The following is a 55279-nucleotide window of genomic DNA, read 5'->3' as shown; positions in this document are numbered from 1 at the left end:
TACGATGGTTCCTCTCTGCCGTTGAACGGGAAGAGGCAGACGCATGAGCTGGTTCAGCCGAAAGCCGCCGGTGGTACACGATTTGAAGCCGGAGGACGTGGCACGCGGGATTGCCGAGGGTCGCATCCTGCTCGTCGATGTGCGCGAGCCGAACGAGGTCGCAGCCGAAGCCTATCCCGACGCCGCGGTGGTGCCGCTGTCCACTTTCGATGTGGCGCAGATTCCCGATCCCGGCTTCAAGCAGGTGGTGTTTGCCTGCCGCTCCGGAAAGCGCTCGGTCACCGCTTCTCTCGCCGCGCAGGAGGCCGGCCTGCCGCACGATTCTCACCTTGAAGGTGGCATCATCGCCTGGAAACAGGCGGGACTGCCGACCAAAACCGGATAGGTCCGGATTCATGCTTCGATTGCCCAAATTTCCCGCCGTCGCGGTGCTGGCTGCCGTTGCGATCTGCCTGTCGGCTGCGCCTAGCGCCGCGCAGAAATCGCGCGTCCTCAACGTCTATAACTGGTCGGATTATGTCGACCCGCAGGTGCTGCAGGACTTCACCAAAGAGACCGGCATCAAGCTGCGCTACGACACCTTCGATTCCAATGACACGCTTGAAGCGAAGCTGCTGGCGGGCAAATCCGGCTACGACATCGTCGTGCCGACGGCCTATTTTCTCGAGCGCCAGATCAAGGCCGGACTGTTCCAGAAGCTCGACAAGTCGAATCTGCCGAACCTGACCAACGTGTGGCCGGAGATCGCGCAACGGCTTGCAACCTACGATCCCGGCAACGCCTTTGCCGTCAACTACATGTGGGGCACGACCGGCATCGGCTACAACGTGAAGAAGGCGAAGGAGATTCTCGGCGGCGCGGTGCCGGATTCCTGGGACATCGTGTTCAAGCCGGAGAACCTTGCCAAGTTCAAGGATTGCGGCGTGATGATGCTGGATTCGTCCGACGACATCATGCCGGCGGCGTTGCATTATCTCGGGCTCGATCCGAACTCGACCGCGCAGGGCGATCTGGACAAGGCGGCCGCATTGATTGCCTCGGTGCGTTCGTCGGTGCGCAAGTTTCATTCGTCGGAATATCTGACGGCGCTTGCGACCGGCGAAATCTGCCTTGTGGTCGGCTGGTCCGGCGACATCAAGCAGGCGCAGAAGCGCGCCGCCGAGGCGAAGGGCGACGTCGAAGTCGGTTACGCCATTCCGGCATCGGGCGCGCAGATGTTCTTCGACAATTTTGCGATCCCGAAAGACGCAAAGAACGTCGCCGAAGCGCATGAATTCATCAACTACATGCTGCGGCCGGACGTGGCAGCGAAGAACACCAATCTGGTCGCTTATCCGAACGGCAATCTGGCGAGCCAGAAGCTCATCGACCCGGCGATCCTGAAAGACAAGACCATCTACCCGGACGAGGCGACGATGAAGCGCCTCTACATCGTCACCGCACGCGACGCCAAGACCCAGCGCGTCATCAACCGGCTGTGGACGCGGGTGAAGACCGGGAAATAAGCGCGACCAGCAAAAGCGGGAACCGGTTTTGCGTCCGGTCGCGCGTAAAACACGCGAGCGCGGTCACCGCCACCTGCGGTGCAGCCACAGCCATTGTTCGGGATGTTCGCGGATCCAGCCCTCGACGACGGTGGTGATCGCCTGCATCGTGCCTTGGACGTCGATATTGCCGTCTGCGCTCCTGACCGGCGGCACCTCCGGCGTCAGTTCGACGAAGTAGCGGCGGCCCGGTTTGCGCACCACCCGCACGCCATGGATCGGGCATTCGACTTGCCGGGCCAGTCGCGCGATGAGGGGATTGGCGTTGGTCTCGCGTCCGAAGAACGTCACCGGTACGCCGCGCACATAATACTGATCGACCAGCATGCCGACATGCAGGCCGTCCTGCAGCGCCTCGGCGGCCTTGATTGCGCCGTCCATGCCGGTCTTGATCAACCGGCCCATATGCACCCCGCGGGTCGCCATCACCATGTCGGCAACTGCCCCGATATTGGGCGCGCGATAGACCACGGCGCTCGGCAGGTTATGGGCGGGGCCGGGGAGGGCCGGCATCTCCCAGTTTGCCAGATGCGCAGCGAAGATCAGTGCCGGCTTGCCGTCGTCGCGGAGCTGGATGAAGCGCTCCTCCGACGCAGGATCGAAATCGATATGGCTTGCGGTGCGGTTGTCCGGGTCGTGGTCCCAGATGCGGTCGAGATGGGCGAATTCGATCGCCAGCCGGCCGAGATTGTCCCAGACGCCGAGCAGGATCTCTTCGATTTCCGCATCGGATTTTTCCGGGAAGGCCATCCGCAGGTTGGTCCGGCCGATCCTGTGCTCGCGGAGTTTGGGGCCGACCTTGCGCATGACACTCGCCGCGAAATCCGACATGCGGTTCGGGTCGGTCCAGCGCAGCATCTTGATCAGGCCGACTGCGGCATTGCCGAGCACGGCATCGCGGACGGCGTTCGGAATCCGGATGCGCATTACACAAGAACCGACCCTGACAGAGTGGGGCGCATCACAGCGTCACGATCACCTTGCCAAACACCTGCCGCGTCTCCAGCCGCTCCAGCCCCTTCTCGAACTGATCGAGCGGGACTTCCATGTCGATCACCGGGTGCATGCCACCGGCCATCTTGTCCAGGCTTTCGGCGATGTTCTTCATGGTGGCGCCGAACGAGCCGAAGATCTTGTATTGCTGCTGGAACAGCTGCATCAGGTTGAACTGCACGGTCGGACCGGCGGTCGAGCCGCAGGTCACGAGCCGGCCGCCGCGCTTGAGCACCAGCAGCGAGCCGTTGAAGCCTTCGCCGCCGACATGCTCGAACACCACGTCGACGCCCTTCTTCTGCGTCAGCTTGCGGGTGATGGTTTCGAACCGGTCCTTGCGATAATTGATGACGTGATCGGCGCCGAGCGCCTTCGCCTTTTCCATCTTGTTGTCGTCGCCGACCGTGGTGATCACGGTGCAGCCGATCGCCTTGGCCATCAGGATCGCGGTCGAGCCGATGCCCGATCCCGCGGCGTGAACCAGGATGGTCTCGCCCGGCTGTAGCTTGGCGTTATCGAACAGCATGTGCTGGACGGTCGAAAATGCAACCGGCGCGCAGGCGGCGTCGCGCATCGAAATGCCTTTCGGCACCGGGATCACCAGCCGTTCCGGCATGTTGAGCAGTTCGCGGGCGAAGCCGTCGACATGAAAGCCCATCACGCCGCCGACATTCTCACACAGGTTGTCACGGCCCTCGAGGCAGGCCTTGCACTTGCCGCAGGTCAACGCGCCGTACATCACCACCGGATCGCCGGCCTTGAATTTTGTCACCCCTTCGCCCGCCGATACTACTTCGCCGGCCGCCTCCACGCCGACCACGACGGGGAATGCACGCTTTGCGAAGGCCATGCCGCGATAGCCCCAGAGGTCGAGATGATTGAGGCCGACCGCCTTGACCCGGATCTGGACCTCGCCCGGACCGGGCGGCGGGGGGCTGGGCAGATCGACCAGGTCGAGCTTGCGGTCGGCAATCAGGGCGAGCGCACGCATCGGCGCTGGTCTCCATGCTGGGGACGGGGAGAGATGAGGGGACTGCCTATCGCCCGCCTGCCGCCGCCGTCAACCTCACTCTGAACTCCCCTGCTAGGGCCGGGTTTCGGCGTTTCCGGCAGCCTCATGGGGCCTGCGGCGCCAGGATGTCGAAGGTCCGCTCCTGCCGCTCCGGCGGCGCCACAATCAGGATCCGGGCGGCGGCGATGGCGACCAGCAGCAGCGCCGCCGCGGCCATCATGTAGAAGACGCCGTCGATGCTGTACCAGGCGACGAGATTGGCCCCGATCAGCGGCCCGAGCACCGAACCGAAGCCGCTGGCAAGGATCAGGCGCCCGCTGACGGCAACAACGTTGTCGGCCGGCATGCGGTCATGCGCATGCGCTACGCTGACCGGATAAATCGTCGACATCAGCCCGCCGAACAGCGCCGCGGCCGGCAGAATCACCACGAGGGTTTGCGGCAGTTTCAGCAGCGCGATCGCGGTCGCGGTCAGGCAGCCGCCAAGTATCGTGATCACGATGCGACGGTCGAAACGGTCGGAAATTCGGCCGACCGGAATCTGGAATGCGAGACCGCCCAGCACCGCGGACAGCATGAAGAAGCCAATCGTCTGAGGATCGATATTCTCGTCCTGCATCCAGACTGGAACGAGCGCATAGAATGCGCCGGTGATGAAGCCGCTCAGTAGCGCTCCCGCAACCGCTACCGGCGCTTCGCGCGACAGCACGCCGAAGGGAAGGTATTCGGCCGGAACGATTTGCGGGGCCTCGGCGCGGGTTGTGGTGACCAGAACCAGCGCAATGGCAAACAGGACGATCACGAGGTTGAAGGGCGCAGCGCCTTCGAGCGGGACCCAGCCGATCAGAAGCTGACCGAGCGCGAGCGCCGTGAAACATCCCACCATGTAGATCGAGAACACACTGCCGCGCTCTTCGGCGCCGGCTTTGGCGTTCAGCCAGCTTTCCGTTGTGACGAACAATCCGGCGCAGCCGAAGCCGATAGTCGCACGCAGGATGATCCACGAGGGCGGCGCCTCGGTCAGGGTCATGACCGCGGTCGCCGCAATGACGATGCCGGCAAACGCGGCATAAACCCGGATATGCCCGAACCGCTCGATGATGTTCTTGCCGAAATAGGCGCCCACCGTGAAGCCGGCGAAATAGCTGGCGAGCACCAGACCGGACCTGATCGGGCTGAAATCGGCGAGCGCGACGCGCAGGGCAAAGAAGGTTCCGAAAAATCCGATCGCGAGCTGGACCCCGCTGGTGGCGATGATGAGCGTGCCGATTTGCGCCTTGACCGATGGAGCGGGCGGCATCGCTTTCTCCCGGCGTCAAAGGGGGTGGAGATGAGCTCGGCGCCGATCGTGTCAATTCAGATATTGGCGCGTGCGATTCTGGCGCGGATACGCGCCCCGAACAGGGCGGTACGATGGCTCACGCGGTATGGCAACCGCGCCGGGACGAATTGCTGCAGCGTCAGATTCTCACACCGGCTCGCCGGTGATGACGAGGCAGGTGTTCTGCCCGCCGAAGCCGAAGGAATTCGAGATCACGCGCCGCACCTTCGCATCGCGCGCGACGTTGGGCACCACGTCCAGCGGAATCGCGGGATCCGGTATCGCATAATTGATGGTGGGCGGAATGCGCTGATTGATGATGGTGAGCGCCGACACCACCGCCTCGATCGCGCCGGCCGCCGTGAGCGTATGTCCGATCATCGATTTGTTGGACGAGATCGGGATGTCCTTCAGCCGCTCGCCGAATACGGTCGAGACGCCGAGATATTCCATCTTGTCATTTTCCGGCGTGGAGGTGCCGTGCGCGTTGATGTAGTCGACATCGGCGGGCGTCACGCCGGCATCGGCCAGCGCATTGCGCATGCATGAAATCACCGGCTTGCCGTCCGGGCTCGAGCGGGTGCGGTGGAAATTGTCGGCCTTCTCGCCGCAGCCCTCGACCACGGCGAGGATTTTCGCGCCGCGCGCCACCGCATGATCGTAGCTTTCCAGCACGACGGCGCCAGCACCTTCGGCCAGCACGAATCCGTCGCGGTTTTTCGAAAACGGACGCGAGGCACCGGCCGGCGCGGCGTTGTTGGTGGACAGAGCCGAGAGCAGCGAAAACCGCACCACCGATTCCGCCGTGATCGAGCCGTCGGCGCCGATCGCAAGCGCCGCGTCGCATTCGCCGCGCTGGATCGCCTCGACCCCGAGCTGGATCGCGGTCGCACCGGAGGCGCAGGCGGTGGTCAGCGAGATCGGCGAGCCCTTGGTGCCGAAATGCTCGGCGAGGCGTTCCGGCACCACGCCGTATTTCGATTCCTCATAAAACGGCGCGAATTGCGGGTTGGCGGCCACCCGCACCAGATCGGCATATTCGATCTTGTCGTTGGCGCCGGAGGCGTCGGCCAGCGCATAGCGCTGCGTCCATTCGATCTCGATCGGCGGGAAGGCGAGAAAGAACGGGCCGGGGAAATCGCCCTTGGCGAGACCGGATTGTTCGATCGCTTCATTGCCAGCGAGCCGTGCAAGCTTCTCCGACAACTCGGACGAAACCATGCCCGGTTCGAAAGCGTGGTCGACCGCGCCGGAGATCGTGGTGCGAAGCCCTTCGGTGGAAAACCGGGTGATCGAACGGATGCCGGATTCGCCCGCCGTCAGGCGATTCCAGTTGTCGTCCTTGCCAGAGCCGAGCGGGGAGACGATGCCCATTCCGGTGATGACGACAACGGGGCGGCCCTTCTTGTCGTGCAGTGCCATCGGAATTCTCCTCAATCGACGCGCTCGATGAGCGCCAGTCCTTCGCCGCGCCAGTGACCGACATTGGTGACGACCGCTTGGCGGATGCCGGTTGCGGGCGCCTCGCCCGTGTCGCCGCTGCCGGAGGGCGGAAACAGCGTTCCCTTGCGCACCGCCTGACAGCCGATCGCGATATTGGCGAGAAACTGCGCCTCCATCCCGTTGCCGATATAGGTGGTCGTGGCGCGGACCGGGAGGCCGATCTGCCTCAGCGTCTCGCGTTCTTCCGACGTCGCCGGTTCGACACCGGATGCGCCGGAAATCACCACGGCGCCCGCGCGATCGACGCCAGCCTCGATCGCCTTCCACTCGTCGAGAAGGGTGGCGGAGGTATCCCCGGGATGACGCGGATTGCGGTTCGATTGCACGCTCGCCAGCCGGGCCACCGGCCTGGCGCCGCGCTTCTCCGCATGCGCCCGGCTTTCGAGCACGACAAAGGCGCCCATGGCCGCAAGCGCCAGAGCGCCCGCGGGTCCCCGGTCCCAGACCGGCCGGAATGGCGCTTCCAGAAGCGGGGTGCCGAGCCGGAACAGCAGAACGAGATCCCAGCGCGTGCCGTTATAGGCGCCGCCGACCAGCGTGATGTCGCTTTGTCCCGCGGCGATACGGGCATGAGCGACACGCAGCGCGTCGGCCCCCGAGGCTTCCTCGCCCATGAAGGTGCGCGAGGAACCGACAACGCCGTGGACCAGCGAGATATTGCCGGCCAGCAGGTTCGGCAGTTGCGCCAGGAACAGAGTGGGGCGCAGATCGCTCATCAGCCGTTCGTTGACGAAGGCGTCTCGCTTCTCGACGTTGCGGACGTCGGTCAGGATCGCAGTGTCGACTGCGACGTCGCGCTCGCCGCCGCCCGCGGCCACGATCATATCGGTCTTGTCGAGAATATCGGTGTTCTTGGCGATTCCGGCATCGGTCAGGGCAAGGCCGGCGGCATAGACGCCGATGCGCTGCCAGGCTTCCATCTGGCGCTGATCGCCCTTTTTCGGAATCTGGCTGTCGAAATTGATCGGTGGCGTCGGGAAGGTGATGTAGGGCGCGAACGTCTTGTCGTCATAGGGCGGCTCGACGCCGGCCATCAGCCTGTCCCAATGCTGATCGAGCCCCTCGCCAAGCGCGGAGACCACACCGGTCCCGGTAATCCAGACTTCCTGGCGCTCGTTCACAAAAACTCTCTCTATCCCTGGGCGTCGACTTTGCGGAACTTCTCCAGCGGGAAGTCCAGTTGCTTCGCCCAGGTCACCATCGTGTTCTGGAATTCGGGGCTGGGATAGGGGATGATCCGGTAGGTCAGGCGCGCATCCGCAATCGCCGTCTCGCCCGACCGGATCTTTCCGTCCGCGATCGCGAATCCAGACCCGTCATGGACGATCTTGCCCTCGGTCGAAAGCTCCATGCCGGGAAAGACAGCGCCGCGCACCTTGGCTTCCTTCACGCCGGCAAGGACAGGTAGTCCGGTAAAGCCGGTAATCGCGCTGACCAGCCAGCCGCAGGTCTGCGCCATGTTTTCGATCAGGAGCACGCCGGGCATAAGCGGATAGCCCGGGAAATGCCCCTCGAAAACCGGACTTTCCATTGGAACCTTGCTCTCCGCCCGGATCCAGCGCTCGTCCGCCTTCACCTCGACAAAGCGGTCGAGCATCTGGAAATATTCAAGCCGCATGGGCGTCCGCCCCTGCTCGGAACGGCCTCTGGAAGCGATCCGGTAGCGTCATCCGGTGGCGTCTCAGGCTGTGCTCTTGGCCGCGATCAATTCATCGATGCGGGCGCACAGATTTTTCAACACAAAATACTGTTCGGTGGTCGCCTGGCCATCGTTGATCTGCTGGGTCCATTGCTCCAGCGGCAACTTGATTCCGAAGGCCTTGTCGATCGCGAATGCGATATCCAGGAAATCGAGACTGTCGATCTTGAGGTCATCGATCGCGTGGCTCTCCGGCGTGATCTTGTCGCGGGGAATGTCGCAGGTTTCGGCAATGATATCGGCGACTTTGTCAAAAGTGGTGGACATCGGTGCTCTCAGATCACGGGCAGGCGGCGGACGCCCAGGGAGGGACGGCTAAAATCTGCCGCTTGCGGGGTTTCGAAGCCGTATAGCGAAGGCGGGCAGCAAGTTCAACGGCGTGCAGACACCCTTCGGCCTTGTGCGGCGGGCGTCAATTCCCTAACCAGCAATCCGCAAGCCCGATACCGGTGGATGATGAGCGACCCTGCGGTCAAAAAACGCTGTGTTTTCTTTCTGGGGGGCTATGAGCCGATTCCGCCGGAGCGGCAGCGCGAGCGGTATATTCGTGAACTTGCCCGTTCCGGGAGGGTCTGGGAGGCCAAAACAGAGGTCGGTCCGCTCGAAATGGCGCCCGAGCGCATGGTGGGGACCTGGCGGATCGCCGCCAGTGGGCCGAACTGGTCGACCGATGCCGCTTATCGCTCGCTCCTGTGGCACGACATCGTGCTCGAGGATTTCGCGCGTCCGGCCTGGCAGCGCGTGATCCGCGCTGTGGTGGCTTTCGGCGATTTCATCCTGACCGGCACGGCCTTCCGGTATTTCAGGGTCAACTGGCGCTACGGGCTGTTCTTTGCCTATCCGGTGATGCTGCTCCTGGCCTTCGCGGCGCTGTCGATCTATGCGGCCTCGTTCCTGCCGGGGCTTGGGCTGCCGTTTCCCTATCTGCTGGTACCGTTGGCGGCGGTTGCGGTGTTTGCGCTCCTGATGGTCTGGCCGGGGCGATTCCTGCTGCTGGCCTATATGATGGATGACTGGATTTTCGGGCACGAGCTGGTCCACCGCTCGCGCGCCGGTTTCGACCGCCGGCTGGAAGGATTTGCGCAGGAATTGGCCGAGGTGTTGCGGCGAAATGACAACGACGAGGTGGTTTTCGCGGCCCACAGCCTCGGATGTGCGTTGAAGGTGGCGGTGGTCGACCGCGCGCTCCAGCTGGTGCCGGATTTCGGCAAGAACGGCGAACGGCTGTCGCTTTTGTCCACCGGTTCCTCGATCCTGAAAATCGCGTTTCATCCAAAAGGAGGCTGGCTGCGCGAATCGATTGCGCGGGTATCGGCGCATCCGGCGATTTTCTGGATCGACTACCAGACCATGGCTGACCCGATCAGCTTCTATAACGTCGACATGCTGAAGGTGCTGAAGCTGCCGGACACCGGCCGGCCGATGATCCGTCGGGTGCATATCCGCGATATGCTGGAGGCGGCGACCTACCGGCGGTTCAAGGCGAACTTCTTTCGCCTGCATCGCCAACTGGTTATGGGCAACGAGAAGCGGTACTTCTACGATTATTATATGATCTGCTGCGGGCCGCTGCGCCTGGAAACGCGTGTATTGCGGCCTGAGACGGTGGTCCCGAGCTTCGCCCAGGATGGCTCACTCGTCGCGCAGCCGGACGCCGCCGCTCTTGCGGAAAGGAAAACCACATCGTGACCCCCGACATTGCCAAAGCCATTCTGATCATCGGGGCGGTGGCCTGGTTCATCATCCGCCTGCCGCATCAAAAGCGGTCGTGGAAGACCAAGACCCGTCTCGACCGGCGCACCACCCGCGAAAAGATTTTGCTGACCTGCTCCTTCACCGGGCTTGGGATCATTCCCTTCCTGTATGTTTTTTCGGGCGTACCGCGCTTCGCCGATTATCCGTTCCAGCCGATCATGGCCTGGCTCGGTGCCGCCATGTTCGCGGCGGCGTTATGGCTGTTCTACCGCGTGCACCGGGAACTCGGCCGAAACTGGTCCGATTCGCTGGAGGTGCGTGAGCAGCATGCGCTCGTGACCGATGGCCTCTACCGCTACGTGCGCCATCCCATGTACACCGCCTTTTTCATGTGGGCGGTGGCGCAGGCTTTGCTGCTGCCGAACTGGATCGCGGGGCCTGCCGGACTCGTCGGTTTCGGGACCTTGTTCCTGTTCCGGGTGGGTCGTGAGGAGGAGATGATGCTGGAAAATTTCGGGGACGATTACCGCGCCTACATGAAGCGGACGGCGCGCCTCATCCCGGGGGTCTATTAGCGGCTGCGAGCCGCGAAGGGTTTCCGGACCCGGGTACGCACAGGTGCGTGACATCCCGGCAACACACCCGAATGTTCACGTTTAAAAATTTCTAGCAATGTGGCGTTTCGCTGGCGAGGCGTTGTAGACCGGTTCGGCATTGGCGGGCGGTTCGGTGACGGGCCCGAATCAGAACAAGAGACGGAGCATCGGGGTCCAATGATGGGGATCAGGCGAAACTTGTTGCTCTTGCCCATCGTCGCGGCAGCCGTGTCGCTGGCGGCGCCCTCATTTGCTCAGACGACAGCCTCGACCAAGCCGACAGCCTCCACCGACGGACGCTCCTCGCGCTCCAACGCGTCTGCTGCGCAGAAGAACGGTCACGTCTATCTCCTGCGCGGATTGCTGAACATTTTCTCGCTCGGCATGGACGATCTTGGTGCCAAGATTCAGGCGAGAGGAATCAGCGCGAGCGTTCACAACCACTCCGAATGGCAGGGGCTCGCAGACAACATCGCGGTCCAGTACAAGGCCAAGCAGCATGGTCCCGTGGTGCTGGTGGGGCATTCGCTCGGCGCCGATGCAGTGATGTTCATGGCCGAATATCTCGGCAAGAAGGGCGTCCCGGTTGCGCTGGTTGTGCCGTTCGACGGCACTGGCTCGTTCGCTGCCTCGAGCAATGTCAGTCAGGTCTATAACGTCACCCAGCGCGATTATGCCTATATGCGCAAAGGCGCAGGCTTTCGCGGGCAGCTCCAGAATGTCGACGTGAGCGGTCAGGGTTACGGCCATATCGACATCGACAAGTCGCCGAAACTGCATGCGATGGTGCTTGGCCGTATTCAGTCCGTGATTCGGACGCGCGGGGCTCCGCGCACCGTCGACGACGGCTCTCCGGCCCCGCGGGTCCGCCCGGCCGCGGCACAGCCCGAAAGTTCGCAGTCGAAGCCGTCTGGTGCCGACTCCACGGCGGCGCCGACAGCTTCTGGATCGGCCCAGGTTACTGCCGCAACGCGGGCGAGCGAGGGTGCCGTTACGTCGTCCAAGCCGTCCGCCGAAGCCGCCGCATCGGTTCAGCCGGCTGCCAAGCCCGTTCCGGCGACCACCGCGAGCACCAATGCATCGGCCAATACCGAGGGTGCGCGCGCGGTTTCGACCCCGCCTGCGGTGTCGCGTCCGGCCTCGGTGACGAGTGACGCGAAGCGTCGCCCGGCCGGTTCCGAGGCCGGTGCCAAACCCGCTTTGCGCTTCTGATACCTCGTCAGGATTGATCGCACCGGCCTGCAGCGCGCGGGCAGATGTTGCGTGTCCGAAACCGCGTAGCGGGGAACCAGTCTACCGCGTGGGCGACGTTGCCTCCACCGGAGCGCAACCGCGATTGCCGGTCAGAACGCAATCCTGTGTCTTGCGCAGGGTCGCAATGGTGTCGGCGAGCCAGAACCCAGCGAGCACCAGGGCCGCGACGAACAGGAAAGCGATGGCATTCACCACCATGCGGTGGCGGAAGTCATCCGGCGCTGCATCCCGCGCATATCGATCGATGTCGTCGGCGGGCTGGCTTTCCGATCGGCCGCCGGCGGGTTGAAACGCGCGGCGGGTCCGGAAATCAACAACCCTGTCGTCTGTTGCGGATGACCGGTTGGGCGGCATCGCAGGTCCATTGCCATTGTACGGGACTGACTTAGCACGATCCGACACCGCCGGACTATCGCGCCTCGCAATCCTGTCCTGCAATCTCGCGATGAAAAGCGGGAACCTGCGAGAAGCGCTCTTGCGGAAGAACGCCCGCGAGAGCAACAGGTTTCAGACTTTCGGGAACCGGTCGCTTAGCTGTTGTCCGGCTCCAGCATGCCGGACTTGAACAACATGCCCGCCACGCCTGCGCCAATCAGCGGAGCGATGATGAAAAGCCAGAGTTGTCCGATCGCGGCCGGGTTGCTGCCGGCGCCGATCAGGGCAGGGCCGATCGAGCGGGCCGGGTTTACCGAGACGCCGGTCACGTTGATGCCGACGATATGTATGGCGGTGAGCGTCAGCCCGATGGCGAGGCCGGCGAAATGCACCGGCGCCCGGCCATGGGTCGCGCCCAGAATGCAGACGAGGAACAGGAACGTTGCCACCGCCTCGAATACAAAGGCCGATGTGACATTGTACTGGCCGAGATAGCCTGCGCCCCAGCCGTTCTGGCCGAGACCGCCATTCCAGCCGGCCGACTTGCCCGACAGGATGAGATAGAGCACCGCAGCGCCGGCAATGGCGCCCAGCACCTGCGCGATCACGTAGGCGACAAATTCGCCGGCCGACATCCGGCCTGCGATCAGCACACCGAAGCTGACGGCCGGATTCACGTGGCAGCCGGAGATCGGCCCGATGCCGTAAGCCATCGCCACGATGGCAAGGCCGAATGCGAAGGCGATGCCGAGCACGTCGATCGCCGTGGGTCCGGTCCCCATTCCGGCGATCACGGCCGCGCCGCACCCAAAAAAGACTAGTGTGAACGTGCCGATGAATTCGGCGAATGGCTTCTTCATGGTGGCGTGCCCCCCGGCGGCTGACTGCAATGACCGATGGAACTTTGCCGGTTCCATGATTCCTTGCAAAGCCAATTTGCGAATACCTGACCGCCTGGCTGGGCGACGTGAGGCAGCCCAATACCGGAAACGGGGGAAGATTCGGCTCGCGCGGCTGTCCGCGCGTTTTTTGGCTAGGCCGGCTCCCTGAACGGGTAAGCCTCACCGTCCGGCAGCGGCACGCGAAAGACATTGAGGGTCATCGCGACCAGCGTGTAATAGCCGAGGATGCCCACGAACTCGACCATGCCGGCATCGCCGAAGAGGGCGTGGACGCGGGCATAGGTCTTGTCCGCGACGCGCCTGGTCTTGTGCAACTCGGCGATGAAATCGTAGATCGCGCGCTGTTCTTTGGTCAGCCGCGGCTCGCGTCCGTTTCGCAGCGCTTCGATGGTCGCAGCCTTGACGCCGGCTTTTTCCGCGATCGGCGCATGCACCCAGAACTCGTATTGCGAGCGCCAGAAGCGTGCCAGCACAAGGATGGTGAATTCCGACAGGGCTGGCGGTACAGACGTCTTGTAGCGGCAAAAGGCGCCGAGCTTCTGTGCGAGGTCGCCGAATTCGGGCGCTTCCAGAAACACCGCGAACGGCCCGCCGAGCGGACCCTTGCCACGGGTCTTCTGGATGTCGGCCAGCAGATCCCGCTGCTTGGGTGTCAGGTCATCTTCCGACGGGATCGTCAGGCGGGGAGCGGGCATCTTGGCGGGCTTGCGCATCGTTATTCGCTTTCCGGCTTTGCAATTGCGGCAGTTGTTTGTGGCATGGCACACGCCCCTCGCAAAGCCGTGGCTTGACGGGCGGGGCATCATCCCGGTCCATGCCGGACCAGCTTGATAAGATGGAGGGCAGTATGCCGGCGGACCGCTTCGATTTTCGCAACGACCACGGCGAATTACTGTCCGCTCTGCTCGACCGTCCGGCGGGAAAGCCGCGTGCCTACGCCCTGTTCGCGCATTGCTTTACGTGCGGCAAGGACATCCATGCGGCCAAGCGGATATCGGCAGGGCTGACCGCGCTCGGCATCGCGGTCTTGCGGTTCGATTTCACCGGCCTCGGCTCAAGCGAGGGCGAGTTCGCCAACACTACGTTTTCCTCCAACGTCGCTGACCTGATCGCCGCGGCCAAGCATATGGAAGGGCAGGGGCATGGCCCCGCGCTGCTGATCGGGCACAGTCTCGGTGGCGCTGCGATCCTCGCTGCCGCTGGTGACATCGCGTCGGCGCGGGCGGTGGTGACCATCGCTGCGCCCGCCGACCCCGCGCATGTCACGCATCTGTTCAGCGATCATGTCGATGCGATCCGCGAAGCGGGCAAACTCGAAGTCTCGCTCGGCGGGCGCCCGTTCACGATCAAGCGCGAATTCCTGGACGACATCGAGAGCCACAGGCAGACCGAGCGGATCGCGCATCTGCGCAAGGCGTTGCTGATCTTTCATTCGCCGACCGACGAGACCGTGGGGATCGACAACGCCACCGCCATTTTCGTCGCGGCCAAGCATCCGAAGAGTTTCGTTTCGCTGGCCGGCGCCGACCATCTGCTGAGCCGGAAAGAAGACTCGGCCTATGTCGCGAATGTCATAGCCGCCTGGGCCGAGCGCTATCTCGATATGCCGATGCCGACGGAGAATCTCGAAGCCGACGCCGGCGGGGTGACGGTGACGGAAACCGGACAGGGCAAATTCCAGCAAATCGTCCGGGCCGGGCGTCATGCCCTGACCGCGGACGAACCGGTCGCGCAGGGCGGTCTCGATACCGGGCTAACGCCTTACGATCTTTTGCTGGCCGGTCTTGGCGCCTGCACCTCCATGACGTTGCGGCTTTACGCCGAACACAAGGGGCTGCCGCTGGAGCGCGTGTCGGTCGCGTTGAAGCATTCGCGCATTCACGCAGCCGATTGCGAAGCCTGCGAAACCAAGGAAGGCAAGATCGACCGCATCGACCGTGTGCTGACGCTGACGGGCAATCTCGACGCCGAGCAGCGCAAGCGGCTGCTGGAGATCGCGGATAAATGCCCGGTTCACCGCACGCTGACGTCGGAAATCGACATCCGCACGATGGAACGCGAATGACCGCGGCGTGAGGGAGTTTGGCGGCTACGCCTCGCCGAACACGCGGCTGAAGATCGTATCGACGTGCTTGAAGTGATAGCCGAGGTCGAAGTTTTCCTCGATCTCGGCTGTGCTCATCTTCGCGGTGACGCGGGGATCGGCTTTCAGGAAGGCGAGAAAATCGCCTTCGCCGCGCCAGACCTTCATCGCCGAGTCCTGAACGATCTTGTAGGCGTCTTCGCGCGAGACGCCCTTGTTGGTGAGTGCGATCAGCAGGCGTTGCGAATGCACCAGCCCGCCGAGCCGGTCGAGATTCTTCTGCATGTTTTCGGGATACACGACCAGCTTGTCGATAATGCCGGCCAGCCGGTTGAGGGCGAAATCGAGTGTGACCGTCGCATCCGGGCCGATCATGCGCTCGACCGAGGAATGCGAGATGTCGCGCTCGTGCCAGAGCGCCACGTTCTCCATCGCGGGCAATGCATAGGCGCGCACCATGCGGGCGAGCCCGGTGATGTTCTCCGACAGCACCGGATTGCGCTTGTGCGGCATGGCCGACGAGCCCTTCTGGCCCTGCGAGAAGAATTCCTCGGCTTCCAGCACCTCGGTGCGCTGCAGATGGCGGATTTCGGTGGCGAGCCGTTCGATCGAGGAGGCGACCACGCCGAGGGTGGCGAAATACATCGCGTGGCGGTCGCGGGGGATCACCTGGGTCGAGACCGGCTCCACGGTGAGGCCCATCGCCTTCGCGACATGCGCCTCAACCCGCGGGTCGATCTGGGCGAAGGTACCGACCGCACCCGAAATCGCGCAGGTCGCGATCTCCTTGCGCGCCGCAACCAGCCGCGCTTTGGCGCGGTCGAACTCGGCATAGGCCTGTGCGAGTTTCAGCCCGAACGTGGTCGGCTCGGCATGGATTCCGTGCGAGCGGCCGATGGTCGGGGTCAGCTTGTGTTCGAACGCACGCTTTTTGAGCGCGGCGAGGAGCTTGTCGGTATCGGCGATCAGGATGTCGGTCGCGCGTGCGAGTTGCACGTTCAGGCAGGTGTCGAGCACGTCGGAAGACGTCATGCCCTGATGCACGAAGCGCGCCTCGGGCCCCACGAGTTCGGCGAGATGGGTCAGAAAGGCGATGACATCGTGCTTGACCTCGGCCTCGATGGCGTCGATCCGCGCCACGTCGAATGTGGTGGCCTTGCCCTTGTCGCGGATGATCCTGGCGGCATCCTTCGGGATCAGGCCCAGTTCCGCCATCGCATCGGCTGCATGCGACTCGATCTCGAACCAGATGCGGAATTTGGTCTCGGGCGACCAGATGGCCGCCATTTCGGGCCGGGAATAACGCGGGATCATGGGCAACTCGCGACAGGGTTCCGGGGCGTCGCCTAACACGGCGCCGCCCGCCGGCAAACCCTGCCGGGGCCTCAGCCGCGGCTTTTCACAGGCGCCGCAGTGGCCTCAGCGGAACAGACCGTAGGTTTCCCACTGATCTTCCGGGATCGGATCGCCGATCTTGTAGGTGAAGGTGGAGACCGTCTTGTGGTCGGGCGTGGCGCTGCAGGTGAAGGAATATTGGTACCACTTGCCCTTGCTGCGGAATGCGCCGCCCTTGCCCGACATCGTGTGGCCGTCGAGTGTCGGCTTGTCCAAGGCATAGGTGATTGCGCGGTCGGGCCGGTAGGTCTTGTCGTCTTTCCTGACCCTGTTCATGGCTTCGATCGCACAGAGCTGCTCCAGCCGTGTCATCGGATCGAGATGTTCGAGACTGTTGTCGATCCGTTTGCTTTTTGCGTCTGCGGCGGTGTTGAACACCAGCGCGATGCATGCTGCCCATACGATCTGCTTCATTCCGTATTCCCAGATAAGTCGTGGCTTGAACTCGGTACAGGGTCTGCCCGATCGGCGTCACCCTCCTTTCCGTGCGGCTTCCAGCCGCAGCGCCGCAGTCTGCACGTCGGCGAGATCGCGGAAGGCGAGCTTGCCGGTATAGTCGACGTCCCGCAGTTTCGTGGACATGCCGGAGGCGAAATAGAGATGGCCGCCCCGACCGCCCGCGGTCATGATTTCCGGCGTGGCATCCATCCGCTCGAACTCGCAGCTCACGAAGTCGGGCCGAATCCCGTTGCGCACGATCAGGGCGCGGCGGTCGGTGATGGCATAGACGGTGTATCGCGTGCCGATCGCCATGATGACGGGGCCGGCCAGCAGGGCAATGCCGACCATGGCCAGCGGAATGGCGATCACTGGCGACGCGCGGCCGGCAAAATAAAGCCCGAGCACGCCGATGCTCCAGGGCACGCCGATCCACCACAGGAACATCTTGTTGCGCAGCGTGACCCAGATATCCGGCCGTACTGCATACAGAACGCGCTCGCCGGGCTCGAGCTTGCCGGAGAGCAGGGTCAGCGCATGGGCCGGTGCAATCACGCCGCTTCGCCGCGTGCCAGAGCGCCGGCATGGCGAATGGCCGCGATATTGCTGCGATAGGCCTCTGCGCCGCCCTTGAAGATCGCGGAGCCTGCGACCAGCACATTGGCGCCCGCAGCGGCCACCGCTGCGGCGGTGTCCGGCGTGATCCCGCCATCGACTTCGATATCGATCGGCCGGCCGCCGACCATTGCCTTGATGCGGGCGATCTTCTCGACCGCGGCGGGGATGAAGGCCTGGCCGCCGAATCCCGGATTGACCGACATCACCAGCACCAGATCGACCAGGTCGAGCACATGCTCGATGCTGCTCTCATGGGTGCCGGGATTCATGGTAACGCCGGCCTTCTTTCCCAGCGCGCGAATGGTCTGCAGCGAGCGGTGCAGATGAGGCCCGGCCTCGACATGCACGGTGATGATGTCGGAGCCGGCCTTCGCGAACGCTTCGAGATGCGGATCGGCGGGCGCGATCATCAGATGCACGTCGAAAACCTTCTTCGAATGCGGCCGCATCGCCTTGATCGCATCGGGTCCGAAGGTGATGTTCGGTACGAAATGTCCGTCCATCACGTCGAGATGGATCCAGTCGGCGCCAGCTTCGTCGACCGCGCGCACTTCATCGCCCAGCCTGGCGAAATCGGAGGCGAGAATCGAAGGCGCAATGAGGAGCGGTCGGGTCATCCGGAATGCCTACCACCCCGCCTCCGGGCGGGCAATGAAGCTCAAATCCGGCTGTTGATTCGGCGCGCCACCGGGCCGAGCAGGTAGGGCGCGAAATAAATCGGGAACTGCGCCATCGCGAAATAGAACCAGACCTGATCCGGCAGGACGCTGCCGGCCGCGGCCAGCATCAGCCCGGTATTTCGCTGCGACGTCATCAAGCCGAGCGCAAAGGCGTCGCGCCATCCGGCGGCCGAGAAGACCAGCAGGGTCAGGACCAGCATCGCGATGCCGACCCCGAAGGCGAGGGCGAACAGGCCAATCGCCTTCACCGGATCGGCATAGCTGCGCGCCGCCACGTCGTGCATCAGCGCGCAGCAAAAGACGAGCAGCAGCAGCACGCTCATGCCGTCGAGTTCCGCGCGCCTCCTGACGATGGCCTCCGTGCCGGTCAGGCGGCGGACAATCGTCGCGATCAGCGCCGCGCCGGCCAGCATCGCGAACAGAGTCAGGCCCAATCCCGCAGGCGACAGGCTGACGGCGCCGTCCGCGAAGGCGCGCACGAACAGGGGCGCGGTGAGCGGGATCAGGATCGTGCAGCCGGCCAGCGCCGACAGCACCAGCGCCGCGTCGAGCCCCATGATCGCGGCGATGGCCGGCGCGGACATCATCGGGATGCTCACGGCCTGCAGCAGCAGCGCCACGAACAGCTCCGGCGAATAGGCCTTGAAACCGGCCAGCCAGTAGAGCCCGATCAGCAGCAGGGGCTGCGCCAGCATGACCCACAGGCTCGCGCCAAGGACGAGGCCGGGCCGGGCCAGCCGTGCCCGGATGGCGTCCGGATCGACGCGCAGGAATGTCAGCACCAGCAGCAGGAACACCGACGCGGGCAGAAGCGGTTTGAGGACGCCGAGCGGCGGCACCGACACGCCGATGATGATCACCGCTGCGACGGCGCGGGTGCCTTGCCGGCCGAGCCATGCCAGCGCCGCAAGCACTGCGTCAAAAAAGGGCATGCCGCGTGATACTGCACGGCTGTCGCCTAATCCATATATCTGTGACATTCACCCCGCGAATCGCGGGGCCAGCATGGCCGTTCATTTGGGGACATCATGGCGCGTACCGATGCAATCGTTCTTGGCGCCGGCATGGTCGGCGTGTCCGCCGCCGTACATCTGGCGAAGCGCGGGCTCTCCGTCGCGCTGGTCGACCGCCGCGCGCCGGGCGAGGAGACCTCCTACGGCAATGCCGGGATCATCGAGGGCAACACGTATTTCCCGTATCCGTTTCCGACCGCCGTCTCCGCGTTGCTGAAGATAGCGTTCAAGCAGGCGCCGGAGGCGAATTACCATCTGTCCTATCTGCCGAAGCTGGCGCCGTGGCTGTTCGCCTATCTGCGCCACTCGACCGCCGACGCAATGCTCGATTTTGCCCAGACCATGCGTCCGCTGTTTGCGGCCTCGATCGCCGATCATGAGACGCTGATGCGGGAAGCGGGCTCGGAACGCTATCTGCGCACCAATGGCTGGCTGAAAATCTACCGCACCACGGCCGCCTTCGACGCCGCCAAGCCCGATCTCGACGCGATTGCGGCCGCCGGTCTCGCCTTCGAACCGCTCGACGTGAATGGCTCGCTAGCGCTGGAGCCCGGCCTGTCGCCGGTATTCGAGCGCAGCATTTTCTGGCCCCAGGCCGCGAGTGTGAGCAATCCTCTGGCCGTCACCCGCTCCTATGCCGAACTGTTCAAGTCGCTCGGCGGTGTCTCCTTGTCCGGCGACGCGCGCACGCTGCACCGCTCGGACGGGCGCTGGCGCGTCGACACCTCGGAAGGGCCGGTCGATGCTGCGACCGCGGTTGTCGCGCTCGGCCCGTGGGCGCAGGACGTACTCGAACCCTTGAACATCAACCTGCCGCTCGAAGTTAAGCGCGGTTATCACCTGCATTTCGGCGCCGAGGGCAACAAGGGTCTGAACCGGCCGGTGCTCGATGCCGAGGTTGGCTACGCCGTGGTGCCGATGGAGCAAGGGCTGCGGCTCACCACCGGCGCCGAATTCGCCTCCCGCAATGCCAAGCCAACGCCTGTGCAGTTCGATCGCGTGCTGCCGAAGGCGCGCGCGCTGTTTCCGCTCGGCAAGCCGCTGGAGTCAGAGCCCTGGATGGGACGGCGGCCGTGCTTCCCGGATTCAAAACCGGTGATCGGACCAGCGCCGGGCCAGCCCGGCTTGTGGCTCGATTATGGGCATGCGCATTGGGGCCTGACGCTCGGGCCGGTCAGCGGGCGGTTGCTTGCCGAAATGATTACGGGCGAGGTGCCGTTCACCGATCCGGCGCCGTACAGCGCCGCGCGATTTGCGCGCTAGGTTTTGCCTTGATGCGTTTTCGTTGCGCGAACCTGTACTCGCTTCGCTCGAGAACGCTTTAATGCCGGGTTGGTCGCCTGGGCTGCGTCAGTTCGCGAAACTGAAAGCGGCCGCGGATGGCGATGTTGAAGAACGCGCCCTTCGACGGCGACGCCCGGAACGCGTCATACATCGATTGCGGTACGTCGCCATAGGCGAAGGCGCGCCCTGATCTGAAGGTGATCTGCAATTCGCGCCGGTCGGGCAGATACACCGCGTCTCGGATACCCGCGAGGCCGGGTTGTTGCCGGTAAAGGAGTCCGGGCGGAAATCGTCGTACGTTCGCCGACATGATTGCGTTTCCTTGCAATCATTATTGCTCCGTAAATAAGCGCGGCGAAAGACGGTGGTTCGATTGTATTGCCGGGATGGTTTATCTGTCGGATTTTACGCGAACTTGTCGCGCCAGGCCGGCACCGCGCCGTCGAACGGCAAAGCGGTCGCCTCATAGACGCCGCGGGCGATCGCGCGCGCCAGCACATTGGCGGCAAGCACACCGAGCGCGGTGAGCGCGAAGAGCGGATCGGGCAGGGGCTTCTGTCCGGTCGCCGCCGCGAACACGATGTCGCCATCGAGCGGCGTGTGCACCGGATAGATCGCGCGCGCACATCCTGTCTGCGCCATCACCGCAAGACGATGGCATTGCGCCTTCGAGAGGATGGCGTCGGTCGCAACCAGCGCGATGGTGGTGGCTTCGCGCGGGCCGCCCTTGGTGCGGATCGCAAGCGCGTCGGGACCAAAGACCTCCGGCCAGCCGCGGCCGCCGAATTCACCGTTCTGCTCGAACGGCGCCGCCCAGAAATGCGGGCCGTCGCCGACGGTGACGTTGCCGACGGCATTGACCACGACCAGCGCGCCGACAGTCACCCCATCCGCTGTGACGGCGGAGGCCGAGCCGATGCCGCCCTTCAGGGCTGCGGTGGTGGCGCCGAGGCCGGCGCCGGCGCTGCCGAGCTTGACATCGGCGGCTGCTGCGGCCGCTGCCCGATATCCGAGCTCGCGATAGGGCGAGAAGCGGCCCCATTGCTTGTCGCCGCCGGCCAGGAGGTCGAAAATGATCGCCCCCGGCACGATCGGCACCCGGGCGGAACCGATGGCAAAGCCGCGGCCCTGTTCGTGCAGCCATCCCTGCACGCCGGACGTCGCGTCCAGGCCAAAGGCCGAACCGCCTGACAGAGCGATCGCGTCGACGCGCTCGACCGTGGAATGCGCCGCCAGCAATTCGGTTTCGCGCGAGCCCGGCCCGCCGCCGCGAATGTCGACGGAGGCTATTGCCGGTTCATCGAAGACAATCGCGGTGGAGCCGGACCCGAGGGCGGCATCCTCGGCATGGCCGACCTTCAGCCCGGCGACATCGGTGATGAGGTTGCGCAAGCTTGCTCCGCTGGTCGCCCGCAGGCTCGTACCCGCAGCGCTTTCCCGTGATGGATCGCCGGTCAAGCCCGGCGATGACCGTGATAGCAAAACCATGCGGACCGGTCACATCATGGCGAGCGGGGACCCATCCGGCTTGCGCCGCCGCAGCGTGGCGGGCATGACAGCGCCATGCCGGACGTCTCCATCTTCGCGGCCCTGTTCGCGGGTCTGATCAGCTTTCTGTCGCCCTGCGTGCTGCCGCTGGTTCCGCCCTATCTCGTGTATCTCGCGGGCACCTCGCTGGAACGCCTGGCCGATGCTGAGCCGGAACCGCGAGTCCGGCGCGAGACGGTGTTGGCCGCGTGTCTGTTCGTTGCCGGCTTCTCCACCGTCTTCATTGCGCTCGGCGCCAGCGCGACCCTGATCGGGAGCCTGCTGCGGGCCTATTCCGATGTGCTCGCGACCATCGCAGGGGTCGCGATCATCGTCATGGGATTGCATTTCCTCGGCTTGACCCGGATCAGCTTTCTGCTGCGCGAGAAGCGCGTCGGCATGGCCAAGCCGATCGGGCTGTGGGGCGCCTATGTGATGGGGCTGGCCTTCGCCTTCGGCTGGACGCCGTGCATCGGGCCGATCCTCGCCGCTATCCTCGCGGTCGCGGCGTCGGAAGGGACCGTCGCCAAGGGCGCAGGGCTGCTCGCCATCTATTCGCTTGGACTGGGCATCCCGTTCGTGCTGGCGGCGTTTGCGGCGGAACCGTTCGCAGCGTTTCTGTCGCGGTTTCGTTCGCACATGCAGAAGGTCGAGATGGCGATGGGCGGCCTGCTGGTGCTGACGGGAATCATGTTTCTCACCGGAGGCATCACCACGATGAGTTTCTGGCTGCTGGAAACATTTCCCGCGCTGGGCCGGATCGGGTGAGGCGGCGCGGCTCGTCATTGGGTTGCGGCGCCCACGGCGCGGAACCACCAACATGATTTTTTGTTCACCGGTTGAAAAGGTTACTCGCTAAACCGTGAAACATGGTCGCCCCTAAAAAGCTCAGTTATCTGTTATGATAAATCCGGAGCAACGCCCAAGACTCGTCCCCGGACTCGTCACAAGACGTGTCCAAAGACTCGTCGCGAACCTCGTCAAGAACGCTCCCCAGCAGGAGAACACCATGCGCAAAATCATGATGATCGTCGCAGCCGCCGTCTGCATCACCGCGGCGCCGCTCGTCGCATCGACCGGCGCCGAAGCACGTTTCGGTGCGGATGTTATCGCCAACGCCGCGGCGGTGCCGCATGTCGAGCAGGCGCAGTATTACTACGGCTATCGCCGGCCGCGCTATTACGCGCCTTATTACGCCCCGCGCTATTATGCGCCGCGTCCCTATTACTATGCGCCGCGTTATTACGCGCCGCGTTACTACGCGCCGCGCCGCTATTATTACTAAGCCCACCTCAGGCTGTCCGGATGGGTGGCGACAGGCCCTCCCATCCGGACGTCGCCCGATCATCGAATAAATCCGAGCGCGACCACGTCAGCGCGCGTGGTACGCACGCGATGACGCGCCGGAATACGCGCTCCGACCCGGAAGGCTGATACGTCATGGCAATTACCCAGAAAGAGGAAGCCCGGGCACTCGATGCCGACGAGCGCGACCTCGTCGCGAAATCGCACCACCCCGCACTTCAGGAATTGTCGGATCAGGACCTCGCCGATCTGGTGAAGCTGGTGCGCGAGCGACGCGACAAGGCGAAGACGCAGGCGAACCAGCGGCGGCGCGAGATTCGCGGCAAGGCCGCGCCACGCGGTGCGTCGCCGTCGACGTCCGATGCCGGCTCGAAGACCAAACTCGCGGTGCTGGCGATGGCGGTACGCCGCCTCAACAGCGAGATCGAGCGGCGCCGGCGGATGAGCGCGGCGCTGGACCAGGTCGGGAGCGCGAAGAAGGCGCTGGCGATGAAGCAGGCGAGCCAGAGCGGGAATGGCGGCGCGCCGTTCAACAGCCGGCAGGCCCATGCCGGGATGCGCAACATTCGCAGTCAGAAGCGGCAGCAGCTGATCGATCCGATGGAGCGCGGCCGTCTGCGCAAGGCCGCTGCGCGCTCGCAGGCAAAGCGCGACGCTCGCTGATCTGCACGTTTTTCGTGCACTTTCCGGCACGCCCTGCACATCGAGCCGATTCATCCGCGGCGACATCGCCGCGTCACCGGAATCGGCCAGGGCTTAAACCAATCGTTGATCCCCAGTACCTATGGTGCCGGACTTCGGCGGGACCAGGTCCGCGCAGCCGCTGCGACCAGCGATAAACGCAGCCAGGCGCGGAACGGGTTCGACGCCGGCCCTGACATTCGTCCGAAACGCGGCCAATGACTGAACATCGAATCGTGCCCGTCAAGGAAAGGCCGCCATTCGAGCGGATCGCGCTCCTGCTGCAAGGCGGCGGCGCGCTGGGCTCGTATCAGGCCGGGGTCTATCAGGCGCTGGCCGAGGCCAATCTGCATCCGGATTGCGTCGCCGGCATTTCGATCGGCGCGATCAATGCGGCGCTGATCGTCGGCAATGCGCCTGAGCGGCGTGTCGCGGCGCTGCGGACATTCTGGGAGACCGTCACCGAGCCGCCGCCCACGGCTCTGCCGCTGATGGCGCCGATGCTGAGCATGCTCGCGAATGGCGGCGACCTGATGCATCTCGCCGTCAATCGCACCTACGCCATGAGCAATATGCTGGGCGGCGCGCCCGGCTTCTTCGTCCCGCGGACCATGCCATTTTACATGTGGTCGGGCCTGCGCCCCGAGACCGAGAGCTTCTACGACGTCAGTCCGTTGCGCGCGACGCTTCATTCGCTGGTGGATTTCGACCGGATCAACGCCAAGGCGATGCGACTTTGCGTCGGCGCGGTCAATGTCCGCACCGGCAACATGCGCTATTTCGATTCCGAGGAAGAGCCGATCACCGCCGATCATGTGATCGCGAGCGGATCCTTGCCGCCCGGCTTTCCGGCGACCCGGATCGGCGAGGACTTCTACTGGGACGGCGGGCTGCTCTCCAACACCCCGCTCGAATGGGTGCTGAGCACGCGGCCGCGCATGGATACGCTGGCATTCCAGGTCGATCTCTGGAGCGCGACCGGCGAGTTGCCCCAGGACATTATCGGCCTCGATGTCCGCCAGAAGGAAATACGCTATTCGAGCCGCACGCGCGCCAGTACCGACCAGTTCAGGAAGATGCAGCGGCTGCGGCGCGCGGCGCAACGGCTGGTGCAGATGGTGCCCGACCAGAGCGTGCTGGACAACGATCCCGACCTGGCGCTGCTGCGCAGCGAGGCCGACGAGACGGTCTACAACATCGTGCACCTGATCTATCGCTCGAAGAAGTACGAAGGCACGTCCAAGGACTACCTGTTCTCCCGCGCGATGATGGAGGAGCACTGGGCTGCCGGTTACAGCGATACCGCGCGAAGCCTGAGCAGTTCCGAGGTGCTGCAGCGTCCGTCCGACAAATACGGTGTCGCGACATTTGACAAGAGCGACCCGCACGATCCCGACAACCATTGAGCAGCGAGCGTTTCCATGAAGATTGCCGACGTCAAGGCGAACGCCTTTGCGATGCCGCTGAACGATCCGGCCTATCCGAAGCCGCCGTATAAATTCTACAACCGCGAATTCGTTGTCATCAATTACAAGACCGATCCAGAGAAGCTGCGCGAGGTTGTGCCCGAGCCGCTGGAAGTGATCGGCGACACGGTCGCCTACGAATTCATCCGCATGCCGGATTCGACCGGCTTCGGCGACTATACCGAGACCGGGCAGGTGATCCCGGTGCGCTTCAAGACGCCGTCCGGCGAGGTGCAGGAAGGCGGCTACGTCCACGCCATGTATCTCGACGACAATTCGCCGATCGCCGGCGGGCGCGAGATCTGGGGCTTCCCGAAGAAGCTGGCGACGCCGAAGATTTCGCACGAGCAGGAAACGCTGGTCGGCACGCTGCATTACGGTTCGGTGCTCTGCGTGACCGCGACCATGGGCTACAAGCATCGCGAATTGCCGCTCGATCCGCTGAAGAAGGCGATGGCGAAGCCGGCCTTCATGATCAAGATCATCCCGCATGTCGATTGCACGCCGCGCATCTGCGAACTGGTCCGCTATTACATGGAGGACGTGACGCTGAAGGGCGCGTGGTCGGGACCGGCTGCGCTGCAATTGTTCGATCACGCGATGTGCGACGTGAACCGGCTGCCGGTTCGCGAAGTGGTGTCCGGCACGCATTACATCGCGGACCTGACGCTCGGCCTCGGTGAGGTCGTGTACGACTATCTTAAATAAACAAGAGGACGATTGCGATGGCCCGTTTTGATAAAAAAGTGGCGATGGTGACCGGTGCGGCGAGCGGCATCGGCAAGGAGATCGCTTTCCGCTTTGCGGCCGAAGGCGGCATTCCCGTCATCGCCGACCTCAATCTCGATGCCGCGCAGGCGACCGCGAACGAGATCAAGGCGAAGCATGGCGACGCTTTCGCGGTCGCGATGAACGTCACCGACGAGGCGCAGGTCGACAAGTGCGTCGCCGACACCATCGCCAAATACGGCAAGATCGATATCCTGGTCAGCAATGCCGGCATCCAGATCGTGAAGCCGCTGGTCGATTTCCCCTATGCGGACTGGAAGAAGCTCCTGGCGATCCATCTCGACGGCGCGTTCCTGACCACCAGGGCCTGCCTCAAATACATGTATGCCGCGAATTACGGACGCGTGATCTATATGGGCTCGGTGCATTCCAAGGAGGCCTCCAAGCTGAAGGCGCCCTATGTCACCGCCAAGCACGGACTGATCGGGCTTGCCAAGGTGCTGGCGAAGGAGGGGGCCGAACACAACGTCACCGCCAATGTCGTGTGCCCAGGTTTCGTACGCACCCCGCTGGTCGAGAAGCAGATCCCGGAACAGGCCAAGGAACTGAACATCACCGAAGAGCAGGTGATCAAGAACGTCATGCTCAAGGACACCGTCGACGGCGAGTTCACCACGACCGACGACGTCGCCGACGCGGTGCTGTTCTTCGCCGGTGCCAAGAGCAACGTGATGACCGGACAGTCGCTGGTGGTCAGCCACGGCTGGTTCATGCAGTAGTACAGCACTAGTCTCGCGCCTGCGATCCGTCGGCCATGCCATCGCCCGCGACAGTGGGCGATGGTCCGCGTGTGAACGCTCTGCCCAACAACCTCGCGCTTCGTTTCGCGACGAGTTCAGCGAAACCCGATCGGGTTGAGTCCCTCTTTGCCGACGTCTACTCTCGCTGAAAAGTTCAAGCGGAGGAACGAGCATGAGATCGGCAGACCGGATCCTGACCACGCATGTCGGCAGCTTGGTGCGCCCGGAGGCGCTGCTGTCCGAAGTGGAGCGTTTCCGGAACGGAGAAATCCGCGAAGGCGATCTGTCCGGTGCGCTGCAATCTGCGGTCGATGACGTCGTGCGCGATCAGGCTCGCGCCGGCGTGGACATCGTCAGCGACGGAGAGTTCCCGAAGCTGACGAGCTGGTCGCATTATGTGGTCGAGCGGCTCGCGGGCTTCGAGCGCCGGCCCGCGCCGGATTCCGTCAGCCGCAGCGCCGCGGTCGGCAAGGACCGGCAGGACTTCAAGGACTTCTACCAGGAATACGAAGCGTCATACGGACGCGCGGGCCTCGGCAAGAGCCTCGAGAATATCGGCATCATCGCGATCGTCGGGCCGATCTCGTACAAGGACGCGGGCGTCAAGTCAGACATTGCGCGGCTGAAACAGGCGCTCTCCCGCGCGCCGGGCGTGACCGGATTCCTGCCAGTCGTTGCGCCGGCAAGCGCCGCGCCGTCGCGGGTCGATGAATACTACAAGAGTGACGAGGAATTCTTGTTCGCCGTCGCCGACGCCTTGCGCGACGAATACAGGGCGATTATCGAGTCGGGGCTCGACGTTCAGATCGACGATGCTTTCCTTGCCAGTTACTACGATGTGATTGCGCCACGCGATGGCTTTGCAGCCTATCGCAAGTGGGCGGAATTGCGCGTCGAAGCGCTCAACCACGCCCTGAAGGGGCTGCCGTCCGACAAGATCCGGTATCATGTGTGCTGGGGAAGCTGGAACGGTCCGCATTCGAATGACGTGCCGCTCAAGGACATCGTCGATCTTGTGCTGCGCGTGAATGCCGGCGGTTACTCGCTCGAGATGGCCAATCCGCGGCACGAACACGAATGGCGCGTTTGGGAAAACGTCACGCTGCCCGATGGCAAGGTCCTGCTGCCCGGTATCGTCAGCCATTGCACGAACGTCATCGAGCATCCCGAACTGGTGGCTGAACGCATCATCCGGCTTGCCAACCTTGTTGGACGCGAGCGCGTGATCGCCTCGACGGATTGCGGCTTCGCCCAGGGCGTGTTCGGCCGCCGCGTGCATCCGTCGATCCAGTGGGGCAAACTGCGCGCACTTGCGGAGGGCGCAGCGATCGCCTCGAAATTGCTGTGGCGCCAGGCTGCCTGAACAGACGCCTCAAGGCGTCCTGGCAACATCACCGCTGATCCCAGCCGCCGATCTGTTGCGAGCCGTCTGCCGTTGACGCGGCGCGCGCAGGATCCGCCTGGCCTGAGAGCGCAAGCGTGCGCTCGAGCAGCACCTCGTAGATCGGGCGTCCGCTCAGCCAGTCGGCGATGAAATTGGCGAACAGGCAGGTAATGATCGTCGGCACCAGGATCGACCAGGCGCCGGTCAGTTCCGCCACCAGCACGATCCCGACCAGCGGCGCGCGCACGCTGGCCGCGAACAGACCCCCCATCGCGGCGACCGCGAAGGCGGCTTCCGTCCCCGCCGGAAGCGGCAGCAGCGCCGACAGGAGAATGCCGTAGAGCAGCCCGACCGCGGTCGCGAGTGCGAGGATCGGCGCGAAGATGCCGCCCGGCACGCCGGTCGAATAGCTCGCCATGGTCATGACGAAGCGGGTGACCACGACGATGGCCATCACCGTAAGCGGCAGGTTTTCGCCGACCATCCGGACCGCGAGGTTGTCGCCGCCCATGGTCGCCTCGGGCCGCACGATCAGCAGCACGCCGACTGCGAAGCCGACCACGGCGGGCACGATATAAAAGGACAGGCGGCGGCCGATCGCGAGGCTTGCATCCATCGACCAGATCAGCGCGCGGTTGAAGACGACGCCGAGAACGCCGAGCATGATCCCGAGAACGACAAAGGCGGGCAGCCATAGGAGCGGCGTGTCCGGCACCGCCAGCGCCATGAACGGTCGGCGGCCGGCCAGCGCTTCGGTGACGACGGCGCTTGTGACCGCCGCCAGCATCACGCCGGTATAGGTCTTCAGCGAATAGGGAAATTGCCGGCGCGTTTCCTCGATCACGAACAGGATCGAGGCGAGCGGTGCGCTGAAGGCCGCCGTCAAGCCCGCGGCGGCGCCGGCGGCCAGCAATCCGCGGGCTTCGCGTGATGGAAGCCGCAACCATTCGGAAAAGCCCTGCGAAACCGCCGCGCCCATATGGATGGTCGGTCCCTCACGGCCGACCACCAGCCCGGAGCTGAGCGAGAGCAGGCCGCCGAAGAACTTCACCGGCAGCACCCGGCGCCAGCGCACCTCGCGCAGCCCCTCCATCGCCCCCTCGACCTCCTGGACGCCGGAGCCGCCGGCCTCCGGCGCGAGGGTGCGGACCAGCCATACCGAGGCGACGCACATCGCGGCCGCGACCATGCCTGCGATCAGGAGGAATGCGCCGCCATCGATGCCAAGACCAGCCCGCAGGGCTTGCGGCCATGTCAGCAGCCGGTCGACGCCGAAATGAAACGCCGTCCCGATCAATCCCGCCGCAGCGCCGACGGCAACGGCGATCAGGTAGAAGACCGCTTCACTGCCGCGACCTGACGCGGGACTGTGCGAGACCTTTGGCGCGCTCAAGTCGGATCCTTCGTCATGGCGTTTGCCGCGAAGATGCGCTCACGTCACCACCAGCGTCAGCTTCTTCGCCGCGCGGGTGATGCCGGTATAGAGCCAGCGCGCGCGGCTGTCGGGGAAGGCGAAGCTCTCGTCGAAGAGCACCACGTCGTCCCATTGCGAGCCTTGCGCCTTATGCACGGTCAGCACATAGCCGTAATCGAATTCGTCGTATTTCTTGCGCTGCGGCCAGTCGTAATTCTCGATGCCGCCGAGGAAGCATTCGCGGCGCACCGAGACCTTCAGCCCCTTGATGCCGAGCGCTGCGCCCGAGAGGTCCGCATCCGGCACGATCCGCATGGTGATGATGCCGCCGGACTTGCCGGCGGCGCGTTCCTTCACCTGCCACAGCCCGCCGTTGAACAGGCCCTTCTTGCGATTGTTGCGCAGGCAGACGAGCTTGTCGCCCGACACCGGCAAACCTTCCTCGCGGCCGAGCCGCTCGCGCAGCCGCGTGTTATAGGCGCGGCGGGTGTTGTTGCGGCCGACCAGGATCTGGTCGGCTTCGAGCACGCGGTCGGGATCGAAATCGGAGCGCAGCACGATCTCGGTGTCGCCATAGCGGCCGGGCTCGAGACGTTCGCCTTCGCGCACCATCATCGACAGCCGCACGATCGGGTCGTCCTGCGCCTGGCGATGGACTTCGGTCAGCATCGCGTCGGGCTCGGCTTCGGTGAAAAAGCCGGCGCCCTGGATTGGTGGCAGTTGCGCCGGATCGCCCAGCACCAGAACCGGAATGCCGAACGAGAGCAGGTCGCGGCCGAGTTCGGCATCCACCATCGAGCATTCGTCGATGACGATCAGCTTGGCCTTGGAGGCGGGCGCATCGTCCCACAATTCGAAGCTGGGGATTTCCTCGCTGCTCTCGCGCGCCTTGTAGATCAGCGAATGGATGGTGGAGGCGCCGGCGCATCCCTTGGCGCGCATCACCAGCGCCGCCTTGCCGGTGAAGGCGGCATAGGAGACCCGGCCATCGACGCTCTCGGCCAGGTGCCGCGCCAGCGTGGTCTTGCCGGTGCCGGCATAGCCGAACAGCCGAAACAATTGCGGCGTCGAGCCCTTTCCGGGCTTGGCCTTCAGCCAGTCGGCGACGGCGCGGAGCGCGGAATCCTGCTGCGGGGAGAAATCGGGCATGGGGAGGGTGTAGAGTGATTTGGCCCCCCTATCAAAACGAAAAGCCCGCCGGCGAGGGCGGGCTTTCCTGGCTTGAATTGGGTGAGAGTCTTACGAACCCTGCATGTTCGCCGGCAGTTCCTCGTATGTGATCTTGCCGTCGGCGCCCTTCTTCCAGACATAGACCACGTAATCGGGGCGGGTGATGTCGCCCTTCTTGTCGAAGGTGAGATCGCCGATCACGGTCTTGAAGGTCTGGCCGGACTTGATCTGGTCGGCGACCTTTTTCGGATCGAGCGACTTGGCGGCATCCGCCGCCTGCTTGATCACTTCGACCGCGGCATAGCTGTAGAGCGTGTAGGCTTCCGGCTCGAACTTCTTGGCGCGGAATTTTTCGATCACGGCCTTGGCCTCGGCGCGCTTGCGCGGGTCCGGCGCGAAGGTCATCAGCGTTCCTTCGACGCCCGGGCCGCCGATCGAGGCGAACTCATCCGAGGTGATGCCGTCGGCGCCGAACAGCACCGCTTTCACGCCCTGGTCGCGCATCTGGCGAACCAAAAGGCCGCCTTCGGTATGCAGGCCGCCCCAATAGACCATGTCGGCGCCCGACGCCTTGATCTTGGACACCAGCGCGGCGAAGTCCTTGTCGCCGATATTGATGCCTTCGTAGAGCACCTCCTTGACGCCGCCCTTGTTCATCGCCTTGCGGGTCTCGTCGGCAAGGCCCTGACCATAGGTGGTCTTGTCATGCACGATGGCGATCTTCTTGTCCTTCATGTGCTTGAGGATATAGGCCGCCGCCACCGCGCCCTGCTGGTCATCGCGGCCGCAGGTGCGGAACACGTTCCACATGCCGCGCTCGGTGACGCGCGGATTGGTGGAGGCCGGCGTGATCGAGAGGATGCCGTTTTCCTGGTAGACTTCAGAGGAGGGCATGGTAACGCCGGAATTGAAGTGTCCGACCACGAATTTCACGCCTTCGGCCGAGAACTTGTTGGCGATCGACACGCCCTGTTTCGGATCGCCGACATCGTCGCCGACCGCGCCGGTGATCTTCTGGCCCTGGATGCCGCCGGCGGCGTTGATGTCCTCGATTGCCTGTTCGAAGCCGTTTTTCAATTGCGCGCCGAAGGCGGCATTCGATCCGGTGAGCGGGCCGGCAACGCCGAACTTGATCTGCGCCGAGGCATTGCCCGTCAGCGCCACGGACATCCCGAGCGCCAAAGTCAGCGCCGATCCGAGCGCGGTGATCCGTTTCATTCGAAACTCCCCTGGTAAGGATTTGGCGGATTTCTGCCGGACGTGTGAGTCCGGCCCGCCGCGGAGGCGATTTAACGACAAAGCGCGGAAAAGGTCAGCCGGATTTCGCGGCTGCGGCGTTTGGCGCGGGCCTTTTTTTTGCCCAGTTGATCATTCCCGCGCGACTGTACAGCCAGCCATATTGCTCGGCCATCTGCCCGGCCCGGGTCATGCGGTAGCCCCAGAAGCCGAACATCATGCAGAATGCGGTATCCACGACGTAGTAATGCAGGGTCAGAAGGTGGCCATCGAACAGGGCCATGTGGAAAAACCGCACCGCGCCGCCCAGCACCAGCATATAGGCCGCCACCTGCCACCACGGCCGCCAGGTCAGCGCAATGGCCCGGCCGCTCAGAAACGCGGCGCCGCCGCCCAAAATGATGGTGACCAGAAGGAAGACGAAGAAGGAATCCTCTTCGTAGAAGAGGTGGGCGATGGTGTTGAGCATGGCCGCTTATCCCGCGTCCCGGCGGCCGCCTTCGAGATAGGCAGCGCGGATTTCTGGCCGGTCGAGGAGTTCGCGTCCGGTCCCTGACATCGTGATCTGGCCGTTGACCATGACATAGCCGCGATGTGCCAGCCGCAGCGCATGGAATGCGTTCTGCTCGACCAGCAGCACGGTGAGGCCGGCGCGTGTGTTCAGGTCGGCGATGATATCGAAAATCTGCTTCACCACCAGCGGCGCGAGGCCAAGCGACGGCTCGTCGAGCAGGAGCAGCCGCGGCCGCGACATCAGCGCGCGGGCGATCGCCAGCATCTGCTGTTCGCCGCCGGACAATGTGCCGCCGCGCTGGTCGATGCGCTCCTTGATGCGCGGGAACATCGCAAAGACACGCTCGAGGTCTTCCTCGAAATGGGCGTTGCCGATGACGGCGGCGCCCATTTGCAGATTTTCCATGACCGTCATGCGCGAGAAGATGCGCCGGCCTTCGGGCGATTGCGCGATGTCGAGCCGCGCGATCTCGTGCGTCGGCATCTGCGTGATGTCGCGCCCCTCGAACAGGATCCGGCCTTCACTCGCACGCGGATTGCCGAAAATCGTCATCATCAGGGTAGACTTGCCGGCGCCGTTGGCGCCGATCAGGGTGACGATTTCGCCGGCATGTACGTCGAGATCGACGCCGCGCAGCGCGACGATGCTGCCGTATTTCGTGGTGACGCCACGAAGCGCGAGCAGGGGGGAGGAGGGAGTTGAGGAAGCGGTCACAACACCCTCCGCTCATTCCCGCGAAAGCGGGAATCCAGAAAAGCCGCGAGGCATGTTCTGCGTGTGTGACCCTGGGTCCCCGCTTTCGCGGGGACGAACGGGGATGGATTGGTGGAGGCAAGAGTCACAGCCCCACCTCCGTGGCGACCGCTTCCATCTCTTCCTGTTCGACGCCGAGATAGGCGGCGATCACGTTCGGATCGTTCTTCACCTCCTCGCAGGTGCCGTCGGAAATCTTCTCGCCGTAATCCAGCACGATCACGTGGTCGGAAATCTGCATCACCACCGACATGTCGTGCTCGATCAGCAGCACGGCGGTCTTGTGGCGATCGCGGATCGAGATCAGCAGTTCGGATAATTCCGCGCTCTCGCGCGGATTGAGGCCCGCGGCCGGCTCGTCGAGGCACAGCAGCACCGGATCGGTGCACATCGCGCGCGCGATTTCGAGGCGGCGCTGGTCGCCATAGGGCAGGTCGCCGGCCGGATCGTCGGCCCGCTCGATCAGGCCGATGGTGTCCAGCCAGTGCGTCGCCTTCTCGATGGCCGAGCGCTGCGCCTTGCGGAACAGCGGCAACCCGAAAATGCCGAAGATCGAATAGCCCGAAGCGCGCATCAGCGGGTTGTGCTGGGCGACCAGCAGATTCTCCAGCACGGTCATGCCGCGGAACAGCCGGATATTCTGGAAAGTGCGCGCCACCCGCGCGTGCCGGGCCACGGCATGATCGGCCATGCGCTCCAGCAGGAACAGTCCGCCGTTGCGACCGACGCGACTCGGCACCGAACTGGCCGTCAATCCGTCGAGGTGCTGCCAGACCGACGGCTCGCCGTATTGGAGCGCGATGCGGCCCTCGGTCGGCTTGTAGAAGCCGGTGATGCAGTTGAAGACTGTGGTCTTGCCGGCGCCGTTCGGGCCGATCAGCGCCGTGATCTCGCCGTGCCGCGCGTTGAAGGTCAGGTCGTGCACGGCGACCAGCCCGCCGAAACGCATGGTCAGGTGTTCGACGCGAAGCACGTCGTGCGCAGCGCTCATCCGCGGCCTTCCTTGACGAATTTCGCGGCGATGGTCTTCTTCTCGTGCAGATAGGCTGTGGGCTCGCGGGTGGAGATCAGGCCGCGCGGCTTCCAGATCATGATCAGCACCATGCCGAGGCCGAACAGCAGCATGCGGTAATGCGTGGGATCGAACTGATTGCCGAAGATCGCTTTCAGGAAATCGAGATCGCGCATCAATTCGGTGCCGCCGATCATGACTATGGCGGCGATGGCGACGCCGACCTGGCTGCCCATGCCGCCGAGGACCACGATCGCCACGATCATCGCCGATTCCATGAAGGTGAAGCTTTCCGGCGAGATGAAGCCCTGGCGCGCGGCAAAGAACGAGCCGGCGAAACCGCCGAACATCGCGCCGATCGAAAATGCGGACAGCTTGGTCTTGGTGGTGTCGATTCCGAGCGCGCGGCAGGCGATTTCGTCCTCGCGCAGCGCCTCCCAGGCGCGGCCGATCGGCAACCGCCGCAGCCGGATGGTGACGAAGGCGGTCAGCAGCACCAGGCACAGCACCACGTAATACAGGAAGATGGTGCGGTAGAGCGGCGTGAATTCGAGCCCGAACCGCGCCGCAAAGCCGTCGTCATTGGCATTGAACGGAATGCCGAAAAAGGTCGGGCGCGGGATCGAGGAGATGCCGGCATAGCCCGAGGTCAGATCGACCCAGTTGATCAGGACGAGGCGGATGATTTCGCCGAAGGCGAGGGTGACGATCGCCAGATAATCGCCACGCAGCCGCAGCACCGGAAACCCGAGCAGGATGCCCCAGAAGGCGGAGAGAATTCCGGCGAGCGGCAGCAGCACCCAGAACGAAAAGCCGAAGGTCTTGGCCAGCAGCGCGTAGGAATAGGCGCCGACCGCATAGAAGGCGACATAACCGAGGTCGAGCAGTCCCGCCAGCCCGACCACGATGTTCAGGCCAAGCCCGAGCATGATGTAGATCAGGATCTGGATGCCGAAATTGTCGATCCACTTGACCGAGCCCTGCCAGCCGCCGAGCACGATCACCATCACCGGAAACAGGAAGGCGAAGCCGAGCGCGAAGGGCATCGCGATTTTTTCAAACTTCGCGCGGCGCTCGGCGGATTTCAGGCTCGCGGCGTCGGTGCGCATCGCCGCGCGCCGGAGGGCCAGCGGATGCACCACGAGCGACATCAGCAGGCTGATCGCGACCACGAATGCGACCATCGCTGCGAGCAGGACCGGACGCGGATTGAGGACCAGCTCGTTGCGGATGTTGACGGTGGTCTGCAGCCCGATCAGCGGCAACAGGATGCCGAACGCGATCAGTCCGGCAATCGCCGCATCGCGGAGCGCGCGCGGGACGTCGACGCGCGCTTGAACCGGTTCAGCCATGTCAGACCTTTTCGACCTCGGGCCGGCCGAGCAGGCCCTGCGGCATGAAGATCAGCACGACGGCCAGGATCGAGAAGGCGGCGACGTCCTTGTAGTCGATCGAGAAATAGGCCGACCAGAAGGTCTCGATCAGCCCAATCAGGAGGCCGCCGATCACCGCGCCCGGCAGCGAGCCGATGCCGCCCAGCACCGCGGCGGTGAACGCCTTGATGCCGGGCACGAAGCCGTCGGCAAAGCTGACCACGCCGTAATACATCAGGTACATGGTGCCCGCGACCGCGGCGAGCGCGGCGCCGATCACGAAGGTGATCGAGATGGTGCGGTCGACATCGACGCCGAGCAACGCCGCCATTTTCGGGTCCTGCTCGGTGGCGCGCTGCGCGCGTCCGAGCGAGGTCTTCGCCACCAGATACCAGAACGCGGTGAGCAGCAATGCGGTCACGCCCCAGATGATCAATTGCCGGTAGGAGAGGGTGACGGTGTAATTGCCGCGATCCATCAGCACGAACACGTCGGTCACCATCGGCGGGATCGACTTGTTGCGCGGGCCCTGCGCGACCTGCACGAAATTCATCAGGAAGATCGACATGCCGATCGCCGAGATCAGCGGCGCCAGCCGGAACGAGCCGCGCAGCGGCCGGTAGGCGACGCGCTCGATCGCCCAGCTCAGGAGCGAGGTGATCAGCATCGCCACGATCAGGACGATGAATAGCGTGAGGAAGATCGACGAGATGCCGAGGATGGTGGACAGCACCAGCACGGTGATCAGCGCGACGAAGGCCGACACCATGAAGACGTCGCCATGCGCGAAATTCACCATGCCGATGATGCCGAACACCATCGTGTAGCCGATCGCGATCAGCCCGTAGATTGATCCAAGCGTGATGCCATTGATCAGTTGCTGGACGAAAACTTCCATGTCGACGCGCCCTTCCCCCAGAGTGTCGCACCCGGCCCGTCGATCGGGGTCCCTGCCAGACACCCGAATGACTTTGAAAGTCTTAGCAGTGGGGTTGCTGGGCGGCAACGCGACGCACGGGCGCGCGCCGAGCAGGGGCGCCGAACCGGGCGGGCGAGGGACGCGGCTGCCATGCGATTGTGTCGGAACCGCAGGATTTGCGGCGGTTCGTCGTCAAACCTTCGTGTGGGGTGGCACGGAACGTCCGTGATCGGGGCGGCGTTGGAGTGACAGGGCAGGGGTCAAACCAGGAGCTTACAAAATGTCCAACGAACGCAATCAGGGCCAGCAGCAGCAGAACAACCCGAATCAGGGTGGCCAGCAGGGCGGTCAGGGCGGGCAGCACAAGCCCGGTCAGCAGACCCAGAATCCGGGCCAGGGTGGTCAGCAGGGCGGCCAGCAGAAGCCCGGTCAGCAGCCGCAGCGCTAACCCCGTTTCGCTGCATCGCAACAAACTCTGCGAGCGAGAGGCCCCACTTCGGTGGGGCTTTTCGTCGTGTGTTCATAAGACCTGGCAGCAGGCGCGCCGGAAGAGGTTGGCCCTCAACTTCAACGGGTCTAATCTTGAACCATGAGCGCCGGGCTCCCCCTGTTTCATCTGTATGGCGATCCGCCTGACGATCAGGCGTTCGACTTCATGCATGTCGAAACCATCGTGTCACGATCGTCGCTGCATGACTGGCTGATCCGCGCGCATCGCCATCGCAACCTGTTCCAGATTCTGCTGGTCGAACGCGGCGGCGGCGAGATGACCTTCGAAGCCTCGATCAAGCCGTTCACCGCGCCCTGCGCGATCATCGTTGCGCCGAACGTTGCGCATGGTTTTCGTTTCCATGCGAACGTGACCGACGGCTTCGTGATGAGTTTCAGCGAGGACGTCGCCGCGATGCTCGGGCAACGGTCCGGCGAGACGATCGCGCAGCTCAAGGCATTGGCGGCGGAGCCGATCGTGAATCTCAGCAACGCGCGCGACAACCGGCTGTCGCAATTGTGCGAAGACCTGCATCAGGAAAGCTTTCTGGCGCGCGACGGATACCGGCTGGCGATGCGCGCGCTGCTGGCATTGATTGCGATCGAAATCGGACGGCAATCGGCAAGCCGCGCGCGTTCCGGTGCGGTTACGCTGGTGCCCGCCGATACCACCGTGGATACGCTGAAGCGGCTGGTGGAGGACAATTTCCGGAAAGAGCGCCAGATCGGCTTCTATGCATCGGCGCTGGCGATGACCGCCGATCGCCTGAACGATCACGTCAAGCGCGCCGCGGGCGTCACCGCCGGCCATCTGATCCGCCAGCGGGTGCTGACCGAGGCGAAGCGGGAGCTGGTTTTTACCGGCCGGCCGATCCACGAAATCGCCTACGAGCTCGGCTTCGCCGATCCGTCGCATTTCGCCCGCTTCTTCCGCAAGCAGACCGGCATGAGCCCGCAGGATTTCCGCGCCCAGCAATTGGGCTGACGCTCGGTGCCTGCCGCCGCATTAAGGTAAACAAACGGTTGCAATTGAAGACGCCGTCGTAAACGGCTGACGTCATTCGTCAGGTCACAAGCCTCCCGTTTGAACAGGGGGCGGGAGATGCGGATGCGGTGGCTTCCCACAGCCATTCCGATATTGATCGCCGTCATCGCAATTGATTTTGCGATGGTGTTCGGGTTTGAGGCGTGGCGGATTTTCACGTCCCCGGTTTACGGGCTGGACAAGCCTGCCTTCGCCAGCCTGGTCTACGGCATCGGCCGGCTTGCCGACATGAACGGGCAGGGCCTGGTCAAACTCGCAGCATTTTTCGGTGCGGTCTATCTGACGACGTCGCTTGTTTTCGTGCTGCATATCGGCAGCCGGATCGGCGCGCTGCGCAGCGGCCGGATTTCGCACGACCTGCTGGATGCGGGCCTCATCCTCGCGGTGATGTCGACGCTCGTTGCGGCGACGCCCGCGATCCTCGGCGGCGCCACCGACATTCTGGTTCAGGAGCGGTTGCCGCTCTGGCTGGTCGGACTCGCGGCGACGTTGTCGATGATCGAGCGGCTGCCGGAGGGCGATGCGCCACTGCCGGCCTTTGTCGAGCGGATGGCTTCAAGGCTTCACGCGCGCCAGAGCCGGGCGGACGCGCAGGCCGTCTCGCCGATCGCGCGGGACGACGCCTCATAGGGCTTAAAGGGAGCGCATGCTCCCGCGGCGCGAGCCGATTAGCCCTTTGCAATCTCCGCGATCACCTCGCCCGCTTCCTTGAACGCGTGGTTCGCCGCCGGCACCCCGCAATAGATTGCCTGCTGGATGATGATCTCCTTGATGTCATCCGGCGTAAATCCGCCCTCCACCAGGGCGGCGCGCACATGCATGCGAAACTCCGCCCATTTGTCGAGCGCAAGCATGGTGCCGATTACCAGCACGCGGCGGGTGCGTTCGTCGTAGTGCGGCCGCGTCCAGACCTCGCCCCAGGCGTAGCGGGTGATGAACTCCTGAAATTCGGAATTGAACGGCGTCTTGCCGGCATTGGCGTTGTCGACCCAGGCATTGCCCAGCACCTCGCGCCGGCGCGCCATGCCCGTGTCGTAGCGGTCCTGTTCGTCCATGGCTGCGCTCTCTATTTCGAACCGAGGAAGTCGAGCACAGTCTTCGCATAGACGTCCGGTACTTCGACATTGGCGATATGGGCCGCGTCGACGATCGCGAGTTTTGACCCCGGAATGCGGTCGCGGATGAATTCGGCCGCCGCGACATTGGTGGCGGGGTCCTTGGCCCCGGCGATGATCAGCGTCGGCACCTTGATATCCTTCAGCAGCTCGCGGTGATCCATGTCGCGCACGGCTGCGCAGCAGCCCAGATAGCCCTCGATCGGGGTCGCAATCATCATTTCTTTCATGCGCGCGGTCGTGTCCGGATGCGCGGCCTGGAAATCCTTTGTCAGCCAGGCGTTGATCACCATGTCGGAAATCGCCGCGACCGAACCGGCCTTGCCGGCCGCCTCCATGCGGGTATGCCACATGGTCTTGTCGGCATAATGCGACGAGGTGTTGGAAAGGATCAGCTTATTGAAGCGATGTCCGGCATTGGCGCCGAGCCACATGCCTTCCATGCCGCCCATCGACAGGCCGAGCCAGTTGACCTTGTCGAGTTTCAGGTTGTCCATGATCGCGAGCACGTCGCGGCCCAGCATCTCCATGGAGTACGGGCCTTTCGGCACGCCGGATCTGCCGTGACCGCGCCGGTCGAAGCGCACCACGCGATAGTCCTTGGTGAAGGCCGGCATCTGCGGGTCCCACATATGCTTGGTGGTGCCAAGCGAGGACGACAGCAACAGCACCGGCGCGGTGGCCGGGCCGGTGATCTCCACATCGATGGGGCAGCCGTGAGACTCGATGACGGGCATTCGGGTATTCCTCCGGTGTTTCTTTAAGCGCGAGTGCCTCAAACTCCGTTCATTCCCGCGAAAGCGGGAATCCAGTTTTTGTGACCCTGGGTCCCCGCTTTCGCGCGGACAAACGGAGCAAGGATGAGCATGATCAGCACTAGCGGCCCGCCTTCGCGGTCGCGACCAGCCGGTCGATGAAGGCCTGCGCCACGCCCTGATAGCTCATCGGATCGAACAGTTTCGAGAGTTCGTTCGCGGGGACGACCGCCGTAACCCTGGGCTCCGCAGCCAGCGCGTCCTTCAACGATGTCTTGTCGCGGTGAGCGCGCTTGCTGGCCTCTTCCACCATTTTGTGGGCGTCGGATTTGCCGATCGCTTCCGCAAGCTTGAAGGCAACAGCCTCGGCCATGATCTGCCCGCCGGTGATGTCGAGATTGTCGCGCATGCGCTCGGCATCGACATCGAGCCCTCCGGCGATATCGACCACGGCATTGAGTGCGCCCGAGGTGACAAGCGCGAGTGCGGGGAAGGTTGGCCATTCCGCCGCCCAGGCACCGGCGGCGCGTTCGTGTTCCTGCACCTGCGCGGCAAGGATGGTGGCGCAGAGCTGCGGCGCCATCGCGGCGCAGGCCAGGCCCGCCGCCGATGCCACCGGGTTGCGCTTGTGCGGCATCGTGCTTGATGCGCCGCGGCCCTCGCCGGCCGGCTCAAACGCTTCGCCGATTTCGGTCTGCATCAGCAACGCGACATCGCGCGCGATCTTGCCGCAGGTACCGGCGAGAATGGCGAACGCTGACGCGACTTCGGCGAGCCGGTCGCGATGCGTATGCCACGGTCCGTCCGGCAGCGGCAGGTCGAGTTCCTTGGCAAAGGCGATGGCGACATCGAGCCCGCGGTCGCCGAGCGCTGCGAGCGTGCCGGTGGCGCCGCCGAATTGCAGCACCAGCGCCTCGTTGCGCACGCGCTTCAGCCGTGCGCGCGAGCGAGTCAGCGCCGCCGCATAGCCGGCCACCTTCAAACCGAACGGCATTGGCAAAGCCTGCTGCAGCCAGGTGCGTCCGACCGTCGCCGTATGCCGGTGCTTTTCGGCGAGTGTGGTGAAGGCGGGGATCGCGCGATCCAGTTCGGTGGTGAGGTCGTCGATCACCGCCCGCAATTCGAGCACCAACGCGGTGTCGATGATGTCCTGGCTGGTGGCGCCCCAATGCACGTAGCGCGCGGCCTCGGGATCGTTCTTTGCGACTTCGGCGGTGAGCGCCTTGACCAGCGGGATCGCAAGATTGCCGGCCGACACCGCGGCCAGCCCGAGCGCGCCGATGTCGTAGAACTTGGCCTGACAGGCATCCGCGATCGGCTTCGCCGCGCCCTTCGGGATCACGCCGATAGAGGCTTCGGCCGCAGCCAGCGCTGCTTCCGCGCGCAGCATGCGGTTGAGCCGTGCGTTGTCGGACAGGATTTCACGCATCGCGGCACTGGAAAACAGCGGCGACATCAATGTGGATGGCAGAAGCGGTGTGGACATCGGCAGGATCCCGGATCGGCCCGCACACTAGTGCGGCGGATTTGACGTTCCTACCAGTTTTTGCCGCGAGTCCGCGGTAGGAATGTCAAATCCAAAGCCGCACTAGAATCACAGAGTTGCTAGTGTCCTTCGAATCCGAAGTTCGATCCCGATGTCGCTCCAAATTGAGCGAACTTCGGATTCGGGACACTATGCGGTGCGCGCACAGCCGCCAAGAGCAACCGGGGGGTCGCGAAGGCTTGCTTCGGGACATGAAAATCGGCGATACCGCCGCCATGTTCGATCTGACGCTCTCCTTCGACAATGGACCGGAGCCTGCGGTGACCCCGACGGTGTTGGACGAATTGTCGCGCCGGAACATCAAGACCGCGTTTTTCGTCATCGGCCAGAAGCTCGTCGTTCCGGAGAACCGGGCGCTCGTGCAGCGCGCGAAGGACGAAGGCCACTGGATCGGCAACCATTCCTGGACCCATTCGGTCCCGCTCGGTCAGCAGACCGGCAGCGACGTCGCCGAGCGCGAAATCGGCCGCACCCAGGAGGCGATGGCCGGGCTCGTCCATCCGCACCGGTATTTCCGCCCGTTCGGCGGCGGCGGCAATCTCGACCGGCGGCTGATGTCCGGGCCCGTCGCCGATTACCTGCAACGCGGCGGCTATACCTGCGTGCTGTGGAATTCGATCCCGCGGGATTGGGCCGATCCGGAGGGCTGGGTCGACCGCGCATTGTCGCATTGCCGCGCGCAAGCTTCGACGCAGCAAAATTGGACTCTCATGGTGCTGCACGATTTGCCGACCGGCGCTATGGCGCATCTGCCGCGCTTCCTTGATAAGGTGGGTGAAGCGGGCGGGCGCATCCGTCAGGATTTTCCGCCCGACTGCATGCCGATCGTGGACGGCAAGATCGTTCGGCCGATCGACGATTACGTGGCCGCAGCCTGATTTTTTTTCGAAATATGGAGTAACCGCCGATGGCGATGACGATGACCGGAGAGATTCCGCTTGAGGCGAAGCGCGATGTGGTCTGGGCGAAGCTCAACGATCCCGAAGTTCTGAAGGCCTGCATCCCGGGCTGCGAGGAGCTGAACGTCATCGGCGAGAACGAATTCGAGGCGGTGGCGGTGAACAAGATCGGGCCGGTCAAGGCCAAGTTCAAAGGCAAGGTGCAGCTGACCGACATCGATCCGCCGAATGGCTACAAGATTTCGGGGCAGGGCGACGGCGGCATCGCCGGTTTCGCCAAGGGCGGCGCGAGCGTGCAGCTTTCCGATCACGAAGGCGGCGGCACGCTGCTGAAATACGATGTCGAGGCGCAGATCGGCGGCAAGCTCGCCCAGCTCGGGCAGCGCCTGATCAATGGCGCGGCGAAAAAGATGGCGGACGATTTCTTCGCCCGCTTCGCCGAAGCGGTGAAGGCCGGCTGATCGCAATCATCGCGGCGTGACGATCGGAGTGCATCGTCATGGCCAAGATGAGAGCGGCCATCTGCCGGGACTACGGTCCGCCCGAAAACGTGCGGATCGAGACGGTCGAAAAGCCCGTACCGAAGACCGATGAAGTCCTGATCCGCATCCGCGCGACCACCGTGTCGTCGGGCGACTGGCGGGTGCGCAGCCTGACGGTACCGCGCGGCATGGGCCTGATGGTGCGCGCGGTGTTCGGATTCGCGCGGCCACGCAGTCCGATTCTCGGCACCGAGCTTGCGGGTGAGATCGAGGCCGTCGGCGCGTCGGTGACGAATTTCAAGGTCGGCGACGCCGTCGTGGGCTATCCGTCGTTTCCGAACGGATGTCATGCCGAATACCGGACCATGAAGGCGAGCGACCGGATCGTCCGCAAGCCTGACGCTCTGTCCTTCGAAGAAGCCGCGGCGATGTGTTTCGGCGGCGCGACTGCGCTCGATTTCCTGCGCGACCGCGCGAAGCTTAAGGCGGGCGAGGCGGTTCTGGTGATCGGCGCCTCGGGTGCGCTCGGTAGCGCCGCCGTGCAACTGGCGAAGCATTTCGGCGCAAACGTCACCGGCGTGTGCAGCGCTGCGAATGTCGACCTCGTCCGCGCGCTTGGCGCAGACCGGGTGGTCGATTACACGACACAGGACTATCGCCATGGCGGCGAAGCTTATGACGTCATCTTCGATGCGGTCGGCGAGGCGTCGGTGAAAACGCACGAACATCTGTTGAAGCCGAACGGGCGGCTGCTCCTGCTTGCGGCGGGTTTGCCCGAGATGCTGGGGGCGATCGGGCGCAAGCGCGACGGCAAGCGCGCATTTGCCGGACCGGCGAAGGAACGGCTTGAGCATCTGATCATTCTCGGCGAACTTGCCAAAGCGGGCGCCTACCGTCCGGCGATCGATCAGGTGTTTCCGTTCGAGCGCATCGCCGACGCGCATGCCCGGGTCGAGACCCGGCGCAAGCGCGGCAGCGTGGTCGTCACGATCTGAGGGGAGCGAACATGGCCGACAAGGTTGCAATCGTCACCGCGGGCGGCTCCGGCATGGGCGCCGCAGCGGCGCGCCGGCTCGCGCAGGATGGCTTCAAGGTCGCAATCCTGTCCTCGTCCGGCAAGGGCGAGGCGCTGGCGAAGGAGTTGGGCGGCATCGGCATCACCGGCTCCAACCAGTCGAACGACGACCTCAAGCGGCTCGTCGATGCCACCATGGCGAAATGGGGCCGTATCGACGCGCTGGTCAACAGCGCCGGGCACGGGCCGCGCGCGCCCATCCTCGAGATCACCGACGAGCAGTGGCACAAGGGCATCGACGTCTACCTGCTGAACGTGATCCGTCCGACGCGCCTCGTCGCCCCGATCATGGTGGCGCAGAAGGCCGGTACGATCGTCAATATCTCGACCGCCTGGGCGTTCGAGCCGAGCGCGATGTTTCCGACCTCCGCGGTCGCGCGGGCGGGGCTTGCCGCCTATACCAAGATTTTCGCCGACACCTATGCCGCCGACAATGTGCGCATGAACAACGTGCTGCCGGGCTGGATCGACTCGCTGCCGGCAACGGAAGAGCGGCGCGACAGTGTGCCGATGCGCCGGTACGGCACGTCGGCGGAAATTGCGGCGACGGTTGCGTTCCTGGTGTCGGAGGGTGGTGGTTACATCACCGGCCAGAATATTCGGGTCGATGGCGGGCTGACCCGGGCGGTGTGATGCGTCGTCAGGCGCTAATCACTCGTCGCGCGGCTGGCCGACACTGCGCCGCCAGATCTCTGCCAGCGAGCGCCCCGCATTCGGCGGCTCGGGGCTATAGGCCGACACCAGCGTGCTGAGGTTCGAACTGCCGCGCATCAGGTCCGCGGCCTGCTGCAGGATCGCCCTGCGGATGTCTCCGTTCATCGGGATCGTGACATGCGTCACGATCGAGTTGGTGACCTTGCCGGCGCTCAGATTGTAGGAGCCGGGAATCTTCGGATAGGTCAGGGTGTGGATGTTGATGCAGCTCTCGACCGGGCAGCGATAGACATCGCCCCATACCGTCGCCGCATCGAGCGTGATGATGGCCGGATGGAATTTCGCTTCCTCGACCATCTTCTTGCCGAACATGTAGGCGCGCGCGCCGCCTGCCGAATGTCCGACGATCAGCACCGGTTCTTCGCTCTTGGTGAACAGGCCGAGATGGCTGTCGATCACGACGCGCCAGCCTTGCTGGCGAAGGTCGTTTGCCAGGGCCGCAAGCGGTGTCAGGATTCCCGGCTGGTATTGCGCCAGCCCGTTGAACAGGAGCGCGGTCGGCTTGACGGGGGATTGGGCGGCGGCAGGCGTCGCGATCAACGCCGCAGCGAGGGCGAGAGCGAATTTCATGTACACTTACTCGTTACTCAATACGGTCGGTTTAAGGCAAAGCCGTAAACCCAAAACTTACCTACAGCGCTTTGGCTAACAGTGACCTAACGCGCTGTCCCTCCGCCAATACCGGCGGAGGGACAGCGCGATCCGATCGGGAACTTTTCACGGAGAGATTGCGGCGAACCCGCGGCGGACACCGCGGGTTAACCATCCGCGATTCCGGCTTCCTGCTTAATCGGAGATCGAAGGCCGGCGCTTCCGGCGCGGCAGGACTGTAGCCGCATTAACTTCAGCCGCATGATGTGTCGCGCGGCGCCGCAAGGAGTGGGCGCCGCGAACGACGTCTTCAGTTGAGTGCGATGCCCTCGGTCTTGATCACGTCGGCCCACATCGCCGATTCTCTCTTCATCATCTCGGCAAAGTCTTCGGGAAGATTGCCGATCGGTTCCGCGCCTTCCTTTTCCAATCGGCTCTTGATCAGCGGGCTGCCGAGGGCTTTCAGCGTTGCATCGCGGATGGCCTTGATCCGGGACAAGGGCGTCCCGGTCGGTGCGGCAAATCCGTACCATGCGGAGGCGGTGTAGTCGGGCCAGCCATTTTCAGCGACCGTCGGCACATCGGGGAATTGCACCATGCGCTTGGCTGACGTCACGCCCAGCACGCTCACGAGGTTCCCTTCGATCTGCCCGAGCACGGACGGGACCGTTGTGATCATGAAATCGAGCTGGCCGCCCAACAGATCGTTGATCGCCGGACCCGCGCCGCGATAGGGCACATGCACTGCAGAGAATTTTGCCTTCTGGGTGAAAAGAACCGTCGCGAGATGGCTCGCCGACCCGTTGCCAGCCGAGCCGTAGGACAATTTGTTCGGATTGGCGCGGCTGAATTCCACAAGGTCCTTGATCGATTTGAACCTGGAGCCCTTGGGCACCACGACAAACAATGGCGCCGAGGCGATCAGGGTGATGGGCGCGAAAGCCTTGAGCGGGTCGACCTTGACCGACTTGAACAAATGCGGATTGACGACCATCGGTCCCTGGTTCGCCATGAGGATCGTATAGCCATCCGGAGCTGCATTGGCGGCTTGTTGGGTTACGATATTGCCGCCTGCCTGTCCGTTGTTTTCAACCACGATAGTCTGACCGATGGTCTCGCCTACTGCTTGTGCGACAAGGCGTGCAATGGCGTCGGTGCCGCCGCCGGCTGCGTAGGGGACCAGAAGCTTGATCGGACGCGTCGGAAAGGCGTCCGAGGCAAGCGTCGGCTGAATCGAAGCGGCAAAGGCCATGGACAGGGCGCAGACGAGTTGTGCGAACTCGCGCCGGGAGACACGCATGCTGGTTTCCTCCGTTGGTATTTTTTCGTTTCAGGCTGACATGAGCGACTTAGCCGCGAGCGTTGCCTGCTTCGTGCGGGCATAGACCACGCCGTCGAATATCTTTCGGACCGTGCGCAGTACCGAAGCGACCGGTGCGCGGTCCGCGTGATGACGGAGCGCCAGTTCGATTGTGCCGGTGGGGTGCTCGATGCAGATCGAGTCGAGGTCCGAGCCGGACAGCAGGTAGGTGTGCGGGATTGTGCCTGGCGTAGCGATTGCGGTGGCCAGACCGACCGCGCCAGTGACCGCGAATGCCCGATGTGCGGCGTGCGGCATAAAATATCTGGCGCTGATCGTGCCGCCGTGGCGCGGCGAGCCGACAATCACGGGCTTGGGGATGACAAGCGCGCGCACGTCGCCGAGCCCCATGCGGCGACCGGCCTCGACCCGGATGGCTTCGAGCCGTTCCATGAAGCTGCGATCCGCGTCGAGTGCCGAGGGCTCCTCGGTCGCGGACTTGCCCAGATCGTGCGCACGCATGATGACGAGGGGTGTCGCCATGTCGATGCATGTGACATCGACGTCATCGATCCGGTCGATCGGACGGCCGGTTGGAAACAGCGAACCGGTCTTGGATCCCGCTGAATCGACGAAGCTGAGTTGTATTGGCGCGGCCGGGTCGGAAACGCCGTCAACGCGACAATTCCCTTCGAAGGTCACGCGTCCATTCGGTGTCTGGACCACGGCCTCGATGATCTTGCCGGTGTTGACGTTGAAAATGTTGACGGTGGTCGAGCCGTTTTGAGCCGTGACCAGCCCTTTCTCGATGGCGAAGGGGCCGACGCCGGCAAGCATGTTGCCGCAGTTCGGCGATGTATCGACCCGCCGCGCCGAGACGTTGACCTGAGCGAAGAGGTAATCGACGTCCGCTCCGGAGTGCTGCGAGCGGGATACGATCGCAACCTTGCTCGTCAGCGGATGCCCGCCGCCCAGACCGTCGATCTGCAGGTCGTGACCCGAGCCCATGGCGGACAACAGAATCTGATCCCGCGCGGCCGTGTCTTCCGGGAGGTCCGCGGCCAGGAAGAACGGACCGCGCGATGTGCCGGCTCGCATGAGAGTGCAGGGGATCCGGACGGTCGGTCCGGCACCGCCCGAAGCCTCAAACCCCATGGACTGGCCTCCCAGTATCGATTAATCCGAATTATGGATTAATCTGGCTTTTTGATCACTGATTGGAGGAGTGTTAAATCAGTCCATCTGATGTGTTAAATGCAAAAATTATTGGGATTGATGTGATATGCGGATCAATTTCGAACTGCTGGATTTGCGGGCTTTTCTGGCAGTGCTCGACACCGGCAGCTTTCACAAGGCCGCCGAACACTTGAACCTGTCGCAGCCCGCTCTCAGCCGGCGCATCAAGGCGCTGGAAGAAACCATTGGCGCGCCGTTGCTGGAGCGCACCACCCGACGCGTCGCTCCGACGACGGTCGGACGCGACCTGAAGCCTTTGCTGTTGCGTTTGATCGACGAGCTTGAAACGTCGGTTCTCTCTATGGCCGAAACCGGAAGGCTTCAGGAAGGTCAGGTCACGATCGCCTGTATACCCACCGCCGCGTTCTATTTTCTGCCTTTGGTCATTCGTCAGTTTCAGGAGCTCCATCCGCGCATTCGTATTCGCATTCTCGACCTGTCGGCCGGCGAAGGTCTGAAAAGTGTGGCGAACGGAGAGTGTGAATTCGGTATCAGCATGCTGGGATCGTCCGATCCCGATCTCACCTTTGCACCGCTGATGAACGATCCGTTTGTGCTGGCCTGCCATCGAAGCCACCCTTTGGCTGAAGCACGATCGTTACGCTGGACCGATCTGGCCGAATTTCCCCTGATTGGCGTGAGCCGGAATTCCGGCAATCGCACCATTCTCGACAGCGCGTTGTCCAATCTCGGGGTCAGGCTCAACTGGTTCTACGAGGTCAATCATCTGTCCACCTCGCTCGGCCTCGTTGAAGCGGGCATCGGGATTTCGGTGCTTCCGCGTCTTGCTACTCCGCAGGAGGGCCATCCGAATATTGTGACGATCCCGATCACGGACCCCGTGGTATCGCGGACCATTGGCATCGTCGAACGTCACCGCGGCCGGCTGTCGCCGGCCGCCATGCGCTTTCGCGATATCCTGATAGGGAATTGGTCCAGCTAGAAAAATCGGCCCGTCCCCGCCTCGGTTCCAACCCGCCGCTTGACCGGCGCTTGCGGCCTGTTAAGACTTGTTCCTGTTCCAAGATGCTGAAAACGGCGAGATTTCGGCTCCGGGGGGAGCCATCGCGCCGAATTCGTGCCAAAAACAGTGCGATTTCAAGCCGAGGGAGGACCTCATGGCATCCGTCACGATGACCGTGAATGGCAAACAGACCAGCGCCGATGTGGATGAGCGCACGCTCCTGGTCCAGTTTCTGCGCGAGAATCTGAGGCTCACCGGCACCCATGTGGGCTGCGACACCTCGCAATGCGGCGCCTGCGTCGTGCATGTCGATGGGGTCGCCCGCAAGAGCTGCACCACCTTCGCCTGGCAGGTGGATGGCGCGAAGATCACCACCATCGAAGGCGTCGCCAATGGCGCGCAGCTTCATCCGATGCAGGAAGCCTTCCGCGAGCATCACGGCCTGCAATGCGGCTTCTGCACGCCCGGCATGATCATGTCGGCGATCGACATGGTCAATCGCAAGGGCAACGACCTCGACGACAAGACCATCCGTCACGAGCTCGACGGCAATCTCTGCCGCTGCACCGGCTACCATAATATCGTCAAGGCGATCGCCGCCGGCGCCAAGGCGATGGCGAAATAGGGCGATGGCGAAATAAGGACACGTCTCTTCGACCATTCGGGAAGGAGTCTGCCATGACTGCCACCGGAATTGGCGCTCCCGTGCGCCGCAAGGAAGATCAGCGTTTCATTACCGGCAAAGGCCACTATACCGACGATCACGCGCGGCCGGGTCAGGTCTGCGCGCATTTCATCCGCTCGCCGCATGCCCATGCCAAACTGAAGACAATTGACACGTCAGCGGCGGCGTCGATGCCCGGCGTGATCGCGGTCTATACTGGCGAGGATTTCGCGACCGACAAGCTGGGCCCGCTGATCTGCGGCTGGATGATCCATTCCAAGGACGGCACGCCGATGAAGATGGCGCCGCATCCGGCGCTCGCTGTCGGCAAGGTCAACCATGTCGGTGATGCCTATGCGGTGGTGATCGCCGAATCGCTCGCGCAGGCGAAAGACGCGGCCGAGAAGGTCGTCACCGATTTCGAGGTGCTGCCGGCGGTGATTGATCCGGCGCAGGCGCAGAAGGCCGCGCAGATCCACGAGGTCGCGCCCAACAACACCATCTACAACTGGCATATCGGCGACCCGGCCGCGAACGACGCGGCGATGACGAAGGCGAAGCACATTACGCGGCTCGACTTCATCAACAATCGCCTGGTGCCGAACGCGATCGAGCCGCGTGCTGCGATCGCCGAATATGACGCGGGCGGGGAGCATTTCACCCTCTGGACCACCAGCCAGAATCCGCATGTGGCGCGTCTGGTGATCTCGGCCTTTATCGGCGTTGCGCCCGAGCACAAGCTGCGGGTGATCGCGCCCGATGTCGGCGGCGGCTTCGGCTCGAAGATCTTCATCTATCCGGAAGAAGTCGTGTGCCTGTGGGCGGCGAAGAAAGTGGCGCGTCCAGTGAAATGGACCGCCGACCGCTCGGAATCCTTCGTGACCGACGCGCATGGCCGCGATCACGTCACCCATGCAGAGCTTGGCTTCGACGCGAACAACAAGATCGTCGGCATGACGGTGAAGACGATTGCCAATCTCGGCGCCTATATGTCGACCTTTTCCTCGGCGGTGCCGACCTATCTTTATGCGACGCTGCTGTCGGGGCAGTACGATATCCCCTCGATCTATTGCGAGGTGGATTCGGTCTACACCAACACCGTGCCGGTCGATGCCTATCGCGGGGCGGGGCGGCCCGAAGCGACCTTCGTGGTCGAGCGGCTGATCGAAGTCGCGGCGCGCGAGCTTGGCGTCGATCCGGCCGATCTGCGCAAGAAGAATTTCGTGCGGACATTCCCGTACCAGACCGTGGTCGCCTCGCTCTACGACGCCGGCGACTACGAGGCGTCGCTGTCGAAGGCGATGGAGATCCATGACGCGAAGGGCTTCAAGCAGCGCAAGCGCGAGAGTGCGAAGCGCGGCAAGCTGCGCGGCATCGGTTATTCCACCTATATCGAGGCCTGCGGGATTGCGCCGTCGGCGGTGGTGGGTTCGCTCGGCGCTGGCGTCGGCCTGTGGGAATCCGCGGAGGTGCGGGTGAACCCGACCGGGTCGGTCGAGGTGCTGACCGGCACGCACGCGCACGGGCAGGGCCACGAGACGACCTTCGCGCAGCTTGTCTCCGAACGGCTCGGCATCCCGATCGACAATGTGACGATCGTGCATGGCGACACCGACAAGGTGCAGTTCGGCATGGGCACCTATGGCTCGCGCTCCGGCGCGGTCGGCATGTCGGCGATCGTCAAGGCGCTCGACAAGGTCGAGGCCAAGGCGAAGAAGATCGCCGCGCACCTGCTCGAAGCGGCCGAAGGCGACATCGAGTTCAAGGACGGCAAGTTCAGCGTCGCCGGCACCGACAAATCGATCGGCTTCGGCGATCTCGCTCTGCAGGCCTATATCGGGCACAAATTCCCGACATCCGAGATCGAGCCCGGGCTGAAGGAGGGGGCGTTCTACGATCCCACCAACTTCACGTTCCCGGCCGGCTGCCATATCTGCGAGGTCGAGATCGATCCCGATACCGGCGCGGTGACGATCGACAAATGGACCGCGGTCGACGACTTTGGCACCGTGATCAATCCGATGATCGTGGAAGGCCAGGTCCATGGCGGCATCGCGCAGGGGGTCGGGCAGGCGCTTTACGAGCACGCGGTCTACGACAAGGACGGCCAGCTGATGTCCGGCTCGTTCATGGATTACGCAATGCCGCGCGCCGAAAACTTCCCGGCCTTCCAGGTCGGCATGACCACGACGGTGTGCCCGTCCAATCCGCTCGGTATCAAGGGCTGCGGCGAGGCCGGCGCAATCGCCGCTCCCGCCGCGGTCATGAACGCCATCACCAATGCCATCGGCACCGAACAGATCGACATGCCGGCCACGCCGGCTGCGGTCTGGCGCGCGCTGAAGCAATCCGCGCCTGCGCGCGCAGCCTGATTTTCGAAAGGACCGGAACCATGTACGCATTCAAGATCGAGCGCCCGACCAGTGTGAAGCAGGCGGTGGCGCTGCTCGCCAACGAGGACGCAAAGCTGCTCGCCGGCGGCCATTCGCTGATCCCGGTGATGAAGCAGCGGCTGGCTTCGCCGAAGGTGCTGGTCGATCTGTCGAAGATCGATGGGCTCTCCGGCATCGAGGTGACGCCGCGGACGGTCACCATCAAGGCGATGACCAAACATCGCGACGTGGCCAACTCGAAGGAATTGCTCGAGGTCATGCCCGCGCTTGCGAGCGTGCCGGACTCGATCGGCGATCCGCATGTGCGCGGCGCCGGCACCATCGGCGGTTCGGTCGCCAACAACGATCCGAATGCGGATTATCCGGCTGCGGTGTTGGGCCTCGGCGCGACCATCGTGACCAACAAGCGCAAGATCGCGGCCGACGATTATTTCAAGGGCATGTTCGAGACCGCGCTTGAGCCGGACGAGATCATTACCGAGATCACGTTCCCGATCGTCAAGAAGGCGGCCTATATGAAGTTCAAGCACCCGGCTTCGGGCTTTGCCCTGGTCGGCGTGTTCGTGTCGAAGCGCTCCTCGGAAATCCGGGTGGCGGCGACCGGCGCCGGCTCGAACGGCGTGTTTCGGGTGCCGCAATTCGAGGAGGCGCTGAAGAAGCGCTTCGCGCCGAAGTCGCTCGAGGGCATCACGTTGTCGGCCGACGGCATGAATTCCGACATCCACGGCTCGGCGGAATATCGCGCGCATATCGTCGGCGTGATGGCGCGCCGGGCGGTGGCGGCGGCGAACGAGCGCGGCGGCGACGAGGAGTAGTTCTTCAGCTTTGTTGTGCGCGAGAAAAGTCGCGGCGCATTCAGTTCATTCCCTCCCCCCTTGCGGGGGAGGGTTAGGGAGGGGGGTAAGCCACGAGGTTTGGCGTTGTGGTTTACCCCCCTCCCGACCGCCTTCGCTTTCAGCTACGGCGGTCGACCTCCCCCGCAAGGTGGGAGGTGAAGAGAGTATGCGGCACTGTCTGCGCTACGCCGTTTCGGCCGCTGCCTCCGTCTCCAACTCCGCCAGCAGATTTCGCAAATTCAGCGGTTCGGTCTTCATTTTGATCCCGCCATCCTCGTCGCGGGGCCAGTCCTCGCGCGGGCGGTCCCAGTAAAGCTCGACCCCGTTGTCGTCGAGATCGCGCAGATAGAGCGCCTCGCTGACGCCGTGGTCGCTCGCCCCGTCCAGCATGATCCCGGCCTCGACCAGCCGGCGCAACGCGTCGGCGAGGAGCTTGCGCGTCGGATACAGGATCGCGATGTGGTACAGCCCCGTGCTGCCGGGGGCAGGCGGCTGACCGCCGCGGCTTTCCCAGGTATTGAGCGCGATATGGTGGTGATAGCCGCCGGCCGACATGAACACCGCGCCGGGGCGGCGATAGGTCTCCTCGAAGCCCAGCACGTCGCGATAGAACGGCACCGCGCGGTCGAGATCGGCCACCTTCAGGTGAACATGCCCGATCCGGACGCCCGGATCGATCGGATGGGCGGGCGTCTGCGACATGGCTGCGTCCTTGGCTGTGGCGTTCACGCGGCGGGGAACCGCGCCTATATGTAGGCTGGACGCCATTGCCGGCAAGCTGGCATATCCCGTCATTCCGGGACGCGCGCAGCGCGGGCTCGGAATCCAGGGTTGCGGGCGCGGTATTTGCGGCTCTGGCTTCCGGGTTCGTCCGTATCGCTCCGCTCGCCGTCCGCCCCGGAATGACGCATCATGTTTTGAGGTTGCCCTTTGACCACCATCGCCCCACGCGCCGTTCCGTCCTCCATCGACGACACGCTGAAGCTGCTGACCGCCGGGCAATATGTCGGCGACCGCTCGCTTGCCACTGTGCTGTTCCTGGCGCTGAAGATGGGCCGGCCGCTGTTTCTGGAAGGCGAGGCCGGCGTCGGCAAGACCGAGATCGCCAAGGTGCTGGCCGAGACGCTGGGCCGCAAGCTGATCCGGCTGCAATGCTACGAGGGCCTCGACGTTTCGGCCGCGGTCTATGAGTGGAATTATGCCGCGCAGATGATCGCGATCCGGCTCGGCGAGGCCGAGGGGAATGCCGATCGCGGGCGGCTGGAGGACGACGTGTTCTCCGAGCGCTTCCTGATCAAGCGGCCGCTCTTACAGGCGCTCGAGCCCGACACCGCCGGCGCGCCGGTGCTGCTGATCGACGAACTCGACCGCACCGACGAGGCCTTTGAAGCCTTCCTGCTCGAAGTGCTGGCCGATTATCAGGTCACAATTCCCGAACTCGGCACGGTGAAGGCGCTGCATCCGCCGATCGTGATCATCACCTCGAACCGCACCCGTGAAATCCACGACGCCCTGAAACGCCGCTGCCTCTATCACTGGGTCGGCTATCCGGACGCCGAACGCGAACTCTCGATCGTGCGCACCAAGGTGCCGGGCATCGCCGCGGCGCTGTCGGCCGAGATCGTGCATTTCGTGCAGCGGCTGCGCAAACTCGAATTGTTCAAGGCGCCGGGCGTCGCCGAGACGCTGGATTTCGCCACCGCCTTGTCCGAACTTGATGTGGTGGCGCTCGATCCGTCGACGGTGTCGGACACGCTCGGCGTGCTGCTCAAGTATCAGGACGACATCGCGCGGCTCGACGGCACCAAGGTGAAGGAATTGCTGGACGACGTGCGCGCGCAGATGAAGGCAGCGGAGTAGTTTTGTGAGCGTACCGGAGCAAAGCATGGTCGCCCCCGCGCAGGCGGGGGCACGTAACCGCCGCTTTGGAAAGTGGTTCCCCGCTTTCGCGGGGACGACCGGACATGAATGACCCAGTCGCAAATTCCGATCAATCCGGCCGCCTCGCCGAGAACATCGTCTATTTCGCGCGTGCGCTCCGCGCGGCGGGCATTCCGGTCGGGCCCGGCTCGGTGATGGATGCGCTGGAAGCGTTGCGCGTTGCCGGCATCGGCAACCGGGAGGATTTCTACTGGACGCTGCATGCGGTGTTCGTGAAGCGGCACGAGCATACGATCCTGTTCGACCATGCCTTCACCATCTTCTTCCGCAAGCGCGCCTATTTCGACCAGCTGATGGCGATGATGCTGCCGCAGGCGGTGCCGCAGCCGGACAATGCGCCGCCGCCGCCCGCGGCCAAGCGCGTGCTCGACGCCATGTTCAAGAACGACAAGGCGCCGCCGCAGGAGAAGAAGAAAGAGGTCGAGCTCGACGCGCGGCTGACCGTCTCCGACCGCGAGGTGCTGGAGAAGAAGGACTTCGCGCAGATGTCGGCCGCCGAGATTGCCGAGGCCAGGCAGGCGATTGCGAAACTCGTGCTGCCGCTCG

At 63.9% G+C, this 55279-nt stretch carries 59 protein-coding genes (1 of these 59 cut by a window edge); 27 read left to right on the top strand and 32 right to left on the bottom strand.

Features of this window, described 5'->3' with window-relative positions:
- Window positions 1-43: 43 nt before the first annotated feature.
- A complete protein-coding gene (locus AC5I5I_RS04180) occupies window positions 44-385 on the top strand; it encodes a rhodanese-like domain-containing protein (RefSeq protein ID WP_495970192.1) in 342 nt (113 codons plus the stop codon).
- 10 nt (window positions 386-395) lie between these two features.
- Entirely contained in the window at window positions 396-1505 is a 1110-nt protein-coding gene (locus AC5I5I_RS04175) for a polyamine ABC transporter substrate-binding protein (protein WP_495970190.1), read from the top strand.
- A gap of 63 nt (window positions 1506-1568) precedes the next feature.
- Here the strand turns inward: AC5I5I_RS04175 and AC5I5I_RS04170 are convergent, their stop codons facing one another.
- The 7 genes from AC5I5I_RS04170 to AC5I5I_RS04140 all read right to left on the bottom strand — a co-directional run bounded on the left by AC5I5I_RS04170 (window position 1569) and on the right by AC5I5I_RS04140 (window position 8339).
- On the bottom strand, window positions 1569-2471 hold the full coding sequence (locus AC5I5I_RS04170) for a lipid A biosynthesis lauroyl acyltransferase (RefSeq protein WP_495970188.1): 903 nt from the start codon (window positions 2469-2471) through the stop codon (window positions 1569-1571).
- A 34-nt stretch (window positions 2472-2505) separates the two neighbouring features.
- Window positions 2506-3528, bottom strand: coding sequence for a zinc-binding dehydrogenase (locus AC5I5I_RS04165; protein WP_495970186.1), 1023 nt, complete (start codon window positions 3526-3528; stop codon window positions 2506-2508).
- A 124-nt stretch (window positions 3529-3652) separates the two neighbouring features.
- Window positions 3653-4849, bottom strand: a complete 1197-nt coding sequence (locus AC5I5I_RS04160) for an MFS transporter (RefSeq protein ID WP_495970184.1) — start codon at window positions 4847-4849, stop codon at window positions 3653-3655.
- A gap of 168 nt (window positions 4850-5017) precedes the next feature.
- Entirely contained in the window at window positions 5018-6292 is a 1275-nt protein-coding gene (locus AC5I5I_RS04155; protein WP_495970182.1) for a beta-ketoacyl-ACP synthase, read from the bottom strand.
- A gap of 11 nt (window positions 6293-6303) precedes the next feature.
- A complete protein-coding gene (locus tag AC5I5I_RS04150) occupies window positions 6304-7494 on the bottom strand; it encodes a beta-ketoacyl-ACP synthase (RefSeq protein ID WP_495970180.1) in 1191 nt (396 codons plus the stop codon).
- Between the two features lie 11 nt (window positions 7495-7505).
- Window positions 7506-7991, bottom strand: coding sequence for a 3-hydroxyacyl-ACP dehydratase FabZ family protein (locus tag AC5I5I_RS04145; protein ID WP_495970178.1), 486 nt, complete (start codon window positions 7989-7991; stop codon window positions 7506-7508).
- A 63-nt stretch (window positions 7992-8054) separates the two neighbouring features.
- On the bottom strand, window positions 8055-8339 hold the full coding sequence (locus AC5I5I_RS04140; protein WP_495970176.1) for an acyl carrier protein: 285 nt from the start codon (window positions 8337-8339) through the stop codon (window positions 8055-8057).
- A gap of 189 nt (window positions 8340-8528) precedes the next feature.
- Here AC5I5I_RS04140 and AC5I5I_RS04135 point away from each other — a divergent pair, with 189 nt between their 5' ends.
- From AC5I5I_RS04135 to AC5I5I_RS04125, 3 genes are all read left to right on the top strand, one after another.
- Window positions 8529-9761 (top strand): hypothetical protein, encoded by a 1233-nt coding sequence (locus AC5I5I_RS04135; RefSeq protein ID WP_495970174.1) that lies wholly within the window; start codon window positions 8529-8531, stop codon window positions 9759-9761.
- Window positions 9758-10342 (top strand): protein-S-isoprenylcysteine O-methyltransferase, encoded by a 585-nt coding sequence (locus AC5I5I_RS04130; protein ID WP_495970172.1) that lies wholly within the window; start codon window positions 9758-9760, stop codon window positions 10340-10342. Before AC5I5I_RS04135 ends, AC5I5I_RS04130 begins: the two co-directional genes overlap by 4 nt.
- A gap of 222 nt (window positions 10343-10564) precedes the next feature.
- Complete coding sequence (locus tag AC5I5I_RS04125; protein WP_495970170.1) at window positions 10565-11575, top strand: hypothetical protein; 1011 nt, start codon at window positions 10565-10567, stop codon at window positions 11573-11575.
- Window positions 11576-11656: 81 nt separating this feature from the next.
- Here the strand turns inward: AC5I5I_RS04125 and AC5I5I_RS04120 are convergent, their stop codons facing one another.
- The 3 genes from AC5I5I_RS04120 to AC5I5I_RS04110 all read right to left on the bottom strand — a co-directional run bounded on the left by AC5I5I_RS04120 (window position 11657) and on the right by AC5I5I_RS04110 (window position 13607).
- Window positions 11657-11971: a hypothetical protein gene (locus AC5I5I_RS04120; protein WP_495970168.1), complete on the bottom strand. Its 315-nt coding sequence runs from the start codon at window positions 11969-11971 to the stop codon at window positions 11657-11659.
- A gap of 176 nt (window positions 11972-12147) precedes the next feature.
- Window positions 12148-12852, bottom strand: coding sequence for an aquaporin (locus AC5I5I_RS04115; protein WP_495970166.1), 705 nt, complete (start codon window positions 12850-12852; stop codon window positions 12148-12150).
- Window positions 12853-13025: 173 nt separating this feature from the next.
- Window positions 13026-13607: a carboxymuconolactone decarboxylase family protein gene (locus tag AC5I5I_RS04110; RefSeq protein ID WP_495970164.1), complete on the bottom strand. Its 582-nt coding sequence runs from the start codon at window positions 13605-13607 to the stop codon at window positions 13026-13028.
- Between the two features lie 134 nt (window positions 13608-13741).
- Between AC5I5I_RS04110 and AC5I5I_RS04105 the strand changes: the two genes are divergently transcribed.
- The gene (locus AC5I5I_RS04105; protein WP_495970162.1) at window positions 13742-14959 is read left to right on the top strand and encodes a bifunctional alpha/beta hydrolase/OsmC family protein; all 1218 of its coding nucleotides are present in this window, start codon (window positions 13742-13744) and stop codon (window positions 14957-14959) included.
- 24 nt (window positions 14960-14983) lie between these two features.
- Here AC5I5I_RS04105 and purB read toward each other — a convergent pair whose 3' ends face one another.
- The 5 genes from purB to AC5I5I_RS04080 all read right to left on the bottom strand — a co-directional run bounded on the left by purB (window position 14984) and on the right by AC5I5I_RS04080 (window position 18968).
- Window positions 14984-16291, bottom strand: coding sequence for an adenylosuccinate lyase (purB, locus tag AC5I5I_RS04100; RefSeq protein WP_495970160.1), 1308 nt, complete (start codon window positions 16289-16291; stop codon window positions 14984-14986).
- Window positions 16292-16396: 105 nt separating this feature from the next.
- Window positions 16397-16786 (bottom strand): DUF930 domain-containing protein, encoded by a 390-nt coding sequence (locus AC5I5I_RS04095; protein ID WP_495765107.1) that lies wholly within the window; start codon window positions 16784-16786, stop codon window positions 16397-16399.
- Window positions 16787-16843: 57 nt separating this feature from the next.
- Window positions 16844-17365: a hypothetical protein gene (locus tag AC5I5I_RS04090; RefSeq protein ID WP_495765108.1), complete on the bottom strand. Its 522-nt coding sequence runs from the start codon at window positions 17363-17365 to the stop codon at window positions 16844-16846.
- Window positions 17362-18045, bottom strand: a complete 684-nt coding sequence (gene rpe, locus AC5I5I_RS04085; protein ID WP_495970157.1) for a ribulose-phosphate 3-epimerase — start codon at window positions 18043-18045, stop codon at window positions 17362-17364. Before rpe ends, AC5I5I_RS04090 begins: the two co-directional genes overlap by 4 nt.
- A gap of 41 nt (window positions 18046-18086) precedes the next feature.
- Entirely contained in the window at window positions 18087-18968 is an 882-nt protein-coding gene (locus AC5I5I_RS04080) for a Na+-dependent transporter (RefSeq protein WP_495970155.1), read from the bottom strand.
- A 168-nt stretch (window positions 18969-19136) separates the two neighbouring features.
- Between AC5I5I_RS04080 and AC5I5I_RS04075 the strand changes: the two genes are divergently transcribed.
- Window positions 19137-20384, top strand: a complete 1248-nt coding sequence (locus tag AC5I5I_RS04075) for an NAD(P)/FAD-dependent oxidoreductase (RefSeq protein ID WP_495970153.1) — start codon at window positions 19137-19139, stop codon at window positions 20382-20384.
- A gap of 58 nt (window positions 20385-20442) precedes the next feature.
- On the opposite strand, the gene AC5I5I_RS04070 is transcribed toward AC5I5I_RS04075, so the two are convergent.
- Both AC5I5I_RS04070 and AC5I5I_RS04065 read right to left on the bottom strand, forming a co-directional pair.
- Window positions 20443-20715: a KTSC domain-containing protein gene (locus tag AC5I5I_RS04070; protein WP_495970151.1), complete on the bottom strand. Its 273-nt coding sequence runs from the start codon at window positions 20713-20715 to the stop codon at window positions 20443-20445.
- 95 nt (window positions 20716-20810) lie between these two features.
- The gene (locus tag AC5I5I_RS04065; protein WP_495970149.1) at window positions 20811-21797 is read right to left on the bottom strand and encodes a P1 family peptidase; all 987 of its coding nucleotides are present in this window, start codon (window positions 21795-21797) and stop codon (window positions 20811-20813) included.
- A 171-nt stretch (window positions 21798-21968) separates the two neighbouring features.
- Here AC5I5I_RS04065 and AC5I5I_RS04060 point away from each other — a divergent pair, with 171 nt between their 5' ends.
- The 7 genes from AC5I5I_RS04060 to AC5I5I_RS04030 all read left to right on the top strand — a co-directional run bounded on the left by AC5I5I_RS04060 (window position 21969) and on the right by AC5I5I_RS04030 (window position 28276).
- Window positions 21969-22700, top strand: a complete 732-nt coding sequence (locus AC5I5I_RS04060) for a cytochrome c biogenesis CcdA family protein (RefSeq protein WP_495970147.1) — start codon at window positions 21969-21971, stop codon at window positions 22698-22700.
- Window positions 22701-22941: 241 nt separating this feature from the next.
- Window positions 22942-23217: a hypothetical protein gene (locus AC5I5I_RS04055; RefSeq protein ID WP_495970145.1), complete on the top strand. Its 276-nt coding sequence runs from the start codon at window positions 22942-22944 to the stop codon at window positions 23215-23217.
- A gap of 155 nt (window positions 23218-23372) precedes the next feature.
- On the top strand, window positions 23373-23900 hold the full coding sequence (locus AC5I5I_RS04050; protein ID WP_495970143.1) for a hypothetical protein: 528 nt from the start codon (window positions 23373-23375) through the stop codon (window positions 23898-23900).
- A gap of 236 nt (window positions 23901-24136) precedes the next feature.
- Window positions 24137-25324, top strand: coding sequence for a patatin-like phospholipase family protein (locus AC5I5I_RS04045; protein WP_495970141.1), 1188 nt, complete (start codon window positions 24137-24139; stop codon window positions 25322-25324).
- Window positions 25325-25339: 15 nt separating this feature from the next.
- The gene (locus tag AC5I5I_RS04040) at window positions 25340-26092 is read left to right on the top strand and encodes an acetoacetate decarboxylase (protein WP_495758413.1); all 753 of its coding nucleotides are present in this window, start codon (window positions 25340-25342) and stop codon (window positions 26090-26092) included.
- Between the two features lie 17 nt (window positions 26093-26109).
- Window positions 26110-26892 (top strand): 3-hydroxybutyrate dehydrogenase, encoded by a 783-nt coding sequence (locus tag AC5I5I_RS04035; RefSeq protein ID WP_495758414.1) that lies wholly within the window; start codon window positions 26110-26112, stop codon window positions 26890-26892.
- Window positions 26893-27085: 193 nt separating this feature from the next.
- Window positions 27086-28276 carry a cobalamin-independent methionine synthase II family protein gene (locus tag AC5I5I_RS04030; protein ID WP_495970138.1) on the top strand — a complete coding sequence of 397 codons (1191 nt, stop codon included), beginning with the start codon at window positions 27086-27088 and terminating at the stop codon, window positions 28274-28276.
- A gap of 28 nt (window positions 28277-28304) precedes the next feature.
- Here the strand turns inward: AC5I5I_RS04030 and clcA are convergent, their stop codons facing one another.
- From clcA to AC5I5I_RS03990, 8 genes are all read right to left on the bottom strand, one after another.
- Window positions 28305-29690, bottom strand: coding sequence for a H(+)/Cl(-) exchange transporter ClcA (clcA, locus tag AC5I5I_RS04025; protein ID WP_495970136.1), 1386 nt, complete (start codon window positions 29688-29690; stop codon window positions 28305-28307).
- 39 nt (window positions 29691-29729) lie between these two features.
- Window positions 29730-30860, bottom strand: coding sequence for an ATP-dependent DNA helicase (locus AC5I5I_RS04020; RefSeq protein WP_495970134.1), 1131 nt, complete (start codon window positions 30858-30860; stop codon window positions 29730-29732).
- Between the two features lie 90 nt (window positions 30861-30950).
- Complete coding sequence (locus AC5I5I_RS04015) at window positions 30951-32099, bottom strand: branched-chain amino acid ABC transporter substrate-binding protein (protein ID WP_495970132.1); 1149 nt, start codon at window positions 32097-32099, stop codon at window positions 30951-30953.
- A gap of 94 nt (window positions 32100-32193) precedes the next feature.
- Entirely contained in the window at window positions 32194-32586 is a 393-nt protein-coding gene (locus tag AC5I5I_RS04010; RefSeq protein WP_495970130.1) for a DUF6867 family protein, read from the bottom strand.
- Window positions 32587-32592: 6 nt separating this feature from the next.
- A complete protein-coding gene (locus AC5I5I_RS04005) occupies window positions 32593-33345 on the bottom strand; it encodes an ABC transporter ATP-binding protein (RefSeq protein ID WP_495970128.1) in 753 nt (250 codons plus the stop codon).
- Between the two features lie 124 nt (window positions 33346-33469).
- Complete coding sequence (locus tag AC5I5I_RS04000) at window positions 33470-34375, bottom strand: ABC transporter ATP-binding protein (protein WP_495970126.1); 906 nt, start codon at window positions 34373-34375, stop codon at window positions 33470-33472.
- Complete coding sequence (gene livM, locus AC5I5I_RS03995; protein WP_495970124.1) at window positions 34372-35748, bottom strand: high-affinity branched-chain amino acid ABC transporter permease LivM; 1377 nt, start codon at window positions 35746-35748, stop codon at window positions 34372-34374. The genes AC5I5I_RS04000 and livM overlap by 4 nt, the downstream gene beginning before the upstream one ends.
- A 1-nt stretch (window position 35749) precedes the next feature.
- Window positions 35750-36667, bottom strand: a complete 918-nt coding sequence (locus AC5I5I_RS03990; protein ID WP_495970122.1) for an ABC transporter permease subunit — start codon at window positions 36665-36667, stop codon at window positions 35750-35752.
- 301 nt (window positions 36668-36968) lie between these two features.
- On the opposite strand from AC5I5I_RS03990, the gene AC5I5I_RS03985 reads away from it, so the two are divergent.
- The 3 genes from AC5I5I_RS03985 to AC5I5I_RS03975 all read left to right on the top strand — a co-directional run bounded on the left by AC5I5I_RS03985 (window position 36969) and on the right by AC5I5I_RS03975 (window position 38852).
- Window positions 36969-37136, top strand: coding sequence for a hypothetical protein (locus AC5I5I_RS03985; protein WP_495970120.1), 168 nt, complete (start codon window positions 36969-36971; stop codon window positions 37134-37136).
- A 141-nt stretch (window positions 37137-37277) separates the two neighbouring features.
- A complete protein-coding gene (locus AC5I5I_RS03980; RefSeq protein WP_495970118.1) occupies window positions 37278-38162 on the top strand; it encodes a helix-turn-helix domain-containing protein in 885 nt (294 codons plus the stop codon).
- Between the two features lie 123 nt (window positions 38163-38285).
- Window positions 38286-38852 carry a hypothetical protein gene (locus AC5I5I_RS03975; protein WP_495970116.1) on the top strand — a complete coding sequence of 189 codons (567 nt, stop codon included), beginning with the start codon at window positions 38286-38288 and terminating at the stop codon, window positions 38850-38852.
- A 38-nt stretch (window positions 38853-38890) separates the two neighbouring features.
- Here the strand turns inward: AC5I5I_RS03975 and AC5I5I_RS03970 are convergent, their stop codons facing one another.
- The 3 genes from AC5I5I_RS03970 to AC5I5I_RS03960 all read right to left on the bottom strand — a co-directional run bounded on the left by AC5I5I_RS03970 (window position 38891) and on the right by AC5I5I_RS03960 (window position 41578).
- Window positions 38891-39277 carry a carboxymuconolactone decarboxylase family protein gene (locus AC5I5I_RS03970; RefSeq protein ID WP_495970114.1) on the bottom strand — a complete coding sequence of 129 codons (387 nt, stop codon included), beginning with the start codon at window positions 39275-39277 and terminating at the stop codon, window positions 38891-38893.
- Window positions 39278-39288: 11 nt separating this feature from the next.
- Complete coding sequence (pcaD, locus tag AC5I5I_RS03965; protein ID WP_495970112.1) at window positions 39289-40074, bottom strand: 3-oxoadipate enol-lactonase; 786 nt, start codon at window positions 40072-40074, stop codon at window positions 39289-39291.
- A gap of 139 nt (window positions 40075-40213) precedes the next feature.
- The gene (locus AC5I5I_RS03960; protein WP_495970110.1) at window positions 40214-41578 is read right to left on the bottom strand and encodes a 3-carboxy-cis,cis-muconate cycloisomerase; all 1365 of its coding nucleotides are present in this window, start codon (window positions 41576-41578) and stop codon (window positions 40214-40216) included.
- A gap of 251 nt (window positions 41579-41829) precedes the next feature.
- On the opposite strand from AC5I5I_RS03960, the gene AC5I5I_RS03955 reads away from it, so the two are divergent.
- Genes AC5I5I_RS03955 through AC5I5I_RS03940 form a run of 4 tightly spaced genes read left to right on the top strand, consistent with a single transcriptional unit; the run spans window position 41830 to window position 44727 of the window.
- Window positions 41830-42516 (top strand): polysaccharide deacetylase family protein, encoded by a 687-nt coding sequence (locus tag AC5I5I_RS03955; protein ID WP_495970108.1) that lies wholly within the window; start codon window positions 41830-41832, stop codon window positions 42514-42516.
- 29 nt (window positions 42517-42545) lie between these two features.
- Window positions 42546-42998, top strand: a complete 453-nt coding sequence (locus AC5I5I_RS03950) for an SRPBCC family protein (protein ID WP_495970106.1) — start codon at window positions 42546-42548, stop codon at window positions 42996-42998.
- 38 nt (window positions 42999-43036) lie between these two features.
- Window positions 43037-44014 (top strand): NAD(P)-dependent alcohol dehydrogenase, encoded by a 978-nt coding sequence (locus AC5I5I_RS03945; protein WP_495970104.1) that lies wholly within the window; start codon window positions 43037-43039, stop codon window positions 44012-44014.
- 11 nt (window positions 44015-44025) lie between these two features.
- Entirely contained in the window at window positions 44026-44727 is a 702-nt protein-coding gene (locus AC5I5I_RS03940; protein ID WP_495970102.1) for an SDR family oxidoreductase, read from the top strand.
- 18 nt (window positions 44728-44745) lie between these two features.
- On the opposite strand, the gene AC5I5I_RS03935 is transcribed toward AC5I5I_RS03940, so the two are convergent.
- The 3 genes from AC5I5I_RS03935 to AC5I5I_RS03925 form a co-directional block, all read right to left on the bottom strand.
- Window positions 44746-45378 carry a hypothetical protein gene (locus tag AC5I5I_RS03935; RefSeq protein ID WP_495970100.1) on the bottom strand — a complete coding sequence of 211 codons (633 nt, stop codon included), beginning with the start codon at window positions 45376-45378 and terminating at the stop codon, window positions 44746-44748.
- A gap of 331 nt (window positions 45379-45709) precedes the next feature.
- Entirely contained in the window at window positions 45710-46699 is a 990-nt protein-coding gene (locus AC5I5I_RS03930) for a Bug family tripartite tricarboxylate transporter substrate binding protein (protein WP_495970098.1), read from the bottom strand.
- Window positions 46700-46729: 30 nt separating this feature from the next.
- Complete coding sequence (locus AC5I5I_RS03925; protein ID WP_495970096.1) at window positions 46730-47854, bottom strand: 4-oxalomesaconate tautomerase; 1125 nt, start codon at window positions 47852-47854, stop codon at window positions 46730-46732.
- Between the two features lie 127 nt (window positions 47855-47981).
- On the opposite strand from AC5I5I_RS03925, the gene AC5I5I_RS03920 reads away from it, so the two are divergent.
- The 4 genes from AC5I5I_RS03920 (at window position 47982) to AC5I5I_RS03905 (ending at window position 52771) form a co-directional block, all read left to right on the top strand.
- Window positions 47982-48878: a LysR family transcriptional regulator gene (locus tag AC5I5I_RS03920; RefSeq protein WP_495970094.1), complete on the top strand. Its 897-nt coding sequence runs from the start codon at window positions 47982-47984 to the stop codon at window positions 48876-48878.
- Between the two features lie 175 nt (window positions 48879-49053).
- Window positions 49054-49524: a (2Fe-2S)-binding protein gene (locus tag AC5I5I_RS03915; protein WP_495970092.1), complete on the top strand. Its 471-nt coding sequence runs from the start codon at window positions 49054-49056 to the stop codon at window positions 49522-49524.
- Window positions 49525-49577: 53 nt separating this feature from the next.
- Complete coding sequence (locus AC5I5I_RS03910; protein ID WP_495970090.1) at window positions 49578-51935, top strand: xanthine dehydrogenase family protein molybdopterin-binding subunit; 2358 nt, start codon at window positions 49578-49580, stop codon at window positions 51933-51935.
- Between the two features lie 20 nt (window positions 51936-51955).
- The gene (locus tag AC5I5I_RS03905; protein ID WP_495970088.1) at window positions 51956-52771 is read left to right on the top strand and encodes an FAD binding domain-containing protein; all 816 of its coding nucleotides are present in this window, start codon (window positions 51956-51958) and stop codon (window positions 52769-52771) included.
- Window positions 52772-52975: 204 nt separating this feature from the next.
- Here the strand turns inward: AC5I5I_RS03905 and AC5I5I_RS03900 are convergent, their stop codons facing one another.
- Window positions 52976-53494, bottom strand: coding sequence for a VOC family protein (locus tag AC5I5I_RS03900; RefSeq protein ID WP_495970086.1), 519 nt, complete (start codon window positions 53492-53494; stop codon window positions 52976-52978).
- Window positions 53495-53722: 228 nt separating this feature from the next.
- Here AC5I5I_RS03900 and AC5I5I_RS03895 point away from each other — a divergent pair, with 228 nt between their 5' ends.
- The gene (locus tag AC5I5I_RS03895) at window positions 53723-54652 is read left to right on the top strand and encodes an AAA family ATPase (RefSeq protein ID WP_495970084.1); all 930 of its coding nucleotides are present in this window, start codon (window positions 53723-53725) and stop codon (window positions 54650-54652) included.
- A 104-nt stretch (window positions 54653-54756) separates the two neighbouring features.
- On the top strand, window positions 54757-55279 hold the 5' end (the start) of the coding sequence (locus AC5I5I_RS03890) for a vWA domain-containing protein (RefSeq protein ID WP_495970082.1). 704 nt of this gene lie beyond the right edge of the window; only the first 523 of its 1227 coding nucleotides appear in the window; the start codon lies at window positions 54757-54759; its stop codon lies off the right edge, out of view.

The sequence above is a fragment of the Pseudorhodoplanes sp. genome (genome assembly GCF_059499825.1).
The sequence above is the reverse complement of the archived record's forward strand: the minus strand, read 5'-3'. Positions and strand labels throughout refer to the sequence as shown.

Bases quoted from the DNA above. Each gene is read 5' to 3' on its own strand.
- AC5I5I_RS04180 (WP_495970192.1), top strand. From the start codon at position 44: ATGAGCTGGTTCAGCCGAAAGCCGCCGGTGGTACACGATTTGAAGCCG.
- AC5I5I_RS04175 (WP_495970190.1), top strand. From the start codon at position 396: ATGCTTCGATTGCCCAAATTTCCCGCCGTCGCGGTGCTGGCTGCCGTT.
- AC5I5I_RS04170 (WP_495970188.1), bottom strand. From the start codon at position 2,471: ATGCGCATCCGGATTCCGAACGCCGTCCGCGATGCCGTGCTCGGCAAT.
- AC5I5I_RS04165 (WP_495970186.1), bottom strand. From the start codon at position 3,528: ATGCGTGCGCTCGCCCTGATTGCCGACCGCAAGCTCGACCTGGTCGAT.
- AC5I5I_RS04160 (WP_495970184.1), bottom strand. From the start codon at position 4,849: ATGCCGCCCGCTCCATCGGTCAAGGCGCAAATCGGCACGCTCATCATC.
- AC5I5I_RS04155 (WP_495970182.1), bottom strand. From the start codon at position 6,292: ATGGCACTGCACGACAAGAAGGGCCGCCCCGTTGTCGTCATCACCGGA.
- AC5I5I_RS04145 (WP_495970178.1), bottom strand. From the start codon at position 7,991: ATGCGGCTTGAATATTTCCAGATGCTCGACCGCTTTGTCGAGGTGAAG.
- AC5I5I_RS04140 (WP_495970176.1), bottom strand. From the start codon at position 8,339: ATGTCCACCACTTTTGACAAAGTCGCCGATATCATTGCCGAAACCTGC.
- AC5I5I_RS04135 (WP_495970174.1), top strand. From the start codon at position 8,529: ATGAGCGACCCTGCGGTCAAAAAACGCTGTGTTTTCTTTCTGGGGGGC.
- AC5I5I_RS04120 (WP_495970168.1), bottom strand. From the start codon at position 11,971: ATGCCGCCCAACCGGTCATCCGCAACAGACGACAGGGTTGTTGATTTC.
- AC5I5I_RS04115 (WP_495970166.1), bottom strand. From the start codon at position 12,852: ATGAAGAAGCCATTCGCCGAATTCATCGGCACGTTCACACTAGTCTTT.
- AC5I5I_RS04110 (WP_495970164.1), bottom strand. From the start codon at position 13,607: ATGCGCAAGCCCGCCAAGATGCCCGCTCCCCGCCTGACGATCCCGTCG.
- AC5I5I_RS04105 (WP_495970162.1), top strand. From the start codon at position 13,742: ATGCCGGCGGACCGCTTCGATTTTCGCAACGACCACGGCGAATTACTG.
- purB (WP_495970160.1), bottom strand. From the start codon at position 16,291: ATGATCCCGCGTTATTCCCGGCCCGAAATGGCGGCCATCTGGTCGCCC.
- AC5I5I_RS04095 (WP_495765107.1), bottom strand. From the start codon at position 16,786: ATGAAGCAGATCGTATGGGCAGCATGCATCGCGCTGGTGTTCAACACC.
- rpe (WP_495970157.1), bottom strand. From the start codon at position 18,045: ATGACCCGACCGCTCCTCATTGCGCCTTCGATTCTCGCCTCCGATTTC.
- AC5I5I_RS04075 (WP_495970153.1), top strand. From the start codon at position 19,137: ATGGCGCGTACCGATGCAATCGTTCTTGGCGCCGGCATGGTCGGCGTG.
- AC5I5I_RS04070 (WP_495970151.1), bottom strand. From the start codon at position 20,715: ATGTCGGCGAACGTACGACGATTTCCGCCCGGACTCCTTTACCGGCAA.
- AC5I5I_RS04060 (WP_495970147.1), top strand. From the start codon at position 21,969: ATGCCGGACGTCTCCATCTTCGCGGCCCTGTTCGCGGGTCTGATCAGC.
- AC5I5I_RS04055 (WP_495970145.1), top strand. From the start codon at position 22,942: ATGCGCAAAATCATGATGATCGTCGCAGCCGCCGTCTGCATCACCGCG.
- AC5I5I_RS04050 (WP_495970143.1), top strand. From the start codon at position 23,373: ATGGCAATTACCCAGAAAGAGGAAGCCCGGGCACTCGATGCCGACGAG.
- AC5I5I_RS04045 (WP_495970141.1), top strand. From the start codon at position 24,137: ATGACTGAACATCGAATCGTGCCCGTCAAGGAAAGGCCGCCATTCGAG.
- AC5I5I_RS04040 (WP_495758413.1), top strand. From the start codon at position 25,340: ATGAAGATTGCCGACGTCAAGGCGAACGCCTTTGCGATGCCGCTGAAC.
- AC5I5I_RS04035 (WP_495758414.1), top strand. From the start codon at position 26,110: ATGGCCCGTTTTGATAAAAAAGTGGCGATGGTGACCGGTGCGGCGAGC.
- AC5I5I_RS04030 (WP_495970138.1), top strand. From the start codon at position 27,086: ATGAGATCGGCAGACCGGATCCTGACCACGCATGTCGGCAGCTTGGTG.
- AC5I5I_RS04020 (WP_495970134.1), bottom strand. From the start codon at position 30,860: ATGCCCGATTTCTCCCCGCAGCAGGATTCCGCGCTCCGCGCCGTCGCC.
- AC5I5I_RS04015 (WP_495970132.1), bottom strand. From the start codon at position 32,099: ATGAAACGGATCACCGCGCTCGGATCGGCGCTGACTTTGGCGCTCGGG.
- AC5I5I_RS04010 (WP_495970130.1), bottom strand. From the start codon at position 32,586: ATGCTCAACACCATCGCCCACCTCTTCTACGAAGAGGATTCCTTCTTC.
- AC5I5I_RS04000 (WP_495970126.1), bottom strand. From the start codon at position 34,375: ATGAGCGCTGCGCACGACGTGCTTCGCGTCGAACACCTGACCATGCGT.
- livM (WP_495970124.1), bottom strand. From the start codon at position 35,748: ATGGCTGAACCGGTTCAAGCGCGCGTCGACGTCCCGCGCGCGCTCCGC.
- AC5I5I_RS03990 (WP_495970122.1), bottom strand. From the start codon at position 36,667: ATGGAAGTTTTCGTCCAGCAACTGATCAATGGCATCACGCTTGGATCA.
- AC5I5I_RS03985 (WP_495970120.1), top strand. From the start codon at position 36,969: ATGTCCAACGAACGCAATCAGGGCCAGCAGCAGCAGAACAACCCGAAT.
- AC5I5I_RS03980 (WP_495970118.1), top strand. From the start codon at position 37,278: ATGAGCGCCGGGCTCCCCCTGTTTCATCTGTATGGCGATCCGCCTGAC.
- AC5I5I_RS03975 (WP_495970116.1), top strand. From the start codon at position 38,286: ATGCGGTGGCTTCCCACAGCCATTCCGATATTGATCGCCGTCATCGCA.
- AC5I5I_RS03970 (WP_495970114.1), bottom strand. From the start codon at position 39,277: ATGGACGAACAGGACCGCTACGACACGGGCATGGCGCGCCGGCGCGAG.
- pcaD (WP_495970112.1), bottom strand. From the start codon at position 40,074: ATGCCCGTCATCGAGTCTCACGGCTGCCCCATCGATGTGGAGATCACC.
- AC5I5I_RS03960 (WP_495970110.1), bottom strand. From the start codon at position 41,578: ATGTCCACACCGCTTCTGCCATCCACATTGATGTCGCCGCTGTTTTCC.
- AC5I5I_RS03955 (WP_495970108.1), top strand. From the start codon at position 41,830: ATGAAAATCGGCGATACCGCCGCCATGTTCGATCTGACGCTCTCCTTC.
- AC5I5I_RS03950 (WP_495970106.1), top strand. From the start codon at position 42,546: ATGGCGATGACGATGACCGGAGAGATTCCGCTTGAGGCGAAGCGCGAT.
- AC5I5I_RS03945 (WP_495970104.1), top strand. From the start codon at position 43,037: ATGGCCAAGATGAGAGCGGCCATCTGCCGGGACTACGGTCCGCCCGAA.
- AC5I5I_RS03940 (WP_495970102.1), top strand. From the start codon at position 44,026: ATGGCCGACAAGGTTGCAATCGTCACCGCGGGCGGCTCCGGCATGGGC.
- AC5I5I_RS03935 (WP_495970100.1), bottom strand. From the start codon at position 45,378: ATGAAATTCGCTCTCGCCCTCGCTGCGGCGTTGATCGCGACGCCTGCC.
- AC5I5I_RS03930 (WP_495970098.1), bottom strand. From the start codon at position 46,699: ATGCGTGTCTCCCGGCGCGAGTTCGCACAACTCGTCTGCGCCCTGTCC.
- AC5I5I_RS03925 (WP_495970096.1), bottom strand. From the start codon at position 47,854: ATGGGGTTTGAGGCTTCGGGCGGTGCCGGACCGACCGTCCGGATCCCC.
- AC5I5I_RS03920 (WP_495970094.1), top strand. From the start codon at position 47,982: ATGCGGATCAATTTCGAACTGCTGGATTTGCGGGCTTTTCTGGCAGTG.
- AC5I5I_RS03915 (WP_495970092.1), top strand. From the start codon at position 49,054: ATGGCATCCGTCACGATGACCGTGAATGGCAAACAGACCAGCGCCGAT.
- AC5I5I_RS03910 (WP_495970090.1), top strand. From the start codon at position 49,578: ATGACTGCCACCGGAATTGGCGCTCCCGTGCGCCGCAAGGAAGATCAG.
- AC5I5I_RS03905 (WP_495970088.1), top strand. From the start codon at position 51,956: ATGTACGCATTCAAGATCGAGCGCCCGACCAGTGTGAAGCAGGCGGTG.
- AC5I5I_RS03900 (WP_495970086.1), bottom strand. From the start codon at position 53,494: ATGTCGCAGACGCCCGCCCATCCGATCGATCCGGGCGTCCGGATCGGG.